Annotated in this window: 40 protein-coding genes (1 of these 40 running past the window's edge); 28 read left to right on the top strand and 12 right to left on the bottom strand. The window is 60.2% G+C overall.

Annotated elements, in window-relative coordinates:
• Positions 1-1439, bottom strand: the 5' portion of a protein-coding gene (locus BT125_RS20835; protein WP_072409848.1) for a S9 family peptidase. The gene continues 616 nt to the left of window position 1, outside the view; 1439 of the gene's 2055 nt are visible here — the first part of the coding sequence; the start codon lies at positions 1437-1439; its stop codon lies off the left edge, out of view.
• A 135-nt stretch (positions 1440-1574) separates the two neighbouring features.
• Between BT125_RS20835 and BT125_RS20830 the strand changes: the two genes are divergently transcribed.
• The 7 genes from BT125_RS20830 (at position 1575) to BT125_RS20800 (ending at position 7471) form a co-directional block, all read left to right on the top strand.
• Positions 1575-2072 carry an MFS transporter gene (locus BT125_RS20830; protein WP_072409846.1) on the top strand — a complete coding sequence of 166 codons (498 nt, stop codon included), beginning with the start codon at positions 1575-1577 and terminating at the stop codon, positions 2070-2072.
• Between the two features lie 32 nt (positions 2073-2104).
• Positions 2105-2881: a class II glutamine amidotransferase gene (locus BT125_RS20825; protein WP_072409844.1), complete on the top strand. Its 777-nt coding sequence runs from the start codon at positions 2105-2107 to the stop codon at positions 2879-2881.
• Between the two features lie 12 nt (positions 2882-2893).
• Complete coding sequence (locus tag BT125_RS20820) at positions 2894-3436, top strand: DUF2937 family protein (RefSeq protein ID WP_018607553.1); 543 nt, start codon at positions 2894-2896, stop codon at positions 3434-3436.
• 313 nt (positions 3437-3749) lie between these two features.
• Entirely contained in the window at positions 3750-5036 is a 1287-nt protein-coding gene (locus tag BT125_RS20815) for an MFS transporter (RefSeq protein ID WP_072409842.1), read from the top strand.
• Positions 5037-5100: 64 nt separating this feature from the next.
• A complete protein-coding gene (locus BT125_RS20810) occupies positions 5101-5853 on the top strand; it encodes a 5-oxoprolinase subunit PxpA (RefSeq protein ID WP_072409840.1) in 753 nt (250 codons plus the stop codon).
• Entirely contained in the window at positions 5850-6554 is a 705-nt protein-coding gene (gene pxpB / locus BT125_RS20805) for a 5-oxoprolinase subunit PxpB (RefSeq protein WP_072409838.1), read from the top strand. The genes BT125_RS20810 and pxpB overlap by 4 nt, the downstream gene beginning before the upstream one ends.
• The gene (locus BT125_RS20800; RefSeq protein WP_072409835.1) at positions 6551-7471 is read left to right on the top strand and encodes a 5-oxoprolinase subunit C family protein; all 921 of its coding nucleotides are present in this window, start codon (positions 6551-6553) and stop codon (positions 7469-7471) included. Before pxpB ends, BT125_RS20800 begins: the two co-directional genes overlap by 4 nt.
• A 105-nt stretch (positions 7472-7576) precedes the next feature.
• Here the strand turns inward: BT125_RS20800 and BT125_RS20795 are convergent, their stop codons facing one another.
• From BT125_RS20795 to BT125_RS20785, 3 genes are all read right to left on the bottom strand, one after another.
• Entirely contained in the window at positions 7577-8755 is a 1179-nt protein-coding gene (locus BT125_RS20795; protein WP_003198888.1) for a vWA domain-containing protein, read from the bottom strand.
• A 34-nt stretch (positions 8756-8789) separates the two neighbouring features.
• Positions 8790-9635 (bottom strand): AAA family ATPase, encoded by an 846-nt coding sequence (locus BT125_RS20790; RefSeq protein ID WP_003184225.1) that lies wholly within the window; start codon positions 9633-9635, stop codon positions 8790-8792.
• Positions 9636-9897: 262 nt separating this feature from the next.
• A complete protein-coding gene (locus BT125_RS20785) occupies positions 9898-10974 on the bottom strand; it encodes a DUF748 domain-containing protein (protein ID WP_072409833.1) in 1077 nt (358 codons plus the stop codon).
• A 147-nt stretch (positions 10975-11121) separates the two neighbouring features.
• Between BT125_RS20785 and cysK the strand changes: the two genes are divergently transcribed.
• From cysK to BT125_RS20770, 3 genes are all read left to right on the top strand, one after another.
• Entirely contained in the window at positions 11122-12096 is a 975-nt protein-coding gene (gene cysK / locus BT125_RS20780; RefSeq protein ID WP_053120124.1) for a cysteine synthase A, read from the top strand.
• Positions 12097-12450: 354 nt separating this feature from the next.
• Entirely contained in the window at positions 12451-13389 is a 939-nt protein-coding gene (locus BT125_RS20775; RefSeq protein WP_072409831.1) for an aspartyl/asparaginyl beta-hydroxylase domain-containing protein, read from the top strand.
• Positions 13390-13729: 340 nt separating this feature from the next.
• On the top strand, positions 13730-14593 hold the full coding sequence (locus tag BT125_RS20770) for a DMT family transporter (RefSeq protein ID WP_072409829.1): 864 nt from the start codon (positions 13730-13732) through the stop codon (positions 14591-14593).
• 119 nt (positions 14594-14712) lie between these two features.
• Here BT125_RS20770 and BT125_RS20765 read toward each other — a convergent pair whose 3' ends face one another.
• A complete protein-coding gene (locus BT125_RS20765) occupies positions 14713-15621 on the bottom strand; it encodes a DMT family transporter (protein WP_072409827.1) in 909 nt (302 codons plus the stop codon).
• Positions 15622-15751: 130 nt separating this feature from the next.
• On the opposite strand from BT125_RS20765, the gene aceK reads away from it, so the two are divergent.
• The 7 genes from aceK to BT125_RS20730 all read left to right on the top strand — a co-directional run bounded on the left by aceK (position 15752) and on the right by BT125_RS20730 (position 26810).
• The gene (gene aceK, locus BT125_RS20760) at positions 15752-17473 is read left to right on the top strand and encodes a bifunctional isocitrate dehydrogenase kinase/phosphatase (protein WP_072409825.1); all 1722 of its coding nucleotides are present in this window, start codon (positions 15752-15754) and stop codon (positions 17471-17473) included.
• Positions 17474-17680: 207 nt separating this feature from the next.
• Entirely contained in the window at positions 17681-21592 is a 3912-nt protein-coding gene (gene hrpA, locus BT125_RS20755) for an ATP-dependent RNA helicase HrpA (protein ID WP_072409982.1), read from the top strand.
• Between the two features lie 339 nt (positions 21593-21931).
• Positions 21932-23053, top strand: a complete 1122-nt coding sequence (locus BT125_RS20750; protein WP_072409823.1) for a beta-ketoacyl-ACP synthase III — start codon at positions 21932-21934, stop codon at positions 23051-23053.
• Between the two features lie 155 nt (positions 23054-23208).
• The gene (locus tag BT125_RS20745) at positions 23209-23820 is read left to right on the top strand and encodes an RNA polymerase sigma factor (protein ID WP_072409821.1); all 612 of its coding nucleotides are present in this window, start codon (positions 23209-23211) and stop codon (positions 23818-23820) included.
• Complete coding sequence (locus tag BT125_RS20740; protein ID WP_072409819.1) at positions 23814-24050, top strand: anti-sigma factor family protein; 237 nt, start codon at positions 23814-23816, stop codon at positions 24048-24050. The genes BT125_RS20745 and BT125_RS20740 overlap by 7 nt, the downstream gene beginning before the upstream one ends.
• Positions 24051-24233: 183 nt before the next feature.
• The gene (locus BT125_RS20735) at positions 24234-25544 is read left to right on the top strand and encodes an OprO/OprP family phosphate-selective porin (protein ID WP_072409806.1); all 1311 of its coding nucleotides are present in this window, start codon (positions 24234-24236) and stop codon (positions 25542-25544) included.
• Positions 25545-25685: 141 nt separating this feature from the next.
• Complete coding sequence (locus BT125_RS20730) at positions 25686-26810, top strand: GNAT family N-acetyltransferase (RefSeq protein WP_072409804.1); 1125 nt, start codon at positions 25686-25688, stop codon at positions 26808-26810.
• A 167-nt stretch (positions 26811-26977) separates the two neighbouring features.
• Here the strand turns inward: BT125_RS20730 and BT125_RS20725 are convergent, their stop codons facing one another.
• The 4 genes from BT125_RS20725 to BT125_RS20710 all read right to left on the bottom strand — a co-directional run bounded on the left by BT125_RS20725 (position 26978) and on the right by BT125_RS20710 (position 31204).
• The gene (locus BT125_RS20725; RefSeq protein WP_072409802.1) at positions 26978-28810 is read right to left on the bottom strand and encodes an ABC transporter ATP-binding protein; all 1833 of its coding nucleotides are present in this window, start codon (positions 28808-28810) and stop codon (positions 26978-26980) included.
• An 84-nt stretch (positions 28811-28894) separates the two neighbouring features.
• Complete coding sequence (locus tag BT125_RS20720) at positions 28895-29458, bottom strand: peptidylprolyl isomerase (protein ID WP_072409800.1); 564 nt, start codon at positions 29456-29458, stop codon at positions 28895-28897.
• 4 nt (positions 29459-29462) lie between these two features.
• Positions 29463-30266 carry an alpha/beta fold hydrolase gene (locus BT125_RS20715; RefSeq protein WP_072409798.1) on the bottom strand — a complete coding sequence of 268 codons (804 nt, stop codon included), beginning with the start codon at positions 30264-30266 and terminating at the stop codon, positions 29463-29465.
• 14 nt (positions 30267-30280) lie between these two features.
• Complete coding sequence (locus BT125_RS20710) at positions 30281-31204, bottom strand: PA3225 family LysR-type transcriptional regulator (protein WP_060738713.1); 924 nt, start codon at positions 31202-31204, stop codon at positions 30281-30283.
• Positions 31205-31254: 50 nt separating this feature from the next.
• On the opposite strand from BT125_RS20710, the gene BT125_RS20705 reads away from it, so the two are divergent.
• Both BT125_RS20705 and BT125_RS20700 read left to right on the top strand, forming a co-directional pair.
• Entirely contained in the window at positions 31255-31569 is a 315-nt protein-coding gene (locus BT125_RS20705; RefSeq protein ID WP_072409796.1) for a 3-phosphoglycerate kinase, read from the top strand.
• 150 nt (positions 31570-31719) lie between these two features.
• The gene (locus BT125_RS20700; protein WP_072409793.1) at positions 31720-32319 is read left to right on the top strand and encodes an FMN-dependent NADH-azoreductase; all 600 of its coding nucleotides are present in this window, start codon (positions 31720-31722) and stop codon (positions 32317-32319) included.
• A 306-nt stretch (positions 32320-32625) separates the two neighbouring features.
• On the opposite strand, the gene BT125_RS20695 is transcribed toward BT125_RS20700, so the two are convergent.
• Complete coding sequence (locus tag BT125_RS20695; RefSeq protein ID WP_170866858.1) at positions 32626-33393, bottom strand: cyclase family protein; 768 nt, start codon at positions 33391-33393, stop codon at positions 32626-32628.
• Positions 33394-33578: 185 nt separating this feature from the next.
• Between BT125_RS20695 and BT125_RS20690 the strand changes: the two genes are divergently transcribed.
• Positions 33579-34445, top strand: coding sequence for a carboxylate/amino acid/amine transporter (locus BT125_RS20690; RefSeq protein ID WP_072409791.1), 867 nt, complete (start codon positions 33579-33581; stop codon positions 34443-34445).
• Positions 34446-34570: 125 nt separating this feature from the next.
• Here the strand turns inward: BT125_RS20690 and BT125_RS20685 are convergent, their stop codons facing one another.
• Entirely contained in the window at positions 34571-35869 is a 1299-nt protein-coding gene (locus tag BT125_RS20685) for a mechanosensitive ion channel family protein (RefSeq protein WP_072409789.1), read from the bottom strand.
• Between the two features lie 193 nt (positions 35870-36062).
• Between BT125_RS20685 and BT125_RS20680 the strand changes: the two genes are divergently transcribed.
• On the top strand, positions 36063-37409 hold the full coding sequence (locus BT125_RS20680; protein WP_060738709.1) for a DEAD/DEAH box helicase: 1347 nt from the start codon (positions 36063-36065) through the stop codon (positions 37407-37409).
• Positions 37410-37654: 245 nt separating this feature from the next.
• On the opposite strand, the gene BT125_RS20675 is transcribed toward BT125_RS20680, so the two are convergent.
• A complete protein-coding gene (locus BT125_RS20675; protein WP_072409787.1) occupies positions 37655-37930 on the bottom strand; it encodes a hypothetical protein in 276 nt (91 codons plus the stop codon).
• 222 nt (positions 37931-38152) lie between these two features.
• Here BT125_RS20675 and BT125_RS20670 point away from each other — a divergent pair, with 222 nt between their 5' ends.
• From BT125_RS20670 to BT125_RS20645, 7 genes are all read left to right on the top strand, one after another.
• Positions 38153-40639, top strand: a complete 2487-nt coding sequence (locus BT125_RS20670) for a glycoside hydrolase (RefSeq protein ID WP_072409785.1) — start codon at positions 38153-38155, stop codon at positions 40637-40639.
• A gap of 325 nt (positions 40640-40964) precedes the next feature.
• On the top strand, positions 40965-42671 hold the full coding sequence (locus BT125_RS20665; RefSeq protein WP_072409784.1) for a ShlB/FhaC/HecB family hemolysin secretion/activation protein: 1707 nt from the start codon (positions 40965-40967) through the stop codon (positions 42669-42671).
• 24 nt (positions 42672-42695) lie between these two features.
• Positions 42696-55577 carry a two-partner secretion domain-containing protein gene (locus BT125_RS20660; RefSeq protein WP_083564533.1) on the top strand — a complete coding sequence of 4294 codons (12882 nt, stop codon included), beginning with the start codon at positions 42696-42698 and terminating at the stop codon, positions 55575-55577.
• Positions 55578-55925: a DUF3969 family protein gene (locus BT125_RS20655; protein WP_072409783.1), complete on the top strand. Its 348-nt coding sequence runs from the start codon at positions 55578-55580 to the stop codon at positions 55923-55925. It begins immediately after the preceding gene.
• Positions 55926-56346: 421 nt separating this feature from the next.
• Positions 56347-56514, top strand: coding sequence for a hypothetical protein (locus tag BT125_RS29730; RefSeq protein ID WP_256573813.1), 168 nt, complete (start codon positions 56347-56349; stop codon positions 56512-56514).
• 20 nt (positions 56515-56534) lie between these two features.
• A complete protein-coding gene (locus tag BT125_RS29725; RefSeq protein ID WP_256573812.1) occupies positions 56535-56789 on the top strand; it encodes a hypothetical protein in 255 nt (84 codons plus the stop codon).
• A gap of 261 nt (positions 56790-57050) precedes the next feature.
• On the top strand, positions 57051-57671 hold a 621-nt coding region (locus BT125_RS20645), incomplete at its 3' end, for a transposase (protein ID WP_072409781.1).

The raw sequence follows: 57671 nt of genomic DNA, 5'->3' as shown, positions 1-57671 counted from the left end.
ACGCCGCGATCGAGCAGGCTCAGCCGCGCATGGGAAAACCATGGGTCGAGGCTTTCGCCATAAGCGCCGTAGCCGTACAGGTACAGCGGCACCGGCCGGCCGAGGGCCTCGCGCTTGACCACCAGGCTGATGGGCACCTGAGTCCCGTCCGCTGCCGTCGCCCAGAGCCGCTGGCTGACGTAGGCATCGGCATCGAACGGGCCCAGCACCGGGGTCTGCTTGAGTACGACCTGTTCGCCGCTGGCCAGGTCCAACTGACGGATCTGTGCCGGACGGTTCAGGGCCTCGTAGCGCAGGCGAATGCGGTCGCTGACGAATTCCAGGCTGTTCTGCACATGCAGGCTGTAGGCCGCGTCTGGCAACTGCACCCGATATGCCGGCAAGTCCTGGGGATGCACCTCGATGATCGGCAGGCCGCCCTCACGCAGGCTCAAGGTCATGGCCCCGGCGTTCAGGCTCAGGCCGTCGATCATCACCGTGTCGCTGTGGGGGATCAGGTTCTGCCAATCGGCCTCGGTCGGCGCCACGCCGGTGTCGGCGGCCTGGTACAGGGCGAAGTTGATCCCGTCGCGGTTGCTGCGGATCAACCAGGTCCATTGGCCATCGAGCAGGCCGTGGTCGACATCGTATTCATGGTTTTCCAGGCGTGGCGCCAGGCAGGTGAAGGGCTGTTGCGGGTGCGCGGCGTCCAGCACCCAGACTTCGCTGGTGGTCTTGCTGCCCAGGGACAGGATCAGTTGCTTTTCCGAGCTCGAACGATAGCAATGCAGGAAGAAACGCCCGTCCGGCTCATGGAACACTTCTTCGGCGGCGGTGCCGTCCAGGCGATAGCGCCAGAGTTTGTGGGGGCGGTGGGTGTCGTCCAGCTCACCAAAAAACAGCGTCAGGCTGTCGTTGGCCCAGGTCATGCTGCCGTCGCAATTGTCGAAGGACAGTTCACTGACCTTGTCGTTGGACAACTCCTTGACGAACAGGGTGTAGATCTCGTCGCCGGTGGTATCCAGGCTGTAGGCCAGGCGCTGGTGGTCGGGGCTGATGCTGAAGGCGCCCAGGGCAAAGAATTCGCCGCCGGCCAGCGCGTTCGGGTCCAGCAGTAGCTGTTCGTGGCTTTCGTCTACGCTCAGGCTGTCGTCGGCCGGGCGTGGGCAGCGGTAGTGGCGCGGGTATTCGTCACCGGCCGTGGTGCGGGTGTAATACAGGTATGGGCCCCAGGGCGAGGGCAGTGACAGGTCGGTCTCGAGGATCCGGCCCTTGATTTCCTGGAACAGGGTTTCGCGCAATTCGGCCTGATCGGCGAGTTGCGCCTCTTGATAGCTGTTTTCCGCCTTGAGGTAGTCGAGCACGGCGTCGGTGTCGCGCTCCTGCAGCCAGGCGTACGGGTCAACACCGGCGTCCCTGCGGGCAATCGGGGCGTTGGAAACGTGGGCAGATAGGGACATGAAAGGCTCTCAAACGTTGTACGAAAAGGGACACGCGGCCTGGACAGAACCCACCACACAGGCCATTCGCCAGATGCCGGGGCAGCCTGACGCGCGAAAAGCCGTTACTATAAGCGTCTCTTTGCCTGCCTTGCCATGGACACCATGACCGAGAATGACTATCTGATCGCCTGGGGCCTCTACGCCTTCGCTGCCCTGGGCTGCCTGTTGGTGTGGATGCGCATGACCCGCTGGATGTGGCGTTGGTTGCGCGAACCGCTGCGCTTGCTGATGGCAGTGTTGCTGTTCAGCCCCACCGTCGTCGACCCGGTGAAGGACAAAGTTGCCCCGGCCTTGGCCATTGTCGCCCTGGACATCCTGTTCAAGGTCGGCAACAACGTCTGGCGGGCGGCGTCCGATCTGCTCATGTACGGCATGATCGCCTTCGGCCTCTATTTGGTGGTCGTGCTGATCCGCTTCCCCATCGAGCGCGCCGCCAACGCGCGCAAGGAACGGGCCGCCGCCGCCAAAGCCGCCGCCGCGGCCGATGAGCCGGAGGACGAACCGCCGTTCGGCGTGGCCGGCGACGACCGCTACGGTCGCCCGCCCGTGCCGAGCAACCCCCAGCGTTCGCGTATCGAACCGCGCCTGTAAGCAGGCCTGCCCCTTGAAGCGAGAGTTCGAGCATGTGTGAGTTACTGGGCATGAGCGCCAATGTGCCGACCGACATCGTGTTCAGCTTCACCGGGCTGATGCAGCGCGGTGGCAAGACCGGGCCGCACCGGGACGGGTGGGGCATCGCCTTCTATGAAGGTCGTGGCCTGCGCCTGTTCCAGGACCCGGCCGCCAGCAGCGAATCGGAAGTGGCGAACCTGGTGCAGCGTTATCCGATCAAGAGCGAAGTGGTGATCGGGCATATTCGCCAGGCCAATGTCGGCAAAGTCTGCCTGTCCAACACCCACCCGTTTGTGCGTGAGTTGTGGGGCCGCAACTGGTGTTTTGCCCACAACGGCCAGCTTGCCGATTTCCAACCGGGCGTGAGCTTCTACCGCCCAGTGGGCGACACCGACAGCGAAGCGGCCTTTTGCGATTTGCTCAACCGCGTGCGCCAGGCTTTCCCGGAGCCGGTGGAGGTAGAACAGCTGCTGCCGTCGTTGATCGAGGCCTGCACCGAATACCGCAGCAAAGGCGTGTTCAACTGCCTGCTCAGCGATGGCGACTGGCTGTTCTGCTATTGCTCGACCAAACTGGCCCAGATCACCCGTCGCGCGCCGTTCGGCCCGGCGCGGCTCAAGGACGTGGATGTGATTGTCGATTTCCAGGCGGAAACCACGCCCGACGACGTGGTCACGGTGATCGCCACCGAACCCTTGACCGAAAACGAAACCTGGACCCGCTACGAACCGGGCCAATGGAGCCTGTGGCGACGCGGCGAATGCGTCAGCCACGGCCGGACCGAATAAGGACGTCACGTTATGTTGCTCAGTTATCTACGACTGGTGTTGTTCGCGGTGGGCCTGTTGGTTGGGGTCCAGGTGCCGGGCTTCATCAATGATTACGCAAAGCGGGTCGAGGCTCACCTGATCGAGGCGCAGACCGGTCTGCAAGGTTTCCAGGGCACCGCCAACCAGTTCTTCAAGGGCGACATGCAGGCCCTGGTGGCCCATTACCGCGCCAGCGAAGACCCGATCTTTCGCAGCGATGCCGACAGCCTGAACACCTTGCTCGTGCGCCAACAGGCCCTGGACAAGCAATTTCAGGCCATGCAGGGCCCGTGGTACATCCGCCTGCTGCAAGTGGCGCTGGCCGCCGATCCGGACATTCGCAAGGAAACCTGGAACGGCTACAGCTACCAGATCCTGCTGACCCCCGAGGCCATGGTCTGGGGCATCAGTGGCGCTATGTTGCTGTCGTTCGGCCTGGAATGCCTGTTCCGCCTGATCGACTGGGTGGTGCTGGGGGGCAAGCGCCTGCGCCAGGGGCGGCCGATTGAAGAGCGGGATCTGCGGGGGTTGTAAAACCGCAGCCGGCTTCTGTGGCGAGGGAGCTTGCTCCCGCTGGTCTGCGCAGCAGACCCCAACCTGCTGGATAACATCAACCTGACACTGCGCAGTGCCTGGTCTTGGGGCCGCTTCGCGGCCCAGCGGGAGCAAGCTCCCTCGCCACAACGGTGTTCAGCCAGGCCCTGGGTCTTACCCAATCAAATTTTTCTTATGACCCAGCCAAGGTTTTATTCGTTGGACGGGATCGGCCGCGCGCTCAAGAATCGGGGCAACGGTCTCCACGTCAGCGTCGTCGAGACTCACAACAATAAAACCGTGGAGAACCCCCATGAGTGCACCCGACACGCTCGGCGTCCCCCAACCCCAGGCCCGTTCTGGCCCGTTCGATTGGTATCGCAACATCAACCAGCAGGAACGTCGCACTTTCTGGAGCTGCAAGATCGGTTACGCCCTGGACGGCATGGACACCCAGATGCTCAGTTTCGTGGTGCCGACCCTGATCGCAATGTGGGGCATCACCACCGGTCAGGCAGGCCTGATCCATACCAGCACCTTGATCGCTTCGGCCATTGGCGGCTGGGTAGCGGGTATTCTCTCCGACCGGATCGGTCGGGTGCGCACCCTGCAACTGACGGTGCTGTGGTTTGCCTTCTTCACCTTCCTGTGCGGCTTTGCCCAGAACTACGAACAACTGTTGATCGCACGCACACTGATGGGCTTCGGCTTTGGTGGCGAATGGACCGCCGGTGCGGTGTTGATGGGCGAGGTGATCCGTGCCAAGGACCGTGGCAAGGCGGTGGGCATGGTGCAGTCGGGCTGGGCGCTGGGCTGGGGCATGACGGCGATCCTGTATGCGCTGCTGTTCTCGGTGCTGCCGCCGGAAGACGCCTGGCGCGCACTGTTCATCCTCGGCATCGTGCCAGCGGTGTTCGTGATTTTCGTTCGCCGGCTGGTCAAGGATCCGGACGTCTATAACCAGACCAAGGCCCGGCTGACGCCGGAAAACCCAGCGAAGTTCTACGAGATTTTCGCCCCCGGCATTCTTTTCACCACCTTTCGCGCCTCGCTGCTGACCACCGGTGCTCTGGGCGGTTACTACGCCATCACGTCCTGGCTGCCGACGTTCCTGAAAAATGAGCGCGGCCTGAGTGTATTGAGCACCGGCGGCTACCTGGCGATGGTGATCGTCGGTTCCTACGTGGGCTATGTCATCAGTGCATACCTGTCGGACATCCTGGGACGCAAAAAGAACTTCGTCCTGTACGCCGTCGGCTCCTTCACCATCGTCCTGCTGTATACCCAACTACCGGTGAGCAATAACGTGATGCTCTGGCTGGGCTTTCCCTTGGGGTTCTTCGCGTCGGGCATGTTCAGCGGCATGGGCTCGTTCCTCACCGAACTGTTTCCTACGCGCATTCGTGGTTCGGGCCAAGGCTTCTGCTACAACATTGGCCGGGCGGTGGCGGCGTTGTTCCCGCTGTTGATTGGTATTTTGAGCCAGAAGGTGCCGCTGAGCGTGGGTATCGGGGCATTCGCGGCGGTGTCCTATGGCGTGGTGATCCTGGCGGCCCTGAGCCTGCCGGAAACCCAAGGCAAGCAGTTGGAAGCCGAGTAACTGATAACCTGTGGGGTACGTGCCCCACAGTTAAATAAAGAAAGAACCTACAGGAGCGTTCACCGTGAACCGCCTGCTATTGAACTGCGACATCGGCGAAAGCTTCGGCAACTGGACCATGGGTCTGGACGCCGAGGTGATGCCCTTCATCGATTGCGCCAACATCGCCTGCGGCTTCCACGCCGGCGACCCGAGCATCATGCGCAAGACCGTCAGCCTGGCCCTGAGCCACGGCGTGCGGATCGGTGCGCACCCGGCCTATCAGGACCTGGCGGGCTTCGGCCGCCGTTCCATGGCCTATGGCGCCCAAGAATTGCAGGACTTGCTGCATTACCAGATTGGCGCCCTCGACGGCATCTGCCGGGCCCAGGGCGGGCAGGTCCGCTACGTCAAACCCCACGGCGCGATGTACAACGACATGATGGCCAACCCGGCGCAGCTGCGCACGGTGATCCAGGCTGTCGCGGCCTATGATCGGCAACTGCCGCTGATGCTCATGGCGACCCGGGACAACAGTGCTGCCCAGGCCTTGGGCGACGAGTACGGCCTGACCCTATGGTTCGAAGCCTTTGCCGATCGCGCCTACGACAGCGCCGGGCGCCTGGTTTCGCGGCAAGCGCCGGGCGCAGTGCACCACGACCCCGAGGTCATTATCGGGCAGGCCCTGACCATTGCCCGCGGCGATGCGTTGACCGCCAGTGATGGCAGCGCCTTGCACCTGAAGGCCAATACCTTGTGCGTGCACGGTGACAACGCCAGTTCCGTGGCGGCCGTGCAACGCATCCGCGAAGCCCTGGACCGGCAGCGTGCGCCATGAAACCACGCTTGGAAGTGGTGGCGGTGGACTGCCTGATGGTGCGCCTGTTCGACGAGATCGCCGAGGCCAACATGCCCTGGATGCTCGCCGCCAGCGAGCGCCTGCGAGCGGTGTTTGCCGAACATTTGATCGACTTGGTGCCGTCCTACACCACCTTGATGGTGCACTACGACTTGCTCGCCCTGGACCCGGTCCAGGCCCGCGAATTGATCGACGAGGCGCTGCATAACCTCTCCCCGGATGCCCAGTCCGCCGGCCAATGCCACGTGTTGCCGGTGTGGTACGACCTTAGCGTCGGGCCAGAACTGGCGCTGTTGGCGAGCCGCAGCGGCTTGACGGTCGCCCAGGTGATCCGTCGCCACAGCGAACGCGAGTACCAGGTGTTTGCCCTGGGCTTCGCTCCCGGCTTCGCCTTCATGGGGCTGGTGGACGAAGCATTGGCTGCACCGCGCCTCGACACGCCGCGCAAGCGCGTGGCCGCAGGCAGTGTCGGCATCGCCGAACGCCAGACCGCGGCGTATCCGGTGGTGTCGCCCGGCGGCTGGAACCTGATCGGTCGCACCCCGGCCAAACTGTTTGATCGTGAGCGCGACGGCTACAGCCTGATGCAACCGGGGGACACGGTGCGTTTCGCCCCCGTGGACCATGCCGAATTCATCGCGCTGGGTGGCGACGACACACCGCTGGAGACCCAGGCATGAGCCGGTTGTTGATTGAGGCCAGCACACCGCTGTGCCTGTTGCAGGACGCTGGCCGGTTCGGCGTGAGGCACCTGGGCGTGACCCAGGGCGGGGCGGCGGATTGGCTGTCGATGGCCTGGGCCAATTGGATGCTCGGCAATGGCCTGGACGCGGCGGTGGTGGAGATTACCCTCGGCGGCTTTACCGTGGTGGCCGAAGAGGATTGCGTGCTGGCGCTGGCCGGGGCGGACCTGGGCGCGCGAATAGACGGCCAGGGCGTGGCATCGTGGCGCTTCTTCAGCCTGCGCAAGGGACAGGTGCTGGCGCTCACCCAGCCCGTGCTCGGTGCCCGGGCCTATCTGGCGGCCCCTGGCGGTTTCAATGCGCCGACGGTGCTGGGCAGCCGGGCGACGGTGGTGCGCGAGGAACTCGGTGGCGTGGATGGACGGGGGCGGGCGCTGAGTCGCGGCGCGCACTTGAGCTACTCAGGCACGGCAACGCCTCGGCCCATGCCGCACACGCGGATTCCGGATTTCCAGCAAGCGCAGCCGCTGGACCTGATCCTGGGGGCGCAGAATGGTGCGTTTAGCGGGCAGAGTCTGTTCGACGCGTTCAACACCCCGTGGACGCTGGACAGTCGCGCCGACCGCATGGGTATGCGGTTGCTGGGCACGGCGCTGGAGTATCAGGGGGCGGCGATGATTTCCGAAGGTATTCCCCTGGGCGCTGTGCAGGTGCCGCCGGACGGCCAGCCGATCGTGCTGCTCAACGACCGGCAAACCATCGGCGGTTATCCACGCCTGGGCGCCCTGACCCCATTGGCCCTGGCCCGGCTGGCGCAATGCCTGCCGGGGGCGCAGGTGCGGTTGCGGCCGGTGGTGCAGGAGGTTGCGCATCGGCAGCAGGTGGAGTGTTTGCGCAGTTTTCTGGACCGCTAAAAGCTTCGCGAGCAAGCTCGCTCCCACAGGGATCTTATGTACGACGAATATCCAGTGTGGGAGCGAGCTTGCTCGCGATGAGGCCTGTACGGGCAACCAAAAATCTTACTTGGACAGAAACCGCATCCCTTCCTCCAACCCCCGCAAGGTCAGCGGATACATCCGGTCTTCCACCAACTCGCGCACGATATTGGTCGAGGCGGTATAACCCCAGGTGTCCTTGGGGTACGGATTGATCCAGATGAGCTTCTTGTACTTCTCCATGAAGCGCTGCATCCACACATAACCGGCCTCTTCGTTCCAGTGTTCGACGCTGCCGCCGGCCTGGGTGATTTCATAGGGGGCCATGGCGGCGTCGCCGATGAATATCACTTTGTAGTCGGCACCGTACTTGTGCAGCAAATCCTGGGTCGAGGTGCGTTCGGAAGTGCGGCGCAGGTTGTTCTTCCACACCGATTCGTAGACGAAGTTGTGGAAGTAGAAGTACTCCAGGTGCTTGAACTCGGTCTTGCAGGCCGAGAACAGTTCTTCGCAGATCTTCACGTGGGCATCCATCGAGCCACCGATGTCGAACAGCAGCAACAGCTTGACGGTGTTGCGTCGCTCCGGGCGCATCTGGATGTTCAAGAGGCCGGCGTCCCGGGCGGTGTGGTCGATGGTGCCGTCGATGTCCAGCTCTTCGGCCGCACCCTGGCGGGCAAACTTGCGCAGCCGGCGCAGGGCGATCTTGATGTTGCGGGTGCCCAGTTCCACCTGGTCGTCGAGGTTCTTGTACTCGCGTTGGTCCCAGACCTTCACCGCCTTGCCCTGGCGTTTGCCGGCGTCGCCGACCCGAATGCCTTCGGGGTTGAAGCCGCCGGAGCCGAATGGGCTGGTACCGCCGGTGCCGATCCACTTGTTGCCGCCGGCATGGCGTTCCTTCTGTTCTTCCAGGCGTTTCTTGAATTCTTCGATCAGCTTGTCCAGGCCACCCAGGGATTGGATCTGCGCCCGCTCTTCGTCAGTCAACGAGCGCTCGAACTCCTTGCGCAACCAGTCTTCTGGAATCAGCGCCTGGAGATGATCGTCGAGTTTCTCCAGGCCGTTGAAGTAGGCGGCGAACGCCCGGTCGAACTTGTCGAAATGCCGTTCGTCCTTCACTAGGATCGCCCGGGACAGGTAATAGAACTCGTCCATGTCGGCGAAGATCACCCGCTGTTTCAGCGCGTTGATCAGGTCCAGCAGTTCACGCACCGACACGGGCACCTTGGCGGCGCGCATTTCATTGAACAGGTTAAGCAGCATGGCAATCGCCCTCGCTCTTGTTAAACGAAGAGGATCAGCGAGTGCCGCGGCGGCTCATGAACGCCAGGCGCTCAAGCAGTTGCACGTCCTGTTCGTTCTTGACCAGGGCCCCGGCCAGCGGCGGAATGGCCTTGGTCGGATCGCGCTCGCGCAGCACCGCTTCGCCGATGTTGTCGGCCATCAGCAGCTTGAGCCAGTCCACCAGTTCGGAAGTGGAGGGTTTTTTCTTCAGGCCCGGCACCTTGCGCACGTCGAAGAACACGTCCAGCGCTTCGCTGACCAGGTCCTTCTTGATGTCCGGGTAATGCACATCGACGATTTTCTGCAGGGTGACGCGGTCAGGGAAGGCGATGTAGTGGAAGAAGCAGCGACGCAGGAAGGCGTCCGGCAGTTCCTTTTCGTTGTTGGAGGTAATGATGATGATCGGGCGCTGCTTGGCCTTGATGGTTTCGTCGGTCTCGTAGACGTAGAACTCCATCTTGTCGAGTTCCTGCAACAGGTCGTTGGGGAACTCGATGTCGGCCTTGTCGATTTCGTCGATCAGCAGGATCACCCGCTCCTCGGATTCGAACGCTTCCCAGAGCTTGCCCTTCTTCAGGTAGTTGCGCACGTCGTGGACTTTGTCCACGCCCAACTGCGAATCCCGCAGGCGGCTGACCGCGTCGTACTCGTACAGGCCCTGGTGAGCCTTGGTGGTGGACTTGATGTGCCAGGTGATCAGGCGCGCACCGAAGGATTCGGCCAGTTGTTCGGCCAGCATGGTCTTGCCGGTGCCCGGTTCGCCCTTGACCAGCAACGGCCGCTCCAGGGTAATGGCGGCGTTGACGGCCAGTTTCAGGTCATCGGTGGCCACGTAGGCGCTGGTGCCTTCGAACTTCATCTGCAATTCCTCGAACGGTGTCGCCGGCCTGGCGAGGCGGGGCGCGCGAAATAGATAGCGTGCCCGACTATAACGCGAGCCCCCGCCGACTGTGAACGCAGACGCTGTATTCAGTCTCTGAATGGGGCGTCACATGTTGACTCGGGCTGTGGCGAGGGAGCTTGCTCCCGCTGGGCTGCGCAGCGGCCCCAAAAAAGCCTGCGAGCGCTGCGCCCTGGAGCGCCAGCCCGGTCGAGCGGGAGCAAGCTCCCTCGCCACAGGCCTAGTCGGTCGCAGGCGGTGGCTGTTCATAACGGGCGTTGAAGGCCTGGACGAAACCGTTGCGCAGGATCTGCAGGAAGGCTTCGAAGGCGCTGATGTCCTGCTGGTGAACATTGCCGCTGAGTTCCACCCGGGTGGCGAACTGGTTCTTGCGCTGGTTCTTGAGGGCTGTCTCACCCGTGCCGACCAATGCCTCCCAGACGGAGCGGAAGATGTTTTTGTTCTTGTTTTCCACGTCCTGTTGCCAATCGAACACGTCGACATCACGCAGCAGTGGCTTGATGTAGCCGCTGAGTCGGGCGTTGTCGGCTTCGGCCTCGACCACCAGGTCGCCGTGGCCAGCATTGAAATCGAATTTGCCATAGGCGGCGGCGAAGTCGTTCAGGCGCTTGAGTTCGATGTTCGTGGCCCGCAGGCGGAAGTCGAAGTCCTCGAAGTTGCTCAACGGGTCAAAGGTAGCCTGCATTTCCAGGGGCGCATGTTCGGCCACCAGGGCCTTGCCCTCGAAACGGGCGTCGCGCTTGCCTTCGGTGTCGACCACGTTGGTCAGGTTGTAGAAGCTGGCGTTGACGTCGGTGGCCCGCAGGTTGACCGGTGGCTTGGAGTTGAAATTGCGAAAGGTGACCTTGCCATCCCTGATGCGCACTTCGTTGAAGGTGATGGGCAGCAGTTTGCCCAGTTGCTCGCGCCAGTTGGTGCCCCGGCCGGTCTGGGAGTTCTGCCGGTTGGCTCCGCCGTCGACGAAGTTCACCTCGGGGCGGGCGAATTCCACCTCGGCCACCACCGCATGGTCGTACCACAGCGAGTGCCAGCTCACCGACAGATCCACCAGCGGAGCGGTGACGAACGGCACCGGGACCTTGCCGTCGACCTTGACGATTTCCAGGCCGTTGATCCGGTAGGCACCGCGCCACAGGGCCAAGTCCACATCGGTGATCTGGCCGCGATAATCGCCCATGTTGGCCAGTTTATCGTTCAGGTAGTCGCGTACCAGGTAAGGCAGGGCGAAATGCAGGGCCACCAGCACCGCGACGAGGGTGGCGAACACCCACAGTGGCCAGCGATATCGACGCTTCATGTCAGTCAGTCTCCAGCGTTTGTTGGGGGAGCGCCTCCTAATGCCATTGACTGTCGCAACAACGGGAACGTTCGGTGCAACTGGACGCCTGTGGGCAACAGGCATACCTTTAAAGGCTTAAATTCTCGCCGCATCAAGGACCCAGCCATGAGCCGTATATTCGCTGACAACGCCCATTCCATCGGCAATACGCCACTGGTACAGATCAACCGCATCGCGCCGCGCGGTGTGACCATCCTGGCCAAGATCGAGGGGCGCAACCCAGGGTATTCGGTCAAGTGCCGGATCGGCGCGAACATGATCTGGGACGCTGAAAGCTCGGGGAAACTCAAGCCGGGCATGACCATCGTCGAACCAACCTCGGGCAACACCGGGATCGGCCTGGCGTTCGTGGCCGCCGCCCGCGGCTACAAACTGATGCTGACCATGCCGGCCTCCATGAGCATCGAGCGCCGCAAGGTGCTCAAGGCTCTGGGGGCGGAGCTAGTGCTCACCGAGCCGGCGAAGGGCATGAAGGGGGCCATCGAGAAGGCCGCCGAGATCCTGGCCAGCGACCCTTCCAAATATTTCATGCCGCAGCAGTTCGATAACCCGGCGAACCCGGCGATCCACGAAAAAACCACCGGCCCGGAAATCTGGAACGACACCGACGGCGCGGTGGACGTGCTGGTGGCGGGCGTGGGCACCGGCGGAACCATTACCGGGGTTTCGCGGTATATCAAGAACACTTGCGGCAAACCGATCTTGTCGGTAGCGGTCGAACCTGAGGTTTCGCCAGTGATCACCCAGGCGATGGCGGGCCATGAGATCAAGCCCAGCCCCCACAAGATCCAGGGAATCGGTGCCGGGTTCGTGCCGAAGAACCTCGATCTGTCGATCGTCGACCTGGTCGAGCGGGTCACTGACGACGAGTCCAAGGCCATGGCCCTGCGCTTGATGCAGGAGGAGGGGATCCTCTGCGGCATTTCCTGCGGGGCGGCGATGGCCGTGGCTGTGCGCCTGGCGGAAAAACCGGAAATGCAGGGCAAGACCATCGTCGTGATTCTGCCGGATTCGGGCGAGCGGTACTTGTCGAGCATGTTGTTCAGTGATTTGTTTACCGAGCAGGAGACTCAGCAGTAACCCTGAATTCACAGGTGTAGCGAGACGCTTTTGTGGCAAGGGAGCTTGCTCCCGCTGGCGTGCGAAGCGCGCCCCTGCGATCTGGCGACCCACACTGGAGTCCGGACGCCTGCTTCGCAGTCGAGCGAGAGCAAGCTCCTTCGCCACAAAAGCCCTCGCCATCGTAGGTTGAATGATTGTTCGATGCGTCAGCCAAGGTTCAGGCGGCGCATGTTAGAAAGTGTTTATTGCGTTTCACTCAACAGAGAATGTTGCGTCAGACGGTTTTTACCCGGGCCTGGAGTGGTTAACATGGCCCTCGGCTACGTCGGGCAGTAGGCGTCGCGTCAGTTGTTTTGGACAAGGAGTTGTAAAATGACCGTTTCGTTTGTCGCCAAGGCCTCGCTGTTGCTGTTGTTTTTGGGCAGTACGCTTTATGTGCATTTGCGTGGCAAGGCGCGTTTGCCGGTATTGCGGCAATTCGTCAATCACTCGGCGCTGTTCGCCCCCTATAACACCTTGATGTACCTGTTCTCCGGCGTGCCTTCGAAGCCGTACCTGGATCGCAGCAAATTTCCCGAACTGGATGTGCTCAAGGACAACTGGCAAGTCATTCGCGACGAGGCCATGCACCTGTTCGACGAGGGCTACATTCGTGCCGCCGAGAAGAACAACGACGCCGGTTTCGGCTCGTTCTTCAAGAAGGGGTGGAAGCGCTTCTACCTCAAGTGGTACGACAAACCGCTGCCGTCGGCGGAGATGCTGTGTCCGCGCACCGTCGAGCTGGTCAACCAGATCCCGAACGTGCGCGGTGCGATGTTTGCCCTGCTGCCCGGTGGCAGTCATCTGAATCCACATCGAGACCCCTTTGCCGGTTCGTTGCGTTATCACCTGGGCCTGTCCACGCCCAATTCCGAAGACTGCCGGATCTTCGTCGACGGTCAGATCTACGCGTGGCGCGACGGCGAAGACGTCATGTTCGATGAAACCTATGTGCACTGGGTCAAGAACGAAACCCCACAGACCCGCGTAATCCTGTTCTGCGATGTCGAGCGGCCCCTGAAAAGCCGGCTGATGACCCGCCTCAACCGCGGCATCAGCGCGTTTCTCGGCCGCGCCACCGCGCCGCAGAACCTGGAGGATGAACACGTCGGCGGCATCAACCGGGCCTATGCTTGGAGCAAGTCGTTCAGTGACGGCATCAGTAGCCGGGTCAAGCAGTTCAAACGCAAGCATCCCAAGGCCTACCGGGTGATGCGGCCGGTGTTGGCGGTGGCGGTGCTGACGGCGCTTGGCTATTGGTTGTTCGTTTAAACATTGCGCAGTCCATCGAGCGCTGGTTATAGTCAGCGCTCTTCGGGTTTTCGAACCCACCCTTCAAGAGATCGGCTCATGCCTGCATCCCCTGTCATCGCGGTCGTGGTTCCAGCGTTAAACGCTGGCGTCGTGCCGTGTGGGAATCAGCAGCCTGCGCAGATCGGTCAATACCCCCCACCTGTCAGTAGCTCATCGGTGTACGCCGTCGTATCACCGCCGGGTGTTGGCATTCAGGGCTGATCGGCAACGGTTGCCATCCCCTGCGCCCGCCTGAAAAAAACTACTGGACTTCAGCTTCGGCTGAGTTGGCTTTTTGCCTGACTACAGGTGGTATTCCATGTTTTCCCTTTCCAAAAACGCCTTATTGGCGGCGGCTTCCACGAGCCTGTTCGTTTTGCTGTGGAGCAGCGGGGCGATCTTTTCCAAGCTGGGCCTGGCCCACGCTTCCCCTTTCGCCTTTTTGCTGATCCGTTTTGCCATCGCGCTGTTCGCATTGGTGCTGTTGATCCCCATGCTCAAGTTCAAGCTGCCCAAGACCGGCAGGCCGATGCTGTACGCGGTGACCACCGGCTTGGTGCTGCTGGGCGCCTATCAGATTTTTTATCTGCTGGCGCTGCAAATGAGTGTCACGCCCGGGGTCATGGCCACCCTGATGGGTGTGCAGCCGATCCTGACCGTGGTGCTCATGGAACGTCAGCGTTCCTGGTCGCGGATGTTCGGCCTGGTGCTGGGCTTGGTCGGGTTGGTCATGGTGGTGTACCAGGGCATCGGCCTGGCCGGCATGTCCCTGTCGGGGATGGTGTGCGGGTTGCTGGCACTGGTGAGCATGACGGCCGGTTCCATCATGCAGAAACGCATCACCGATAACCCACTGGGCACGCTGCCGGTGCAGTACCTGGCCGGGTTGGTGTTGTGCGCGGTGTTCGTGCCGTTCCAGCCGTTTCACTTCGAATACAACACGGGGTTCTTCGTGCCGGTGTTGTGGATGGGGCTGGTGGTGTCGGTACTGGCGACGTTGCTGCTGTACCGTTTGATTGCCCGTGGCAACCTGGTCAATGTCACCAGCCTGTTCTACCTGGTGCCGGCGGTGACGGCGATCATGGACTACCTGGTGTTTGGCAATCGGCTGGCGTTGTTGAGCTGGCTGGGGATGGCGCTGATCATCGTGGGGTTGGTGTTTGTGTTTCGTAAGAGCCGTTAGCCCTTAGCTATTTAGTGACTGCACCATTGCTTTCGCGGGCAAGCCCGCTCCCACAGGTTATGTACAGGCCTTGTGGGAGCGGGCTTGCTCGCGAAGGCATTTTTAACCGCACCGATTAACTACCGGGCGGACGCTTGAACCGGTTTCACCACCCCAGGTTTCAACACCAACCACAACGCCGCCGCAATCAACACCCCGCCATACAAATGCGCCATCCCCAACGGCTCATCCAGCAGCAACGCCCCCCACAACACGCCGAACGGCGGGATCAGGAACGTCACGGTCATGGATTTGACCGGGCCGATGGAACTGAGCAAGCGGAAGTACAGAATGTACGCCAGGGCGGTGCACACCAGGCCCAGGCCCAGCAGTGACAACCAGACGCTCCAGCCACCCCAGCTGGCCGGTGGTTGGCTGATGACGCTGTAACCAAACAGCGGCAGCAGGAACACCGTGGCACCGAACATGCTGCCCAGGGCCGAGAGGCGGCTGTCCAGGCCTCCTTGGTGATCGAGCCAGCGCCGGGTGAGGAAACCGGCAAAGCCGTAGCAGGTCGTGGCCAGCAGGCAGGCGAGGGCGCCCATCAACAGTTGCAGGTCGAAGGCCACCGGGCCGGCGCGGGTCAGGATGCCAACGCCGAGCAGCCCCAGGAAGACACCGCTGACCTTGGCCAGGGTCAGTTGTTCGCTGAAGAACAAGCCGCCGATCAACACTCCCATCAATGGCGTAGTGGCATTGAAAATCGCCGAATAGCCGGCTGGCAGCACCTGGGCCGCCAGCGAATAAAACGTGGCCGGAATACCCGAGTTGATCAGGCCCAGCATCATCACGACTTTGAGTTTGCCGCGAAAATTCCAGTCGACGCGCATCAGGGCCAGGATCACCAGCAGCCCGACGAAGGCGATGGACACGCGAAAGAATGCAGTGGGGAGGGTGCCAATGACGGGGGCGATGATGCGCATGAACAGGAAGCTGGCCCCCCAGATGGCGGCCAATGACAGTAAACGCAGGATATCGACGAGGTTCACGAGCCACTCCTTCCTTGATGGGGTGGCAAGTGTCGCCGCCCTGCATAGCGATGGCAATGGTTGCGTTGGCGCGTGATTGGCCTCTAAGCTCAGTCGCCAATAACAAGCATGACCCGCCGAGGTTTACCCTATGACGCAGCCATGGCCCGCCCTCGAAATCGCCCGTTCGATCCTCGACGGCTTCGACGATTATCGTGAGCATTTCCGGCAGATCACCGACGGCGCTCGCGCCCGGTTCGAGCAGGCACGGTGGCTGGAGGCCCAAGCGGCGTCGGCGGCGCGGATCAATTTGTATGAAGAAAAAGTCTTCGAAACCGTCGCCAAGCTGCACAAGGCCTTCGATGACGAAACACTGATGGATGTGGGCTGCTGGCCGCTGGTCAAAAGCGCCTACATCAGCCTGATCGACCTGCGTTTCGACGATGAGCTGTCGGAAACCTGGTACAACTCGATCTTCTGCGGGCTGTTCAGCCACGACCTGATCAGCGATGGCACCATGTTCATCCACACCACCCGGCCCAGCCTGCGCCGGGCTCGTGCCGCCCAGACCCGTACCTACAAGCCCCAGGGGCAGTTGGATCGGATGCTGGCGAGCGTGTTCGCCGATTACCGGTTCAGCGAAGACTACGGCGACTTGCCAGGCGACCTGCAGCGCCTCGAAGCCCAGCTTCGGGAGAACCTGCCGGACTGGGTCTGCAAGGACCCGGAACTGACGGTGGAGTTGTTTTCCTCGGTGCTCTACCGCAACAAGGGCGCCTACCTGGTGGGCCGGATCTTTACCCGCGACGACCAATGGCCGCTGGTGATCCCGCTGCTGCACCGCGAGGGCCGGGGTATCCAGATCGATGCGCTGATTACCGACGAGGCGCAGGTGTCGATCATCTTCTCGTTCACCCGCTCGTACTTCATGGTGGACGTGCCGGTGCCGGCGGAATTCATCGGATTTCTCAAGCGCATCCTGCCGGGCAAGCACATCGCCGAGTTGTACACCTCCATCGGTTTCTACAAGCACGGCAAGTCCGAGTTCTACCGGGCGCTGATCAACCACCTGGCGAACACCGACGACCAGTTCATCATGGCCCCCGGCGTGCGCGGCATGGTCATGAGTGTATTCACGCTGCCGGGCTTCAACACGGTGTTCAAGATCATCAAGGACCGCTTCTCGCCGTCGAAAAACGTCGACCGGGCCACGGTGATCGAGAAGTACCGCCTGGTGAAAAGCGTCGACCGGGTCGGGCGCATGGCCGATACCCAGGAGTTCGCCGATTTCCGCTTTCCCCTGAGCAAGTTCGAGCCGGCCTGCCTGGAGGAGCTGCTGGAAGTGGCGCCGTCTACGGTGTCGGTGGAAGGCGAGACGGTGCTGATCCGGCACTGCTGGACCGAGCGCCGGATGACGCCCCTGAACCTCTATCTGGAAAACGCCAACCCGGACCAGGTGCGCGAGGCACTGGAAGACTATGGTCTGGCGATCAAGCAACTGGCGGCGGCCAATATCTTCCCCGGCGACATGCTGCTCAAGAACTTCGGCGTGACCCGCCACGGTCGCGTGGTGTTCTACGACTACGATGAAATCTGCTTCCTCACCGAAGCCAATTTCCGCCATATCCCCGAGCCCCGTACCCCGGAAGACGAAATGGCCTCCGAGCCCTGGTATTCCATCGGACCGCTGGACGTGTTCCCCGAAGAATTCCCACCGTTCCTGTTCGCCGACGCCGGGCAGCGCAAGCTGTTCGACCAGTTGCACGGCGAGCTGTACAACGCCGACTACTGGAAAAGCCTGCAGGAGGCGATCCGGGCGGGGAAGGTGATCGATGTGTTCCCGTATCGGCGTAAAGACCTGGACAACGAATAACCCCTAACTCTGCGCAAAACCCTGTGGGAGCGAGCTTGCTCGCGATAGCGGTATCTCAGTCAATATCAATGCAGGCTGAACCACTGCCATCGCGAGCAAGCTCGCTCCCACAAGGGTATGGCGGTGGGCTGCTTCGCGTGTTCGGCGCAATGGCCGCAAATCTGCGACAATCCGCCCCTGCATAAACCGACGACCCTTGCGTACCTGATGACTGACCAAGCCCCCGCTATCGACAAGCTGCTGAAAAACCTCGACCACGCCATGCTCGCCGACCGTCACCGGTTGCGGCGCCAGTTGCTCGAGCTGCGCAAGAAGCCCGACGAGGCCAAGCTGGCCCAGTGGGTGACGCGCATGCAGGCGTCGTGCGATCAGGTGCTGGCGCGCAAGGCGAGCCTGCCGGTGATCCGCTATGACGACAATCTGCCGATCGCCGCCAAGCGTGACGAAATCAAGGAGGCGCTGCTCAAACACCAAGTGCTGATCATCGCCGGCGAGACTGGCTCGGGCAAAACCACGCAGTTGCCCAAGATCTGCCTGGAAATCGGCCGCGGCCAGCACGGTTTGATCGGCCACACCCAGCCGCGCCGGATCGCCGCCCGCAGCGTCGCAAGCCGTGTCGCCGAAGAGCTGGCCACGCCGTTGGGGGCGCTGGTGGGTTATCAGGTGCGCTTCGAGGATCAGAGCGACGCCAACACTCTGATCAAACTGATGACCGACGGCATCCTGCTGGCCGAGACCCAGAACGACCGCTACCTCGAGCGCTACGACACGATCATCGTCGACGAAGCCCACGAACGCAGCCTGAACATCGATTTCCTGCTGGGCTACCTCAAGACCCTGCTGCCGCGCCGCCCGGACCTGAAAGTCATCATCACCTCGGCGACCATCGACCTGGAGCGCTTTTCCAAGCATTTCGACGACGCACCGATCGTGGAAGTCTCGGGCCGCACCTTCCCGGTGGAAACCTGGTATCGCCCGCTGACCCTGGAGCAGGACGAGGAAGGCAACCGGGTCGAGGACGACTTGACCGTTGACCAGGCGATCCTCGCCACCCTCGATGAAATCGCCGCCTATGAGCGCAGCGAGCGCCGCAGCCCTGGGGATGTGCTGGTGTTCCTGCCGGGTGAGCGGGAGATTCGCGACGCGGCGGAGATGCTGCGCAAGGCCCAGCTCAAGCACACCGAGATCTTGCCGCTGTATGCGCGCTTGTCGCCGGCCGAACAACAGCGGATCTTCCAGTCCCACCCGGGCCGTCGCGTGGTGCTGGCGACCAACGTCGCCGAAACCTCGCTGACCGTGCCGGGTATCCGCTACGTGATCGACAGCGGTACCGCGCGCATCAGCCGCTACAGCTACCGGGCCAAGGTCCAACGCTTGCCCATCGAGGCCATTTCCCAGGCCAGCGCCAACCAGCGCAAGGGGCGCTGCGGGCGGGTCGAGCCGGGGATTTGCGTGCGGTTGTACAGCGAGGAAGATTTTCTTGGGCGGCCGGAGTTCACCGATCCCGAGATCCTGCGCACCAACCTGGCGGCGGTGATCCTGCAGATGCTGCACCTGCGCCTCGGCGAGATCACCGATTTCCCGTTCATCGAGCCGCCGGATGGCAAGGCCATCAGCGACGGTTTCAACCTGCTGCAAGAACTCTCGGCGGTGGATCGCAACAGTCAGCTGACCCCGCTCGGTCGGCAGTTGGCGCGCCTGCCGGTGGACCCACGCATGGGCCGCATGCTGCTGGAAGCGGCGAAGCTGGGCAGCCTGCAGGAAGTGTTGATCGTCGCCAGCGCCATGTCGATCCAGGACCCGCGCGAACGTCCACCTGAGCGCCAACAAGCGGCTGACCAAGCTCATGCCCAATGGAAAGATGCCGACTCGGACTTCGCCGGGCTGGTCAACCTGTGGCGCGGTTTCGAAGAGCAGCGCCAGGCCCTGACCGCCAGCCCGCTGCGCAATTGGTGCCGCAAGAACTTCCTCAATTACCTGCGCCTGCGCGAGTGGCGTGATTCCCATCGTCAGTTGAGCCTGATCTGCCGTGACATGCAATTGAGCCTCAACAAGGACCCGGCCGATTACCCGAAACTGCACAAAGCGGTGCTCTCGGGCCTGCTCAGTCAGATCGGCCAGAAAACCGAAGACGGTGATTACCTCGGTGCTCGCCAGCGGCGGTTCTGGGTCCACCCCTCGTCGGGCCTGGGCAAGAAACGTCCGCAGTGGCTGATGACCGCCGAGTTGGTGGAAACCACCAAGTTGTACGCGCGCATGGTGGCCAAGATCGAGCCGGACTGGATCGAACCGCTGGCCGGACACCTGATCAAGAAAAACCACTTCGAACCCCATTGGGAGAAGAAGCGCGGGCAAGTGGTGGCCTATGAGCAGATCACCCTGTTCGGGCTGATCGTCGTCGGTCGGCGGCCGGTGCACTACGGGCCCGTGGACCCGGTGGTGTCCCGTGAGCTGTTCATCCGCGAGGCGCTGGTGCGCGGCGAGATCCAGTCCAAGGCCAAGTGCCTGGGCGCCAATACCCGCTTGCTGGAGCAACTCGACGAACTGGAAGCCAAGGCCCGCCGCCGCGACATCCTGGCGGACGAGGAAACCCTGTTCGCGTTCTACGATGCACGTTTGCCGGCGGAGATCCACCAGACCGCGACGTTCGACAGCTGGTACCGGATCAACAGCCAGAAAGACCCGCAATTGCTGATCATGCGCGAGGAAGACGTGTTGGCCCGCGAGGCCAGCGAGGTCACCGCCACGCAGTACCCCGACACCTTGCGTGTCGGCGACCTGACCTTGCCGCTGAGCTACCACTTCGAGCCCAACCATCCCCGCGACGGCGTGACCTTGCGTGTGCCGGCGCCGTTGTTGCCGATGCTGCCGCCGGAACGCCTGGAATGGCTGGTAGCGGGGATGATCGAGGCCAAGTGCATCGCCCTGGTGCGCAACCTGCCCAAGGCGCTGCGCAAGAACTTCGTGCCGGTGCCGGACTTCGTCAAGGCGGCGCTGCAACGCATCACCTTCGCCGAGGGCTCGTTGCCGCAGTCCCTGGGCCGTGAGCTGCTGCGCATGACCGGTGCGCGGGTCAGCGACGAAGCTTGGGCGGAAGCGGCCCAGCAGGTGGAAAGCCATCTGCGCATGAACCTGGAAATCGTCGACGGCCAAGGCAAGTTCCTCGGTGAGGGCCGCGACCTGGCCGAGCTGACAGCACGCTTTGCCGAGGCCAGCCAGGCGGCCTTGGCCGTGCCGCAAACGGCAAAAAGCCAGGCACCGGTGGAGGCGAAGGTCTTCGCGCCGGTGGCCGAGAAAACCCAGCAGAAGATCGCCGGGTTGTCGATGACGGTCTATCCGGCGCTGGTGGAAGAGGGCGGCGTGGTCAAGGAAGGGCGTTTCCCGACCCCGGCCGAAGCCGAATTCCAGCATCGCCGTGCCTTGCAACGCTTGCTCATGCAGCAATTGGCCGAATCGGCCAAGTTCCTGCGGGGCAAGCTGCCCGGGTTGACGGAGTTGGGCCTGCTGTACCGCGACTTGGGCCGCATCGACGGCCTGGTGGAAGATATCCTGCTCGCCAGCCTCGACAGCTGTGTGCTCGAAGGTGAAGCGAGCCTGCCCCGCGACGGCGCCGCCCTGGCTGCCCTGGCCGAGCGCAAGCGCGGCGGCTGGACCGAACACGCCGAACGCCTGGCGAAGCTGACCCTGGACATCCTCAAGCTCTGGCATGGCCTGCAAAAACGTTTCAAGGGCAAGATCGACCTGGCCCAGGCCGTGGCGTTGAACGACATCAAGCAGCAGCTCAGTCACCTGGTGTACCCGGGCTTCGTGCGGGAAACACCGCATCAGTGGCTCAAGGAGCTGCCGCGCTACCTCAAGGCCATCGAGCAACGCTTCGAGAAGCTGGGCAGCCAGGTGCAGAAAGACCGGGTCTGGAGCGGCGAGCTGTCGAACCTCTGGGCCCAATACCAGGCCCGCGCCAGCAAACACGCCCAGGAAGGCAAGCGCGACCCGCAACTGGAGTTGTACCGCTGGTGGCTGGAGGAATATCGGGTGTCACTGTTCGCCCAGCAACTGGGTACCAAGGTGCCGATTTCCGACAAGCGCCTGGGCAAGCAGTGGAGCGTGGTGGAAGGTTGATCGCAGAAGTCAGATGATACTCATACCCCCTGTGGGAGCGGGCTTGCTCGCGAATGCAATTGCACATTCAACATTGATGCAAGCTGATCCACCGCTTTCGCGAGCAAGCCCGCTCCCACAGGGTTTTGTGTTGTAAGTGAGGGAGAATGGGCCAAACGCCAGCGTTTATGGCAAACTTCGCGCCTATAAATGCCGGTTCCGTGGTTTTGAGCTTCAATGCCACGGGCGGATCCGGAATAAAGCGATGCCAGGGCTGCTTCCCCGGATGGGAAAAGTCCCTTTGTGTATTGGTACGTCGGTGCCAATACTTTCTGCCTGAACAGATCAGAGACACGACCCATGCATAACGTCGTCATCAGCGGCACCGGCCTGTACACCCCGGCCAACAGCATTTCCAACGAAGAGCTGGTGCAATCTTTCAACACCTATGTCGCGCAATTCAACGCCGACAACGCCGAGGCCATCGAGCGGGGTGAAGTCGAGGCATTGACCGAATCCAACGCTGCGTTCATCGAAAAGGCCTCGGGCATCAAGAGCCGCTTTGTCATGGACAAGGATGGCATTCTCGATCCGCACCGCATGACCCCACGCCTGCCCGAGCGCTCCAACGACGAGTGGTCGGTGCTCTGCGAAATGGCCGTCGGCGCTGCGAAACAAGCCCTGGAGCGCGCCGGCCGCACGGCCGCCGACATCGACGGGGTCATCGTCGCCTGTTCCAATCTGCAGCGTGCCTACCCGGCCATCGCCATCGAAGTCCAGGAAGCCTTGGGCATCGAAGGTTTCGGTTTCGACATGAACGTGGCCTGTTCCTCGGCGACCTTCGGTATCCAGGCCGCGGCCAACAGTGTGCAACAGGGTCAGGCCCGGGCGATCCTGATGGTCAACCCGGAAGTCTGCACCGGCCACTTGAACTTCCGCGACCGCGACAGCCACTTCATCTTCGGCGATGCGGCCACTGCCGTGATCATCGAGCGGGCGGACCTGGCGACCTCGCCGTACCAGTTCGACGTGGTCAGCACCAAGCTGCTCACTAAGTTCTCCAATAACATCCGCAACAACTTCGGTTTCCTCAACCGCGCCGCGGAAGAGGGCATCGGCAGCCGCGACAAGCTGTTCGTCCAGGAAGGCCGCAAGGTGTTCCGCGACGTCTGCCCGATGGTGGCCGAATTGATCGGTGCCCATCTGGAAGAAAACCAGCTGAACGTTGGCGACGTGAAACGTTTCTGGCTGCACCAGGCCAACTTGAGCATGAACCACCTGATCGTGCGCAAACTGCTGGGACGCGAAGCCACCGAAGCGGAAGCCCCCGTGATTCTCGACCGCTACGCCAACACCAGTTCGGCCGGTTCGGTGATCGCGTTCCACAAGTACCAGGATGACCTGCCCAGCGGCTCGGTCGCCGTCCTCAGTTCCTTCGGTGCCGGGTATTCGATTGGCAGTGTGATTTTGCGTAAGCACTGATCCGATCCGGGCTGCTTCAGCTTTTGTGGCGAGGGAGCTTGCTCCCGCTGGGCTGCGAAGCGGCGCCAGGATTTTGCGGTTGCTGCGCAACCGAGCGGGAGCAAGCTCCCTCGCCACAGAAAAATCATCAGTCTTGCAAGGTAATGGGGCGTTGAATGACGGCCACCGACGACACCCTCCTGCTCCAACGCCTCCTGGCTGGTGAGCAGCAGGCCTACAAGGAACTGGTCAGCGCCTACCAGAGCCCGATGCGTGCCGTGGCCTATGCCATCGTCGGCAGTCGCCATGCCGACGAAGTGGTGCAGGACGCCTGGCTGTCCGTGGTGCGCAATCTCGGTGGTTTCCAGGGGCGCTCCAGCCTCAAGACCTGGCTGTTGACCATCACGGCCAACGCCGCCAAGGGTCGCTACAAGCAGAACCGTCGGGAAGTGCTGCTCGATGACCTTCCGGCCCCCCACGGTACCCTCGGCGATGACCGTTTCGCTGCGGACGGCCATTGGCTGCTGGCGCCGTTCGCCTGGCACCAGGACACGCCCGAAGCGCTGCTCACGATGAGTGAATTGCGTGATTGCCTGGAGCACACGTTGCTCAGCCTGTCGGAGCTGCAAGGCAGCGTACTGACCCTGCGGGAACAGCAAGACCTGGAGTTGGACGAAATCTGTAATCTGTTGGGTATCTCGCTCTCCAATGTCCGTGTGCTGTTGCATCGTGCCCGACTGAAGGTCTTCGCGACTGTTGAACATTTCGAGGAAACCGGCGAATGCTGACCTGCAAGGAACAAGTGGCGCGCTCCAGCGATTATCTCGATGGACAACTGAGCTTTCGTGAACGCCTGATGGTGCGTCATCACTTGATGTTCTGCCCCAATTGCCGACGCTTCATCCGTCAGATGCGCCTGATGCAGGCGACCCTCAAAAAGCTTCCTGAAGCCCCCGTTCCCGACCTGGATAACCTCGCCGAGAAACTCGCCGCCGAGCGTCGCAGAAACATCCGCTGACACCTGACACATCACCCCCCCATGGTGTTATTCCCATTCGAAGTAAAAAGTTCCTCTGTCATAAAATCTTTATGTGATAGCAACTCGCCTGACACAACCGGTCGCCAACATCCCCTCCCAACACCAGCGGGCCCAGTTCCGCGTGTTTTCTAACGCATAGACTACCAACAGGGGAATTCTTCGATGATCCGTAAGCACTTCGCAGGTGTTGCCGCCAGCGCACTGGCAATGGCAGTAACCGCCCAGGCTTTCGCCGGCACCGTCACCACCGATGGCGCCGATATCGTGGTCAAAACCAAGGGCGGCCTCGAGGTCGCTACCACTGACAAAGAGTTCAGCTTCAAGCTCGGCGGTCGTTTGCAGGCTGACTACAGCCAGTTCGATGGCATCTACACCGACAACGGCAAGTCGGCCGATGCCGCTTATATCCGCCGCGCGTTCCTGGAACTGTCCGGCGTGCTGTACACGGATTGGGCCTACACCATCAACTACGACATGTCCCACAACAGTGGCGACTCCGATAATGGCTACTTCGACGAAGCGTCCCTGGCCTACAACGGCTTCAAGCCGGTGTCGATCAAGGTCGGTCGTTTCGACCCTGACTTCGGCCTGGAAAAAGCCACCAGCTCCAAGTGGGTGACCGCGCCTGAGCGTAACGCTGCCTACGACCTGATCGACTGGACCAACAGCCATCAGAACGGCCTGGGCATCCAGGCGTCCAGCACCTTCGCTGATTCGTTCTATGCTTCGGCCGGCGTGTTCAGCAAGGACACCGACGACACCGACGGCGACAGCGTCAAGCAAGTCAACGGTCGCTTCGTCTTCGCTCCGATGCACGAAGCTGGCAACGTGCTGCACTTCGGTCTGAACGTGGCCTCCCGTGACGTTTCGGACACCGCGTTCGATGCACGTTATCGCTCCCGCCTGGGCATGCGTGGCGTTGAAACCCTGGGTGGCAACGATGCCGGTCCTAACGGCAACCGTCCGGTCCTGGGCGGCGCCAACAACTCGCCGGCCGGTTCGTACGACACTGACACCGCCTTCGGCCTGGAAGCCGCTTTCGCCATGGGGCCAGCGTCGATCCAGGGTGAATACATCTCCCGCAAGACCAAGGCTGACAGCGACGCCTTCGAAGACCTCAAAGGCCACGGCTTCTACGTCCAGGGTGCCTACACCATCACTGGTGAGTCCCGTGGGTATAAGGTCGGCAAGTTTGACGCGATCAAGCCTCAGAACAAATCCATCGGCGCCTGGGAAGTGTTCTACCGCTTCGACAGCATGACCGTCGAAGACGACAACATCACCACAGCCTCGGCGACCCGTGAAGTGGGCGATGCCGAAGCCAAGGTGCACAATCTGGGCGTGAACTGGTACGCCAACGAAGCGGTGAAAATCACCGGTGCCTACGTCAAGGCCAAGACCGACAAAGTCACCAACGCCAATGGCGATGACGATGGCGACGGTTTCGTAGTCCGTGCCCAGTACGTGTTCTGAATCGCGCTGACTTGATACAGAGCTTTTTCTTCATCCGTTAATGCTCCTTTCCAACCCCGCCACCGGCGGGGTTTTTTTATGTGCGCTCGGTCAGGATCGGCGATACTCGCTCCATCCGTCGTCTGGCTTTCGAGGAATCGCATGCCGTTTCACGTCTTGAACAGCCTGTCCGCCATCGCCCCGCACGAGTGGGACGCGTTGGTGCCCGCCAACCAGCCTTTTCTACGCCACGCCTTCCTCGGTGCCCTGGAAGACAGCGCCAGCCTGGGTCCGCAATCCGGTTGGCGAGCCGAGCATCTGTTGCACGTTGAAAACGGCCAGCTGTTGGCGGCCTTGCCCAGTTACCGCAAGTGGCATTCCTACGGTGAATACGTGTTCGACCACGGCTGGGCCGACGCTTGCGCCCGCGCCGGCATCGATTACTACCCCAAGCTGTTGACGGCGGTACCGTTCAGCCCGGTCAGTGGGCCGCGGCTGTTGGCGGCACGGATGGAAGACGGTCTGGAGTTGCTTGGCAGCGTGCCCGGCTACCTGGAAATCGAAGGGCTTTCCAGTGCCCACATCAACTTCACCGATGCCTTCACCGACGCTGCACTTGCCGGGCAAGACGGCTGGCTGCAGCGGATCGGCTGCCAGTATCACTGGCAAAATCGCGGTTATCGCGACTTCCAGGACTTTCTCGATGCCCTCAGTTCCCGCAAGCGCAAGCAGATGCGCAAGGAACGCGAACAAGTGGCGGGGCAGGGCATCGCGTTCGAATGGCTCGAAGGTCATCAGTTGGACGAGGCACAGTGGGATTTTGTCTACGCCTGTTACGCTAACACCTACGCGATACGACGGCAGGCGCCGTACTTGACCCGGACATTCTTCAGCCTGTTGGCCGAACGCATGCCCGAAGCCATTCGTGTGGTGCTGGCCAAGCAAGGTTCACGGCCGGTGGCGATGGCGTTCAGCCTGGTGGGCGGCGACAGTTTCTATGGACGGTACTGGGGGTGCTTGGCGGAGTTCGACCGGCTGCACTTCGAGACCTGTTTCTACCAAGGCATGGACTACGCGATTGCCCAAGGCTTGCAGCGCTTTGACGCCGGCGCCCAGGGTGAGCACAAGTTGATTCGCGGCTTCGAGCCGGTGATTACCCGCTCGTGGCATTACTTGCGTCATCCGGGGTTGAAAGCGGCAGTGGCGGATTTTCTCGTGCGCGAGCAGGAGGGGGTGCTAGCGTACGCCGAAGAGGCCAGGACGGCACTGCCGTATCGGCAGGGCTGACACCGAACCCTGTGGCGAGGGAGCTTGCTCCCGCTGGGCTGCGCAGCAGCCCCGACAAGGCAGGTTGTCCAACCGATTGATTGCATTGGAGCGCGGATTTGGGGGGCGCTTCGCGCCCCAGCGGGAGCAAGCTCCCTCGCCACGGGGTCAGCTGTGTCAGGTAGGAATCAATCGATCCCCACGAACCCACCCGTCTGATGCTGCCACAGCCGTGCATACAACCCACCGTGGGCCAGCAATTCGGCATGGCTGCCGGTTTCGGCGATGCGGCCATTTTCCAGCACCACCAATCGGTCCATCCGGGCGATGGTGGAGAGGCGGTGGGCGATGGCGATCACGGTCTTGCCTTGCATCAGGGTTTCGAGGCTTTCCTGGATCGCCGCCTCGACTTCCGAGTCCAGTGCCGAGGTCGCTTCGTCCATGATCAGAATCGGCGCGTCCTTGAGCAGCACGCGCGCGATAGCGATGCGCTGGCGTTGGCCGCCGGACAGTTTCACCCCGCGCTCACCCACATGGGCATCGAAGCCGGTGCGGCCTTCGGCGTCCGACAGCAATGGGATGAATTCATCGGCCCGGGCCTTGTGCACGGCTTCCCAGAGTTGCGCATCGGTGGCGTCGGGTTTGCCGTAGAGCAGGTTGTCGCGAATCGAGCGATGCAGCAGCGAGGTGTCCTGGGTGATCATGCCAATGCGCTCGCGCAGGCTTTCCTGGCCGACTTCGGCAATGTCCTGGCCGTCGATGAGGATGCGCCCGCCTTGCACGTCATAGAGGCGCAGCAGCAGGTTCACCAAGGTGGATTTACCCGCGCCGGACGGGCCGATCAGGCCGATTTTCTCGCCAGGCTTGATGGTCAGGTTAAGGTCGCCGATGACCCCGCTTTTCTTGCCATAGTGGAAATCCACATGCTCGAAACGCACCTCGCCCCGGGCCACCGCCAGGGGCTTGGCCTGGTCGCGGTCGGTGACGCTGACCGGCTGGGCGATGGTCTGCAGGCCGTCCTGGACCATGCCGATGTTTTCGAAGATGCCGTTGACCACCCACATGATCCAACCGGACATGTTTACGATGCGGATCACCAGTCCGGTCGCCAGGGCAATGGCGCCCACGCTGATCAGCGACTGGGTCCACAGCCACAAGGCCAGCGCCGTGGTGCCGACGATCAGCAACCCGTTCATGCTGGTGATGACCACGTCCATGCTGGTCACCACGCGGCCAGCCAACTGGGCTTTTTCCGTCTGCTCCTGGATGGCTTCGCGGGCGTATTGCTGTTCGAAATTGGTATGGGCGAACAGCTTCAGGGTGGTGATGTTGGTGTAGCCGTCGACGATCCGCCCCATGAGTTTGGAGCGGGCATCGGACGACACCACCGAGCGCTCCTTGACCCGTGGCACGAAATAGCAGAGTGCGCCGATGTAGGCGGCAATCCACATCAGTAGCGGGATCATCAGGCGCCAGTCGGCTTCGGCGAACAGCACCAGGGAACTGACGGCGTAGATCAGTACGTGCCACAGAGCATCCACCGCCTGGACCGCCGAGTCGCGCAGGGAGTTGCCGGTTTGCATGATGCGCTGGGCGATGCGCCCGGCGAAGTCGTTCTGGAAGAAATTCAGGCTCTGCTTGAGCACATAGCTGTGGTTCTGCCAGCGGATCAGGCTGGTCATGCCGGGGCTCAGGGTCTGGTGCACCAGCAGGTCATGCAGGGCCACGAAGATGGGCCGGAAAACCAGCGCCACCACGGCCATCCAGGCCAGCTCCAGGCCGTGGATCTTGAAGAAGTCCACATTGGGTGTGCCCTGGGTCAGGTCGATGATGCGACTCAGGTAGCTGAACAGCGCCACTTCGATCAGTGCGCCGATCAGGCCCACCACCAGCAGCACGACGAAGCTGGGCCAGACCTGTTTCAGATAATAGGTGTAGAAGGGCAGGACGCGGTTCGGCGGGGCCGAGCTCGGGGCGTCGCGGAAGATATCGATCAGTGTTTCGAAACGGCGAAAAACCATCAGTAAATGCCCTGGCAGGGGCTCTCCTTTTTGCTAATGGGCGGTGCGGAATGACCGCGCCGCCCAGGCTTGCCGTGTGCCGCTTCAGTCGATGCGCTTGGCCGACTTGATGAGCACAGGGTCGATCGGCACGTTTTGCATGCCTTGCTTGGTGGTGGTCTGGGAGTTGACGATGATGTCGACCACGTCCATGCCCTTGACCACTTTGGCGAACACTGCGTAACCGGCGTCACGGCCCGGGTCGAGGAAGGCGTTGTCGGCTACGTTGATAAAGAACTGGCTGGTGGCCGAGTCCGGGTTGGACGTACGCGCCATCGACAAGGTGCCGCGAACGTTGTGCAGGCCATTGCTGGCTTCGTTCTTGATCGGTGCCTTGGTATCTTTCTGTTGCATCTGTGTGGTAAAGCCGCCGCCCTGGGCCATGAAGCCCGGGATCACACGGTGGAAAATCGTGTTGTTGTAGAAACCACTGTCCACGTACTCAAGGAAGTTCTTGGTAGTGATGGGGGCCTTGACCGGGTCCAGTTCGATTTCGATCTGGCCGTTGGTGGTCTCCAGCAATACATGGGGGGCCTTGGCGGGCGTGGCGGCCATCAGGTTGGCGGCAAACAATACGGTGCCGGCGGCGAGGGCGATTTTTTTCAGCATGGGGTCAGAGATCCTGAGTGGTGGAATCGGTTGCGGTCAAAAAGTCGAGCAGGGTTTGGTTGAAGCGTTCGGGTTGATCCAGCGGGGTAGCGTGCCGTGAATCGGCGATGACCACCAGACGTGCATTGGGCAGCCGCTTTACATAGGCTTCTTTCAGCGCCACCGGGGTGTAGTCGTGGTCGGCGCAGATGACGAGGGTTGGACAGGCGACCTGTGAAAGTCGTTCCTGAACGCCCCACCCCACGATTGCATCGAAGCTGGCGAGATAAGCACGTTTGTCGTTCTTTGCCCAGCGCCGGGCCATTTCCAAGCGTAATTCGGTTTGCTCGGGCTTGGGAAACAGCTTGGCGCCCAGGGCCTTGCCGATGGTTTCCAGGCTGAGCAGGCGCATCAGGCTCCAGCGCTTGAACCATTGCCAGCAATCGTCGGGCGTGCGGACCTTGACCTCCGGCGCGCTGTTGACGATGCACAGGCTCCTGATCCGTTCGGGCTCATCCACCGCCAATTGGAAACAGATCATGCCGCCCATGGACCAGCCCACCAAATGCACCGGGCCCAGGTCCAGGTGATCGATCAGGGCGCTCAGGTCGGCGCTGAAACCTTCGATGCTGTAGCGCTCGCGGGGTTTGTCAGAGCGGCCATGACCGCGCACATCCATCACGATCAGGCGGTAGCGGGCGGACAATGCCGGGATCTGCTTTTCCCAGTCGCGGGTGCTGGAGCCCAGCCCATGGACCAGCACCAAAGGCGTGCCGTGGCCGTATTCCTCGTAGTGCAGGTCGCAACCTTCGTGTGCAAAATAGGCCATCGGCGAAATCCTTGTCAGGCTTGTTCAGGGGCGGCGAACGGCGCATCCAGCGGCGCGGTGTCGAAGGTGCGCAGCAATTCGATCAGGATTTGCGTGGCCGGGCCCAGGGGTTTTTCCTTGTTCGAGAAAAGATAGAAGGTCGAGTTGCGGCTGCCTCCCTGTTCCAAGGGTAGACGCTTGAGCACGCCTTCCTTGAGTTCTCGTTCGATCATGTGCCGGGGCAGCCAGGCGAAGCCCAGGCCGCTGCCGACAAAACTCGCGGCGGTGGCCAGGCTGCCCACGGTCCAGCGCTGCTCGGCGCCGAGCCAGCCGACGTCGCGAGGCTGCTGGCGGCCGGAGTCGCGGATGACCACTTGCAACTGGCTTTCCAGGTCCTGGAAGTTCAGTTCGCGATTGAGGCGGTGCAGGGCATGCTCGGGATGGGCCACCGCGATGAACTCCACGTCGCTCAACTCCGCCCCCAGGTAACCGGGAATGCTGAAGCCGCTGATGGCCAGGTCGGCCACGCCTTCGAGCAGCACTTCTTCGACACCCGACAACACTTCTTCGCGCAGCCGCACCCGGCAGCCACGGCTTTGCGGCATGAACGCGGTCAAGGCGCGAACGAGGCGGGCGTTGGGGTAGGCCGCGTCGACCACCAGGCGCACTTCCGCTTCCCAGCCTTGCTCCATGTGGTGGGCCAGGTCTTCCAATTGGCTGGCCTGTTTCACCAGTTGCCGCGAGCGGCGCAGCAGCACCCCGCCGGCTTCGGTCAGCACGGCCTTGCGTCCATCGATGCGCAGCAACGGCACGCCGAGCTGATCCTGCATGCGGGCCACGGTGTAGCTCACTGATGACTGGGAGCGATGGAGCACTTCGGCGGCCTGGGCGAAACCACCGTGGTCCACCACGGCTTGCAAGGTTCGCCATTGATCAAGGGTCACGCGGGGCGCTTTCATAATGAGCTCCTCTTGTCCTAAGCTGGCGGTCCCTTGGTGGAGACTGCCGAATGAAGAAAATCTGTTGTGTGGCGCTGGCCTTGCTGCCACTGACTGCGTTTGCCTACCCGATCGATGTGGAAAAACACCTCAACGGCCTGAGCATCGACTACACCGCCTATGACACCGATGCCGACATCGGCTCTATCCAGGTCAACAACTACGGCAGCACCGACGCGGCCTGCACCGTGGTGTTCAACAACGGCCCCGAGGCGCCGCGCACCCGCAAGATCGAAGTCGCCGCCGGCAAGTTCAAGAACGCCACGGCCAAGTTCAACCGCAACATCATCAAGCTGCGCATCAAGCTGACCTGTCAGCCGAAATAGCCCGGCAACAGAGCAGGTGATCGTGCCTGCTCCGCTTATAAACGAAAATATCGATGCATTACAGCAGTTATTTGCGCTTTTTCATCGATATGCTCGCGTTTAACCTCCACTCCATCGACTGACAACATTCTCAGATGGAGCCTACAAGCCATGTCCCGCGTTCTGATCATCGAAAGCAGTGCCCGCCAGCAAGACTCGGTTTCCCGTCAACTGACCCAGACCTTCATCAGCCAGTGGAAAGCTGCGCACCCGGCCGACGACATCACCGTCCGCGACCTGGCCGTCAACCCGGTGCCGCACCTGGATGCCAATCTGCTGGGTGGCTGGATGAAGCCTGTCGAGCAGCGCAACGACATTGAAAACGCCTCGCTGGAACGTTCGAACCAACTGACCGATGAGTTGCTGGCCGCCGACGTACTGGTGATGGCTGCACCGATGTACAACTTCGCCATTCCCAGCACGTTGAAGGCCTGGCTCGACCATGTGCTGCGTGCCGGCGTGACGTTCAAATACACCCCCACCGGCCCCCAGGGCCTGCTGGCCGACAAGCGCGCCTTCGTGCTCACCGCCCGGGGCGGCATTCACGCCGGTGGCAGCACCGACCATCAGGAACCCTACCTGCGCCAAGTCATGGGCTTCATCGGCATCCACGACGTGACCTTCATCCATGCCGAAGGCATGAACCTGGGTGGCGACTTCCAGGAGAAGGGCCTGAATCAGGCCAACGCCAAATTGTCCCAGGTCGCCTGATCCGTTAATCCTCGGGTAATCGCCAGGTGGTCTAGTGACCTGGCGCTTCCCTTCAAACCGTTTTGCGCATCGAACCTCCCTTTGCACTTATTGCTCCTGAGTGCATCAGCCCGATTGAACGCTTTAGCGAGATCGGGCTTTTTTTTTTCTGATGAGGGGCACAGATGTCTTGCAAAAAATGAAGCGGGCAAACTTGAGCTAAAGCCTTGTGTGTTCGAATGCAGAGCCTTGGTTTCATCCAGCACTACCGGCAGCAGCGCCAGGCTCGTGCTCCGGTAGTGGCTGAAATTTCAAGTTGAGGTGAGTTCAGGGTACAAATGCCATGACGGAAACAGGAGAGCCCGACCCCTCTTTCAAGCGAAGCACTCCAATGACCAGTGTCGTGCCTTTCGCGGGTAACTGATCGAGATTGGTCAAGCACTCCAGGACAATCCCATTTTTAGCCAGGATTTGACTGTTGGTGGCATAAACCGTGTCTTGGCCCGGATCAGCACCATGTGTATCGATACCGACTCCTGCTATCCGGCGTTCTTCAAGCAAAAACGTTGTGGCAGCAGCACCAACACCCGGGAAGTGAGGACCTTTCTCATCCTCATTGATAAAGCGCTTAGGATCGTTCCAGAGCTCTTGCCACCCTGTATAAAACAGCACGACAGATCCCTGATCAATGTGTCCATGGGTCTGTTCCCATTTTTCTATATCCTGGATGCCAATTACATAATCTGGATTGTCTTGAGTCAGGGGACGTGTATCGATCACGACAGCAGGCCGTACCAGTGACGCCGGTTCATAGGCATCAATCCCAATGGCATTGGGGTGAAAACTATTTGGAGCGTTCATATGAGTCGCGCTGTGCTCACCAATGCTAAAGCGCCGCAAGTAATAACCGTCTTTTTCCTGCGAAGCCACCACATCGAATGTCATTGGGGGATCGTTAGGCCACAGTGGAATGGTCGGGCTGATGATGTGGCTCAGATCAATGACCTTTTGGAACTGAATACTCTGCATTTCTTTGACTTCCTTATCCTCTGCGAAACTGTTGGCAATGCCAGCCGACAGCAGAGCGGTAAGCATGCCTATAGATAACCGGTTAAAACAGCTCTTGTTCCGATTTGACGTCGCCACAACGTTTCTCTTCCTTTCGATCATGAAGTACTGCTTTTTTTGCCTGCTGCGACGGGGCTAGCCAGTTCCTATTATCTGCTCGTTACAGTCCTCAAAAACCGCTATCTTCGCCGCCATCCGAAACGAGGGGCGATATGGGCTATCTACTTTTTGTGACATTGATCCAGGCATTTTCCTTCAGCCTGATCGGCGAGTACCTGGCAGGACATGTGGACAGTTACTTCGCTGTACTGGTACGGGTCCTGTTGGCCGGGCTGGTGTTCATTCCGCTGACCCGCTGGCGTCAGGTCGAACCGTCGTTCATGCGTGGCATGCTGTTGATCGGTGCCTTGCAGTTCGGCGTGACCTACGTCTGCCTGTACCTGAGCTTCCGAGTATTGACGGTGCCCGAGGTGCTGCTGTTCACCATCCTTACGCCTTTGCACGTGACCTTGATCGAAGACGCGCTGAACCGGCGCTTCAATCCCTGGGCGTTGATCGCGGCGCTGGTGGCCGTGGCCGGCGCGGCGGTGATTCGCTACGACCGGATCAACCCGGATTTCTTCATGGGCTTCCTGCTGCTGCAACTGGCCAACTTCACCTACGCGGCCGGGCAGGTGCTCTACAAACACCTAGTGGCCCGACACCCGAGCGACCTGCCGCACTACCGGCGTTTCGGCTATTTCTATCTCGGTGCGTTGATGGTGGCGTTGCCGGCATTCCTGTTGTTCGGCAAGACTGATTTCTGGCCAGAAGCGCCGTTGCAATGGGGCGTGCTGGTGTTCCTCGGCCTGGTTTCCACCGCGTTGGGGTTGTACTGGTGGAACAAAGGCGCCTGCCTGGTCAACGGCGGGACGCTGGCGGTGATGAACAACCTGCACGTGCCGGTGGGGCTGCTGGTGAACCTGCTGATCTGGAACCAGCACGAGGACCTGGGGCGCTTGTTGCTGGGTGGGTCGGTGATATTGGCGGCGGTGTGGATCAGTCGGTTGGGGGTACGCCAGCCTCAGCCGTCACACTAAACCCGTGTGGGAGCGAGCCTGCTCGCGATGGCGGAGCATCAGTCAGCATTTATGTTTCTGACACACCGCTATCGCGAGCAAGCTCGCTCCCACAGGGGATCTACCACAGGGGAACCGTGGTGGTTTCAGATCACCTGCTTCTGCGGTTCCGACATTGAGCTCGCCCCCAACACCGCCGGCAGCAACCCTGAACGCAAGTCCGTGCCGCTCGGCTGCTGGTACAGGCTCAATCCGAACTCTGGCATCACCGCCAGCAGGTAATCGAAAATATCCCCCTGGATGCGTTCGTAGTCGGCCCATGCGGTGGTGCGGGTGAAGCAGTAGATTTCCAGCGGGATACCCTGGGCGGTGGTTTGCATCTGCCGGACCATGCAGGTCATGTTCGGCTGGATCTCCGGGTGGCTCTTCAAATAGGCCAGGGCATAGGCGCGGAAGGTGCCCAGGTTGGTCATCCGCCGGCGGTTGGCCGACATCGCCGCGACGTTGCCCTGGGCCTCGTTCCAGGCCTTGAGCTCGGCCTGCTTGCGGCCGATGTAGTCGGTCAGCAGGCGCACCTGGGTCAGGCGCTGTTCTTCCTCGTCATGCAGGAAGCGCACGCCGCTGGCGTCGATGAACAGGCTGCGCTTGATCCGTCGCCCGCCGGACTGCTGCATGCCGCGCCAGTTCTTGAACGACTCGGACATCAGGCGCCAGGTCGGGATCGAGACGATGGTCTTGTCGAAGTTCTGCACCTTGACCGTGTGCAGCGTGATATCCACCACATCACCGTCGGCGCCGACCTGAGGCATTTCGATCCAGTCGCCGACCCGCAGCATGTCGTTGCTGGTCAGTTGCACGCTGGCGACGAATGACAGCAGGGTGTCCTTGTAGACCAACAGGATCACTGCCGACATCGCACCCAGGCCCGACAGCAGCAACAGCGGCGAACGGTCGATCAGCGTGGCGACGATGATGATCGCGCCAAACACATACAGCACCATTTTCGTCAGTTGCACGTAGCCCTTGATCGAGCGGGTACGCGCATGTTCGGTGCGGGCGTATACGTCCAGCAGGGCGCTGAGCAGGGCACTGAGGCTCAGCACCATGAACAGGATGGTGAACGCCAGGGCGACGTTGCCCAGGAAAATCATGCTGGTCTTGCTCAGTTCCGGCACCAGGTGCAGGCCGAACTGGATGATCAGTGACGGCGTCATCTGCGCCAGGCGATGGAAGACCTTGTTCTGGCGCAGGTCGTTGACCCAGTGCAGGGCCGGTTGACGCCCAAGCAGCTTGGCCGCGTGCAGGATCAGGTAGCGCGCCACCCGTCCCAGCACCAGGGCGATGACCAGCAGCAACATCAGGGCGAGGCTGGAATGCAGGAGCGGGTGCTGGTCAAGGGCACCCCAGAGGTCTTGGATATTGACCCAGAGTTGTTTGATGTCCATGGACGAAACGGTTCTTCTATAAAGACGCGACGGGACGATTAGAGCATTTAAGCCCGGTCAGGTGACCGTTGATGACAAATCGGCTTATAAAAATGCACTGATTTACCTCCGTTTGTATAAAGAAACTCGGCCTTCGCGCTCGAAACCGTTACCCTATGCAGCTGTTTTTTTGCATTTCTTCGAGGTAGCACCCGTGTTTTCCCAATTCGCCCTGCACGAACGCCTGCTCAAAGCCGTGGCCGAGCTTAAATTTGTCGAGCCAACGCCGGTGCAGGCAGCGGCTATTCCGCTCGCGCTCCAGGGGCGTGACCTGCGGGTGACGGCGCAAACCGGCAGCGGCAAGACCGCCGCGTTCGTGCTGCCGATCCTCAACCGCTTGATCGGCCCGGCCAAGGTCCGCGTCAGCATCAAGACCCTGATCCTGCTGCCGACCCGCGAACTGGCCCAGCAGACCTTGAAGGAAGTGGAGCGCTTCTCGCAATTCACCTTCATCAAGTCCGGCCTGATCACCGGCGGCGAGGACTTCAAGGTCCAGGCCGCGATGCTGCGCAAGGTGCCGGATATCCTGATTGGGACGCCGGGGCGGATGATCGAGCAGTTGAACGCCGGCAACCTCGACCTCAAGGAAGTCGAAGTGCTGGTGCTGGACGAGGCCGATCGCATGCTGGACATGGGCTTTGCCGAAGACGTGCAGCGCCTGGTGGACGAATGCGTCAATCGCCAGCAGACCATGCTGTTCTCCGCCACCACCGGCGGTTCGGGCTTGCGCGAGATGATCGCCAAGGTGCTGAACAACCCCGAGCACTTGCAGCTCAACGCGGTCAGCCAGCTGAATTCCACCACCCGCCAGCAGATCATCACCGCCGACCACAACCAGCACAAAGAGCAGATCGTCAACTGGTTGCTGGCCAACGAGACCTACGAAAAAGCCATCGTGTTCACCAACACCCGGGCCATGGCCGACCGTATCTACGGTCGCCTGGTGGCCCAGGAATACAAGGCGTTCGTGCTGCACGGCGAAAAAGACCAGAAGGACCGCAAGCTGGCCATCGACCGCCTCAAGCAGGGCGGCGTGAAAATCCTCGTCGCCACCGATGTCGCCGCCCGCGGCCTGGACGTGGATGGCCTGGACATGGTCATCAACTTCGACATGCCCCGCAGCGGCGACGAATACGTGCACCGCATCGGTCGCACCGGCCGCGCCGGCAATGACGGCCTGGCGATCTCGCTGATCTGCCACGGCGACTGGAACCTGATGTCGAGCATCGAGCGCTACCTCAAGCAGAGCTTCGAGCGCCGCACCATCAAAGAAGTCAAAGGCACCTACGGCGGACCGAAAAAGGTCAAGGCCTCGGGCAAGGCCGTGGGTGTGAAAAAGAAAAAGGTCGACGCCAAGGGCGACAAGAAGAAAACCGGCGCCAAGGCCCCGACCAAGCGCAAGACCGCCAACCGCCCGAAGACCGACGCCCCGTCGCTGGTCAGCAAGGACGGCATGGCCCCGCTCAAGCGCCGCAAGCCAGAAGCGCCTGCGGCTGAGTGAAGCCGCGGTAGTGCTTCATAAAAAAACCGGACCTTGGGTCCGGTTTTTTTATGGGTGAAACTAAAATCTAAGCTTGGCACAGACCCCTGTGGCGAGGGAGCTTGCTCCCGCTGGGCTGCGTAGCAGCCCCAATGGTGTATGTTCACCATTTTTCCGCAGTGAGACTTGGTTTTTGGGGGCGCTACGCACCCCAGCGGGAGCAAGCTCCCTCGCCACAAAAGCGGGCTGTGCTCGGCTGTGGCTCATCACCCAGCCTTCTTCTCTGCTTGCTTCAGCTCTTGCAGACGCTTATCGATCAACTGGCACTTGTCTGGCACATCCTTGCTGGCAGTCTCCAGGTCCATGGCCTGCAACTCATCGTTAATTTCCTTGGCCTTGGTTGGGTTCTGCTCGGTGAGCTTGGTCACTTCCTGGGCCAGTTGTTCACGTTTGAGGGTGGCTTCGTCAGGCGTGCAAGTAGCCCAGGCGGGCAGGGCGAAGGTAAGGGTGGCTGCGAGGGTGAGTTTCAAGAGGGTTTTCATGGCAGGGCCTCGTATTCCTTGTTGGGCAGGTAAAGGGTTGAGGCCGGTCTCGGGTGGAAAGTTCATTGGCCACCGTCCTGATGGCTTTCTTTTTCGCAATTTCCCTAGCCGATATTAAACCGTCGTCTACCATGGAAAATGTGACACGCAGCGCTGTACCTGCAACGCTGGAGTGCTCCTATCAGGATGTTGGATCTTCATTAATTCAAAGGAATGAAAGCGATGAGCCTTAGAGCGATATCCAGTCGGCTGGTGTTGTGCCTGTGTAGTTTATTCGCGGTTTCATCAAGTTATGCAGAAAGTGTGGTCATCGCCACTCCGCAAAGAGGTGTGGGGATCGAGGTGGACGTATTCGACAATCCTGATGCCCTCAATGGAAAACCGTCTGCAACCAGCAACGTGCCATCCACTTCGGTTGGGTTGTTTACACCCGCAGTGCAATCGTTCAAAGGCAAGATGTATATGTTCTGGGTCAGCGACAGTGATACCGCTCATATCTATTTTTCCACTTCGGCGCAGGGAAATAACTGGTCTGCTCCACAGTCCATTCCCGTCGCCAGTATCTTGGGTAATGTTTCAGTCACGGTGTTCAAGCAAAAGCTGATACTGACGTTTACCGACCAGGCTCAAATAAATAGCATCAGTTCCGAAGATGGCATGACTTGGTCCAATGCTAGCCCTGTCACGGCCTCCAGTGATGCTGCCTATAACAGTCCTGTGGTGTACAACGGACAGTTGTTTGTCTTCTACTGCGAGGAGGACGACGACACTGTTTACTACGTGACCTCGGACGATGGTTTTCAGTGGAGCCAGCCAAATCTCGGGTTCAAGGCCAACGCTTACAGGGTCTTGAGCATAGTGCCGGTGGTTTATAACGGTGAGCTGTTGCTTTACTACTCTTATGACGTTGGCCATTTGGCCGTGCGTGCTTACGACCGCAGTGCTCATTGGGGCGATGAGCAAACGCTGTCGGGAATCGCCAATGAGCTTCTCCTGAGCCGTGCAACGATGATCGGCAACCGCATTTTTATCAGCAGTGGCACTAATACGTTTGCTTCAACCGACGGAGTCAACTGGAGCCCCTATTTTTCCAAGACATTCCCCGGGAATCTGACGGGCGCGCCGGGGCTGGGCGTTTCCTATGCCATTACCACGAACGATCTGACAGCAGACAACCCACAACTGCCTGCGGACCTGGCAACGGGTCTTAGCCATACCGACTATGCAACGTTCGCCTGGCGGAGTTTTTTCGCACTGAACAATACGGCCAAGACCCCGTTGCCGGCTAACCGTGGTGTGGGCAATCCCGCCGGCAGCTTTGCCGATTCGGGCAAGGCCTCACAATCTCCCAATCCGTTGTTGTGGCAAACCTTTGCTCACCGTACCGAGCTGTTTCCGGCGGGAAAACAAAAAAACTCCGCGGGCGGTCCTATACGTCCGTTTGGTTCCGACCCGCAATACAGCTACATCAATTTCCCCACAGGGGCGCCTTTGGCGGCTGGCGCCACCTATGCTCATTACAACAATCTGGACGAGGCGACCCAGATAGGTCAGAACGCAATATTTTTCCCGGTCAACCCGCCGAATGCGGCGAAGACAGGAAACGACTATGCACCTTCAAACGACAGCCAGATCCTGTTCGAGGCCAAGGCCAACCCTGTCGTTTACGAGTACGCGAGTACCCTGAGCAGTTTTATGGACCCTATCGTACTGCCCGACGGCGCGGTGGAGGTCAAGGCGGCATGGCGCAAGCTGGCAGACATTCCGGTACAGAATCGCGGGCGCTACCATACAGCGACGGTGGTGACCTATCAGGGCAAGGACGATGCGCCGGTGGCGCACAATGAAGACTACGCGCTGGTCGCCCTGCATATCATCCACAAGACACCCAACTACCCGACCTTCATATTCGCCACGTTCGAGCATGAGGATGCCCTGACGTTGTCCGATGGCAAGTCGCCGAGCGGACTTTACTACATCGCCAACTACAACGAGATTGCCTACCCCGGTTCCGATACAAATCCCCCAACGGCCACTTTCTCTGACGGCAGCACAACCCATACGGTTTCTTTACCCGAGGCGGGACCAGTCGCCAATTCGAACCTCGATCCCCCCGTCTACTCCAACAGTAACGGGATCCCCGAGGGGCAGGCCGGCCCGATTCGTGTCGTGCAACCGCTGACCGTCTATTCCGAAGTCGCAGCGGTGAACAATCAGGTCAAGCAACTCATGGATGGCAGCAGCGAGTTCGATAATTCGGTCTGGAAGCACTACCGGCTCAAAGGCGTGCAGGCCATCCCGTCGAGCACTCAAACCGATCCGGATTACTACCTGGCCAATATCATGGTCGAAAGCAGCCAGCCGGGGATTCAGCTATTTCGTGGGAGCAACGTATTCCCTATCCCGAACAACAACACCCTGACCAATGCGCGCAACCAGCCGAATATCAAGGTACCGGATTACGCCCACAGCACCCAAAGCCTGACCATGGGCGGTTGCATGGGGTGTCACGGCATCGCTCAGAGCTCGCTCAAACAAGGTTTCAGCTTCCTGTTCGATGCGATCAATCCCACGTTCAACAACGGTGTCACTGGCTTTGCGGGCCCGGAAACCGTAGGTTTGCCTGATCCGCGCACCATGAAGGCACGGGCCCTGAAATATTCTTTCGGTCCTCGGAACACGGCAGCCGTTGAGGAGGCAAGCAAGTAGTCGTCAACCTCTGCCCAGCAGGGTATCCGTGCTTTCCGAGGCGAATGCCTAGCTCTTTCATAAAAAACCCGGACCTTGAGTCCGGTTTTTTATGAAGCCCCGTCGATACAAAAATCACCCCCCGGCGAACGCTGCTTGTCTGTTTTGTAGGAGGTTTCCAGGTCTGCCTCGGGACCTTTCGTACCCCCGTACCGGAGCCATCCGATTTCAGATGAATGGTTCCAGCAATAGCCTTAAAGCCCAATCCATTTAGTTGACGTCAAAATGATGGCTCATTAATATCGCGCCACTATTTTGATGTCATTTTCCACTCGAGGGATCGAACATGTCCTCACCCGTCTTTTGGGCGAGGTTGTGCGTGGCTTTGCTGTGCCTTTCTCCGCTGACCCTGGCTCACGCCGCCCCCACTCCAGGCGACACGGACCTGATCCGCGAGCGCCAGAACCGTTTGCTCGAAGAGCAGCGTCGTCGTCTGGAGGAGCTCAAGGACCTGCCCGGCCAGGAGGCGAAGCCGGCCCAGCCGACCGCACCTGTCGATACCCGTTGCTTCCCGATCAAGACCATCGAACTCAAGGGGGCCGACAGCCTGTCCGCCAGTGAGCGCGAACGACTGCTCAAGCCCTACATCGGCCAATGCCTGGGTGTGCCGCAGCTTAACGAACTGCTCAAAGTTATCACCGACCACTACATCGAAAAGGGGCTGGTCACCAGCCGTGCCTACCTGCCGCAGCAAGACCTGTCCGGTGGGCATCTGAGCGTGCTGGTGGTGGAGGGACGACTGGAAGGCTTGAAGGGGGCCGAAAACAGCCAGCTGTCGGATCGCGAACTGGCGATGGCTTTTCCTGGCAAGACCGGCGACCTGGTCAACCTGCGGGAGATCGAGCAGATGGTGGATCAGCTCAATCGCCTGCCGTCGAACCAGGCCAAAATGGAGCTGACCCCCGGCCAGGAAGTCGGTGGCAGTGAAGTGCGGGTCACCAACGAGCCGAAAAAGCCCTGGCGCGCCGGTCTGTCGCGCAGCAACGACGGCCAGCGCAGCACCGGCGAGCAGCAGTGGGGCAGCAGTTTCGAGTGGGACAGCCCGCTGGGCCTGGCCGACCAGTTGATGTTGCGTGGCGGTCACGATGGGATGACCGATCATCAACACACCTCCAACAACGCCATGCTTTATTACAACCTGCCTTGGGGCTGGTGGAACGTCAGCTACACCTACAGCCAGAGCGAATACCGCTCGCAAATCCCGGCCAACGGTTTCAACTTCAAGCAGACCGGCGACAGCCAGAACCATCAGGTGCGGGTCGAGCGGGTGATCCATCGCGATGCGCTGAGCAAGACTTCCCTCAACACCGGCCTTTCGTACCTGCGCACCAACAACTTCATCGAAGGCAGCAAGCTTCGCGAGAGCAGCAATCGCATCAGCGAGGCGCAGTTCGGGATCAACCACGGGCGGCGAGTCGGCAGTGCTTTCGTCAACCTCGACCTGGGCATGCAGGAGGGCATCGGTGCCTTGGACGCCCAGGGCGATCACGACCCGGGCCCTGGCGTACCGGATGCGCGCTATCGCAAATACACCGCCACCGCCAGCTACCTGCAGCCTTTCAAGCTTTGGGACGAGTCCTTCAGCTTCAGCAGCCTGATGACCGGCCAGCGCAGCGAAGACGTGCTGTTCAGCCCCCAGCGCATGAGCCTGGGCGGGCAATCGTCGATCCGTGGCTACAAGGACCAATCACTGTCCGGTGACAGCGGCGGCTACTGGCGCAACGACCTGCGCTGGAGCCGCCCGGTAGCGGTGGAGTGGCTACGTCCGGTGTTCGCCGAATACGGCACCAGCCTCGGCTATGACCAGGGCGTGATTCGCGGCGACCGCTACAACGGCGGCCAGCACGGGCGCATGTCGAGCAACTCGCTGGAGCTGTTCGCCCGTGGTGAGCACCTGAGCGCCAGCGTCACCTTTGCCCACTCCCTGGAACGCCCGGATGCCCTGACCGAGCGCGAAGCGCCGATCTACTTCCGCGTGGACGTACTCCTTTAAATTTTGCTGCAACGAGACCTGAACATGGACGACCGCCAACACGCCTTCCTGGCCCGCCAACCTTCCGCAGCCCTGCAAGCCCGTGACCGCTTCTGCGGCATGCCCAAGCGCAGCCTGGCGTTTCTGTTGGTCAATGTCATGTTCTGGCAACCGCTGTGGGCTCAGGCCGATGGCATCGTCGTCAGCGCCCCGGGCACCGGCCTGGACCGGGCAGGCAACGGCGTGCCCATCGTCAATATCGCCAAGCCCAACGGCAATGGCCTGTCGCACAACCAGTTCACGGACTACAACGTCGGCAGCAACGGCGTGATCCTCAACAACGCCACCGCCCGCACACAATCCACGCAACTGGGCGGCATCATTCTCGGCAACCCGAACCTCAACGGTACGGCCGCCACGACCATCCTCAATGAAGTCAACGGCGGCAACCCCAGCCAGTTGCGCGGTTATACGGAAGTGGCTGGGCAATCGGCCCGCGTGATCGTGGCCAACCCCTACGGAATTACCTGCAACGGCTGCGGCTTCATCAATACCCCGAAAGCGACCCTGACCACCGGCAAGCCAATCATCGAGAACGGCCAGGTGAGCCGCTATCAGGTGGACCAAGGCAGCGTCGCCATCGAAGGCGCGGGCCTCAACGCCAACAACGTCGACAGTTTCGAAATCATTACTCGCAGTGCCAGGATCAACGCCGAGATCCAGGCCAAGAACCTGACCATCGTCGCCGGGCGCAACGACGTCAACGCCAATACCCTCAACGCTACCACCCGGGCGGACGACGGCAGCGCCAAACCGCAACTGGCCATCGACTCCTCGGCCTTGGGCGGCATGTACGCAGGCGCTATCAAACTGGTGGGCACCGAAGCCGGCGTCGGCGTGAAACTGGACGGCAAACTGATCGCCAGCGGCGGCGACATTCAGCTCGACGCCAACGGCCGCCTGAGCCTGGCCGAGACCTCGGCCAGTGGCGCCATCAATGTCAAGGCCGCGAGCCTTGATGCCCGAGGTCCGGCCTACGCCGGCACCACATTGAACGCCCAGACCCAGGGCAACCTGAGCAACCAGCAGAGTCTTGCGGCGCGGGACAGCATTACGCTGAACGCGGGTGGGCAGTTGACCAACAACGGCATTATCGAGGCCGGCGTCAACGCGGATAACACCCGTAACGCGGTGGGGGATGTGAGCTTGACGGCGCAGAGTCTGAGCAACACGGGTAAGAGCGTTGTTGCCAGTCGTAACCTCACAGCCAACGTGGCGCAGACGCTGAGTAACCAAGGCGGAACCCTGAGCGGCGGGCAGACCACCACGGTCAACGCCGCGACCTTGGACAATCAAAGTAAAGGACGGGTACTCAGCAGCAATACACTGAACATCACCGCCAACACACTGCTCAACACCCAGGGCACGGTCAGCAGCAACGGCAACCTGACGGCCAATGTCGGGCAGTTGAATAACACCAGTGGCGAATTCACCGGTTTGAACGGCGTTACGTTGCGCGTTGCTTCGCTGGACAACGTAGCGGGTCTGGTCGCGGCGGGGCAGGGGTTGGCTATCAACGCCAGCAGCCAGGTGAACAACCGCAGCGGCCGGATCACTTCAAGCAAGAGCGTGCAGCTCAGCGCTGCGTCGCTGGATAACACCGCAGGCCGTTTGCTCAGTGACGGCGCGCTCACCGCCAGCATTTCGGCGCAGCTGCTGAATCAGGCGGGATTGCTGTCCTCCGCCGGACTGCTGACCCTCAACGCGGCGAGCCTGGACAATCGCCAGAGCGGCGTCGTCACCACAAGCCAGGCTGCCAACCTCACCGTAGGCACATTGGATAACCGCGGCGGTGAGCTGTCGAGCCAGGGTGTCCTGGCGCTGACCGGCACCGAGCTGAGCAACGGCAGCAGCGGCAAACTGATCGCCTACGGCGACCTGCGCTTGACCCTGGAACGCCTGATCAACCAGAGCCAAGGGTTGATCTCCACCCGAGGCGCCCTGGCTGTCAATGCCGGACAACTGGACAACCGCCAGGGTTCGCTTTATGCCCGGCAAGGGATGAACCTGGACCTGCGCGGGCAACTGCTCAATGCCCAAGGCAGCCTCAAAAGCGACACCAGCGCCAGCGTCAAAGCCGCCGGCATCAATAACGATACGGGCCAGTTGACCAGCGTCGCTGCGTTGAACATCGACAGCGCCGCGACCTTGAGCAACCTGGGCGGTAGTGTGATCAGCGGTGACACGCTGTCATTGAAGGCCGGTCAGGTGAACAACACCTCCGGCCGCATCGCCAGTGCCAAAGTCTTGAATGCCAGCGTCACCGGGCTGGAGCAACAGAACGGCCAATTGGTCAGCAACACCAGCCTTACCCTCGATCTCAACCATGGGCAATTGAACAACCAGGGCGGGCTGATCAGCACCCCCGGCGCGCTGCTGTTGAACAATCTCGCCGCCGTGAACAACCGCGAGGGTGAGATCTCCAGCGATAAGGCCTTCAGCCTGAATGCAGACAGCCTGGACAACAGCGCCGGCAAGGTCGTCAGCAAGCAGGGCCTCAGCCTGACCATCGCCCAGGCGTTGAACAACGCCCAAGGATTGGTCTCGGCCAATGGCCTTGCCGTGCGCGCAGCCAGCCTGGATAACAGCAGCGGCACCTTGAGCAGCGACGCCGACCTGAGTGTGAACGTCGATGGAACGCTGACCAACCTGGAGGGCGAAGTGTCCAGTGCCGGTCTGACCCGGCTCAACGCGATGACCCTGAATAACCGCAACGGTCAGGTGCTGGGCGATAACGCCTTGAACATCAGCCTGGGCGGTGCGCTGGACAATCGCGAGGGCGTGCTCGGTTCGGGCAAGGTCGTGGACATCCAGGCCGCGAGCCTGAACAACGGCAACGCCGGTCAAGTGATCAGCGACGGCAGCCTGAGCGCACGCATCAGCGGCCTGCTGGACAACCAGAGCCAGGGCGAAGTGATCGCCAAGGGCGCACTTGACCTGCAAACCGGTAGCCTCGACAACCGCGGCGGTCGCCTCACCGGGGTCGACCTGCTGACCGTGCGCAGCGATTCGCTCGACAACCGTGGCGGCAACATCCGCGCCGATAAAGCGCTGCAACTGACGGTCGCGCAACTGGACAACCGTAACAACGGGATCATCACCGGCAAGGCCGGCGTCGGCGTCGAAGTCACGCGGCTGGACAACAGCGGTGGCCTGCTGAGCAGCGTCGGCCCGTTGAACTTGAAGGCCAATGAGGTGCAAAATGCCCTTGGCCGCATCTCCAGCCAAACCGACCTCACCGCGCTGATCGATACCCTGCAACAGCAGGGCGGCGCGCTGGTCTCACAAGGCAACCTGAGCCTGACCGGCACCGTTCTGGATAACCGCAACGGTGGCTTGGTCGGCACCACAAAAGCGCTGGATTTGCAGGTTGGGCAGGTCGATAACCAGGCGGGCGAACTGTCCGCAGGGCTGGACGTCAAGGTTGGCGCTCAACGCCTGGACAACAGCGACGGCGGCAAACTGATTGCCGGCAGCGCGCTTGAATTGAAAGTTGCGCAACTGATCAACCAGACCAAGGGCCTGATCCAGGCCCAAGGCCGCCTCACGCTCACAGGCAGTACGCTGGACAACAGCGGTGGCGCACTCAGCAGCCTGAATGCTTTGGTGATCACACTCGACAACGCATTGTTGAATAACAAAGGCTTGATCAGCAGCGAAGGTGAACTGACCGTCAACGCCGGCAGCCTCGATAACGCCGCTGGCAGTCTGGGCAGCGCCGGTGCGTTGTCCATCGTCAGCCAGGGTGGGCTGATCAACCAGGGCGGCTCCATCAGCACCGACGCCGGGCTGAGCCTCAAAAGCGCCAGCCTGGACAATAGCCAGAAAGGCCTGATCTCGAGCAGCGCCGCCACTGAGGTCCGCACTGGCGCTTTCAATAACAGTCAAGGTGGCCGCCTGACTTCGGGCAACACCCTCAAGCTTACCGCCACTCAGGTGAACAACGCCGCCGGCCGTATCGCCAGCAGCCAGGCCTTGAGCGCATCGGTCACCGGACTGGATCAACAGCAAGGGGAGTTGTTCAGCAACACCAGCATCAGCCTGGACATGAACCAAGGCCAGTTGAACAACCAGGGCGGCCTGATCAACGCCCCGGGCCTGTTGCTGCTGAGCAATCTCAAGGACGTCAACAACCAGGGCGGTGAAATTTCCAGCCGGCTAGCGTTCACCCTGACGGCGCGGAATCTCGATAACAGCGGCGGCAAACTGCTCAGCAACCAAGGCCTGGTCCTGAGGACAGCCCAGGCCCTGAACAACGCCAAAGGGATCATCTCGGCCGCGTCCGTGGACAGCCACAGCGCCAGCCTGGATAACAGCGATGGCTTGATCAGCAGTCTCGATCAGCTCGATTTGAACGTAGATGCACTGCTCGACAACCAGCGCGGTTCGCTGATCGCCGACGGCGCGCTGACGTTGAACGCTGATCGCCTGGACAACCGTGCCGCCAACATCGCCGGCAAAGCCGGGCTCAACGCTACCGTCACCGCGCTGGATAACCGTCAAGGCACGCTGGTCAGCACCACGGACCTGACGTTGCAAGCGTCGAGCCTGGACAACCGCCAGGCCGGTTTGATCGGCGCGACAAAAGCGCTGGATCTCAACGTTGACGATCTCGACAACCGTGGCGGCGAGATGAGCGGTAACACCGGCGTCACACTGGTGAGCAAAAACCTCGACAACAGCGACAGCGGCCAAATATTCGCCGGGCAAAGCCTGAAGCTCACCGTGGATAAACTGCTCAACCGGACCAAAGGTCTGCTCAGTGCCAAGACACAATTGAGCCTCGACGGCGGTTCTCTGGACAACAGTGGCGGCTACCTGATCAGCCAGCAGAACCAGCGCATCGACCTCAGTGGCGACCTGATCAACACCCAGGGCCAACTCAGCAGCGAAGGTACCCTCGACGTCAGCGCCGCCAACCTGAGCAACAGCGGCGGCAGCTTGTCCAGCGCGGCGAACCTCACCGTTAAAAGCCTGGGCCGCCTCGACAACCAGGGCGGCGAACTGGTAACCGATGGCGCATTGTTGCTCAGCAGCACGGCGCTGGACAACCGTCAGCAGGGCAGTATTAGCGGCAAAGGCGCGGTGAGCGTCACCACCGGCGCTTTCGACAACAGCCAGAACGGACGCCTCAACAGCGGCAGCACACTGAACCTCAAGGCGGCCCAGGTCACTAACCAGGACGGCGGCCGCATCGGCAGCCAGGGCGCGCTGACTGCCTCGGTCTCCGGCCTGGATCAGCAGGGCGGACAGCTATTCAGCAACACCTCGCTTAGCCTGGACTTGAACAACGGCCAGCTCAACAACCAGAACGGCCTGATCAACGCCCCCGGTACGTTGCTGCTGAAAAACCTCCTCGGTGTGAACAACCAGGGCGGTGAAATCTCCAGCGCCCAAGCCTTCACCCTGGCGGCACAAAACCTCACCAACGATGGCGGCCGGCTGCTCAGCAACCAGGGCCTGACCCTGCGCATCGCCCAGGCGCTGAACACCGTCAAAGGCATGATCGGCGCGGCAACCGTCGATGCCCACGCCCAAAGCCTGAACAACAACGGGGGTGTCCTCACCAGCCGCGGCAACCTCGTCCTGACGATCGATCAACAACTGGATAACCAGGCCCAAGGTCTCATCAGCGCCGCGCAATTGCTCACGCTCAACAGCGGCGACCTGAACAACCAGGGCGGCAGCGTGTTGGCCGGTGGTGCCTTGCTCCTCAACGCCATGGCCCTGAACAACAGCGCCAATGGCCTGATCAACGCCCAGGGTGACCTCACGCTCACTGCCAATGCGCTGGACTCCAGCGACGGCGGCGAAGTGTTGGCCAAGGGCGATATGAACCTGACCCTCGCGGCGCTGACCCAAAACGGCGGACGTCTGTTGGGCGAACAAGCCATGACGCTGAACCTGGGCGGCTATGACCTGAACAACCGTAATGGCCTGATCACCGCTAATGGTCCGCTGACCCTCAACGGCCTGCGTAACCTGAACAACCAGGGCGGCGAAATTTCCAGTAGCCAGAGCTTCAAACTCAGCGGTCAGACACTCGATAACAGCGGCGGCAAACTGATCAGCAGCCAGAGCCTGAGCCTAGACGGCGATAGCCTGGTCAACCAGAACGGCTTGATCTCTGGATGGCAAGACTTGCAGGTCAGTGGCAGCAGCCTGGACAACCGCAACAACGGCACGCTCTCCAGCCGCAATGGCGACGTTGGCGTCACCCTCAGCGGGGCTCTGCTCAACAGCGCTGCCGGTGCCCTGGTCGGCCAGAAAAAACTCACTGCCAGCGCCGCCAGCCTGGATAACCGGAGCGGGATTCTGTCCAGCGGTGGCGACCAGACCCTGACCGTCACTGGCGGTTTGCTGAACAACGCCCAAGGCGGCTTGATCGACAGCGGCGCGACTCTGGTTATGAAGGCCATGACCCTGGGCAATGTCGGCGGTACCGTCAACGCACAAAACGCCTTGAGCTTCACCGGCACCAGCCTGGACAACAGCGGTGGCAACCTGATCGGCAACGCCGCCGTGACCCTGGACCTGCTCGGTGCCCTGACCAACATCAGTGGCAAGATCGCCAGCGTCGGCCCGCTGCGGGTCGAGCGCGCCACGCAGATCAACAATCAGGGCGGCCAGATCGCCAGCCAAGGCCTGTTGACCTTGCTCACCAGTGGCTTGGACAACCGCAATCGCGGCACCGTCGCGGCCAATGATTTGTTGGTCCTCAATACCTCCGGCGCCGTCCAGAATGATGCCGATGGCTTGATCTACAGCCAGAACGGCGGCGTGGAAATCGACGCGGCCAGCCTTACCAACGGCAAGGGTGTGGTGCAAAGCCAAGGAGGGTTGAAACTCACTGTCGATGCGGACATCGATAACCAGAGCGGCCGCCTCCAAGCCAAGACTGGTGACGTGACTGTCGTCGGGCACAACCTGGATAACCGTGGCGGCGTCCTCGCCAGCCTGCAAGGAATGCTCACCACCCAACTGACCGGCGTGCTGAAAAACGGCTACGACCTGAACAACAACCGCCAGGGCGGCATCACCCAGGCCCAGCGCCTGAACCTGACCGCACGCGGCGGCCTCGACAACTACGGCGGGCGTATCTCCGCACAGACCGGCGACGCCACCGTCACCACCGGCAATTTCGACAACCGCAACGGCGGCCTCTATGCCAAAGGCAAGGTCAACGTCAGCGCCAACGATTTCGACAACAGTGGCGACAACGACGGCCAGATCGCCGGCAGCCAGATCGACCTGGACCTCACCGGCGCGTTGAACAACCGCCTGGGGATTATCGAGAGTGACAGCACCCTGGCGATCAAGGCCGCGAGCCTGGATAACCAGACCGGGCAGTTACGTGCCTTGGGTGGGAGCGGTACGACCAACTTTCAGATTGGCGGCCTGTTCGATAACCGCAATGGCACGCTGGAGACCGCCAACAATGGCCTGATCCTCAACGCCACCAACTTCCAGAACCTGGGCGGCAGTCTGTTGCATGTGGGCAGCGGCGACTTTGATATCTCCACCGCCAACCTCACCAACGCCGGCGGCAGCCTCGTCACCCGTGGCGGGTTGACGCTGACTGCCAAAAACTGGACCAACAGCAGCGTCATCCAGGCCGGGCGACTGACCGTCAATGTGGACAACCTGACACAGACCGGGACTGGGCAGTTGCTGGCTTCTACCAGCCTGGAGGGGAATGGGGAAAATTGGAGTAATGATGGGCTGATTGCCAGTGATGGTTCGATCAGTCTGGTGTTGGGGGGAAGCTACGGAGGCAGCGGACGGATGTCGAGCCTCGGTGGTATCGACCTGACCGCAGCGCAACTGAATTTGGGCGTGACTTCCAGCATCGCTGGCGGTGGCGACACCACGGTAAAGATCGGTGGACAACTGACCAATGCCGGGCGTCTGACCTCCAGCGCAAACCTGACCGTCCAGGCCGGGAACCTCGTCAATTCCGGAACCCTGGGTTCGGCCCGGAACCTCGTACTGAAAACTCCTTCGCTGCTCAATGACCGCGGGTTGGTATTCAGCGGTGCGGACATGACGCTGGGCGTGAGCAATTTCACCAACCAGAGCGGTGATCTCTACGGGTTGGGTAATGTGGTGATCGGTGGCTATGGCGCCGCCGCACGAGCCGCCAGCGTGAACAACGTCTCCGGCTCAATGGAGAGCGGCGGCACATTCACGATCAACGCCGATGGGTTCCAGAACCGTACCGAGGGCGCGGTGGCGTCTGGTGGGCGCAAGCTGATTTCGGGGTTTATCGCCAATATATGTAATGACTGCAAAGGGGACTATTACACCTTCACGCTGGCGGCCCGTGAGGTCTTTGAAAGTGTTGACAACGACACCAGTGCCTCGTCGCTGCTGACGGCCGGCAAGGATTTCGTGTTCCAAGGCAGCAGCTTTCTCAACAGTAAAAGTACGGTGAGCGCTGGCGGCAATATCAACATCGTGGCCGACAACGTACAGAACATCGGTGCGCAGAACGGAACCATCGAGCGCACGCGCATGTATCAAGTCGCAGGTATGAGCGACGGCGGTACCGGGCGGTTTTTCGCTAACGTCCTGACTCCTTACAACCAGCGCAATAATCCTGATTTCCCGTATGTCTATTACCTTGACCTGGACGGGAATATTCACAAGGCCATCCCCAAATCGACTCGCTACAGGGAAGGGGGGCGAGACGGTGAAACGCTTTCCGTGGTGACTCTTACAGATGTCGATACAGGGGCCGCTGTCAAAACACGTGGAGACTACAACCTCGTACTGTCTGGGCTCAGCTACGGTTTCGAGAACACCACGCAATCCCAGTACGACCCGAACAACCTGCTTCAGATGCCAAATCTGGATCAGTACAACCTTCTTAGTGACATCGAAATCGCCAAAGACAGTTCCGGCGCCGCAAGTACAGTCGGCAGCCGTAACGCCGTCATCCAGGCCGGCGGTAAAGTCTCGATCACCGCAACCAAAGACCTGCAGAACAGCGTCATCCATGAGGACTACACCGCCAGTGGTGGTACCAACAAAGTGGCGGACACCCAGGCAAGCGGAACCGGCACCACGGTCGTAAGAATCAACAATCAGCTGCCACCTGATCGCGCCCAGCAGCAGGTAAACCCGCTGAGCCTTCCTGGTTTCGCCTTGCCCTCCGGGCAAAACGGTCTGTTCCGCTTGAGCGGCCAAGGTGGTTCGGCTCAACAGGCCACCCAGGCCAGCACCGGCTCGCAAAACTGGAGCATGGGCAGCGCCTCGATCAGCACCCGCCAGCGCCAGCAAGACCTGCCTGATGCTCAAGCCCGTGATGTCCAGGTCGGTGCTATCGCGGCGGTGGGCACCAGTGATCGGCAACTGGCCCTGATCACTCGTCAAGCCAACGACAGCAACGTGAGCGCCAGTACGCTTAACGTCAGTGCGCCCGTGGAAGGCAGCCACTCGCTGCCAATGCCAAGTCGCAACAGCGGCGTTGGCATCGGGACTCAAGTGGCCGCCGTGAATGTCACGGGTACCAACCTGCTCCCAACGGCACAGGTCGTCCCACAGGTGGGCAATGCGGTGGATACGCCAGCTGCCGGCCAGGCGGTCGTGCGCGTTCAAGGTGTACCGGAGACTTCCTTCAAGTCCAATCCGCAGAAGTACCTGATCGAGACCAACCCCGTACTCACCGACCTCAAGTCGTTCATGAGCTCGGACTACCTGCTGCAAAACCTCGGCTACGACCCGGACCAAAGCGCCAAACGCCTGGGCGATGGTCTCTACGAACAGCGCTTGATCCAACAAGCGGTCGTTGCCCGCACCGGCCAGCGTTTCATCGACGGCCAGACCAGCGACGAAGGCTTGTTCAAGTACCTGATGAACAACGCCATCGCCAGCAAGCAGGAGCTCGGCCTGTCGGTGGGCGTGACGCTGACTTCGGAACAAGTCGCCGCGCTGACTCACGACATCGTCTGGCTCGAAGAGCACGAAGTGAACGGCGAAAAAGTCCTGGTGCCGGTGTTGTACCTGGCCCAGGCCGAAGGCCGCCTCGGGCCTACCGGTGCGCTGATCGCCGGTAATGACGTGACGCTGATCGCCGGCCAAAACCTCGATAACGTCGGCACCCTGCGCGCCGCCAACAACCTGTCGGCGACCGCAGGCAGCGACCTGGTCAACAGTGGCTTGATCCAGGCGGGTAATCGTCTGGACCTGTTGGCGGTCAACAACATCGCCAACCAGGCCGGAGGGATCCTCGCCGGGCGTGACGTCAACATCAAGGCTGTGATGGGGGACGTCGTCAACGAGCGTACCGTGACCACCGCAAACTACAGCCGGCGACAGGACTTCATGGACAGCGCCGCCCGTATCGAGGCTGCCAATGATCTGGACATGGGCGCCGGACGCGATATCAAGAGCGTCGGCAGCGTCATGGTCAGTGGGCGTGACACCACGATCGATGCCGGTCGGGACGCGATCATTGTCTCAGCCCAACAGGAAAGTGCCAGCAACAATGGTGTCCGCAAAAGCGCGGTGACGCAGTTCGGCTCCAGCGTCCAAGCAGGCCGCGACATGGCCGTGAACGCTGGCCGGGATCTCAACGTCATCGCCAGCCAACTCGGGGCCGAGCGCAACGTCGCACTGACCGCCGGGGAGAATATGACCATCTCCTCCGCAGCCGACGAAACCCACTCTTATTCCAAAACGAAAAAAGTCACCATCCAGGAAGATCACGTCAAACAGATCGGCAGCGCCATCACCGCTGGCGGTGACGTGACGATGGGGGCCGGAAAAGACATGGCCATCATCTCCAGCCGCATCAGCGCCGGGGACGAGGCTTATCTGGTGGCAGGTGGGAATCTCGACGTGCTGGCGGCGCAGGACAGTGACTATTCGCTGTACGACAAGAAGAAAAAGGGTAGTTGGGGGAAAAAGAAGACCAAGCATGACGAGGTGACCAAGGTCACGAACGTGGGGAGTGAAATCACTGCGGGGGGCGATTTGACGCTGGTTAGTGGGGATGACCAGCGTTATCAGGCTGCGAAGCTGAACAGTGGGGGTGACCTGACTGTGCAGAGTGGGGGGGCGATTACCTTTGAGGGTGTGAAGGATCTGGTCCAGGAGACGCATACCAAAAGCAATGGCGATGCGTTCTGGACCTCATCGAAAGGAAAGGGCAACACCGACGAAACCCTGCGCCAGACCCAGATGGTGGCCGCCGGCAGCATCATGATCAAGGCGGTCGATGGGCTTCATATCGATGTTACGCAGGTCAATAAGGAAACGGTCAGCCAATCCATCGATGCGATGGTCAAGGCCGATCCGAAACTGGCCTGGCTGAAAGAAGCCGAAGCACGGGGTGACGTGGATTGGCGGCAAGTGAAGGAGATTCACGAGTCGTTCAAGTACAGCAACTCTGGGTTGGGGCCTGCTTCGCAGTTGATCATCGCGATCATGATGTCTGTGGTCATGGGCCCGGCAGGTCTGGGCGTGGTGAGCGCAGGCGCTGGTGGGGCTTTCGCCACCAGTCTGGCAACTACGGCGGTGACCAGCACCATTAACAACAAGGGCAATCTTGGGGCTGCGTTTAAGGAAACGTTTAGTGCGGATAGCCTGAAAGGGGCCGCCATTGCGGGGGTTACTGCGGGTGTACTCAATTACGCGGACGAAAATTGGTTCGCGGCCGCCTCGCAAGGTTCGAAGTCGGCGAACCTGCTGACCAGCAATAACTTCACTGACGTTGCAATACGGACTGGGGGCCGAGCGGTGCTCTCCAGCGGCATCTCGACTGCCATTGGGGGAGGCAGTTTTGGTGACAACCTGAGTGCCGCGCTGATGGGCGAGGCGGGCAGTGTGGCGATGGCCACGGGGTTTAACTGGGTTGGCGATAACATCAAGTTCCCAGATGGCGGATTTCAGAAAATCGTTGCACACGCGATCATGGGTGGCCTGCTGGCTGAAGCCATGGGGAGTGACTTCAAAACGGGGGCGGTCGCCGCTGGTTTGAATGAAGCGCTGATTCCCGGCATGACCAAAATTGCGAATGGAAACCAAGAGCTGCAGGTGATGCTGTCGCAGCTAACGGGGTTGTTGGCAGCCGCCGCGGTTGGAGGCGATCTGGATACCGCCTCTAAGATCACTCAGAATGCAACCACCTTCAACTATCTGTTTCATGCGGAACTGGTTGAAAAGGAACAAAGGCTCAATGCTTGCACGTCGCCGAGCGAGTGCCAGTCCATCAGGGACTACTACAACAATCTTGACGCTGCTCGGAACAAGGAGTTTGGGCAGTTCTGCCGACAGAACCCAACGGACTGCGGGAAGATCACGCAGCAGTTGGTGGCTGAAATTCCTGAAAATGAGAAGCTGCTTGAGGCGGTCAGGGTTTCCGGCAGCAAAACCAGTTTTGCAGATTCAATACAACTTTGGTTGTCTACACAAAATAACCAGCAGGCCATCAATACTAGCATTGTAGAGAAGTCCCGGTCTGAAAATGGGCAGGTAGTAGGGCTGTTGACGGACGTTGCTTTGGGTGCGCTGTATCCGGATTTGTTCGCATCGACTGCTGGGGGGAAGGGTGGTACAACTGGAATCAAGAATGGGGTTGTAGAGGACGGCGCAAATTCCGGGATAAAAAATATATATGAATCAATAAGAAAGGCCCCCCAGTACCCGGAAGGGTTTAAGGAACGAATTGGCGGGACAACAAAAAATGTAGTAAATAATATGGACGTGCTAGATGACTTGCGAAAAGTTGAGCCTGGGAAGTGGGCGAAGGTCTACAAGGATGGCTTTGCTTCAGACGGGTCTAAAGTCTCAGTTCATTATTTTCAGAGCGAAAGTGGGAAAGTTTTCAATGTGAAAACTAAGCCCGGATGGAGTAATAACTAAATGAAAGAAATGTCTTTAGTATTGGAGGTTTTTGAGGCTGAGGAGTCTGCTAGGTTTCTGTCCGCACTGTCAATAGGTCTGTTGACTTCTGTGCAAAATGGTGTGATGTCGCTGGATGAGGCTGAACGACTGCTTTTCTCGCCAAGAAGTTCGAGGGTTTTGAGGGAAAAAGGAATTTCTCCAAAAGTCACTGAGTTGCTTATGGATTGTTGTGAGTTGGAGGACGTTCTCAGTTTAAAACCATCAAGATTTAACAATAATTTGCAGGTGATGTTGGATAAGTTTGCGGATTTTTTGAAGGAGTCAAAAGTTAGAGAAACCGATTCCAATTTTTTAGAAATCAAATGATTGAAGGGGGGGAAGGGGGGAAAGGGGACAGATTTATTTGGTTTTTTGCTACGCTGAAAGCTTCCATGGAGGAGGAATCAATATGCCCAGGATGGGGCGTATTATTTTACCGAGAAAATGGGGGCAGATTTATTTAGGTCAGGAAAATAAATCTGTCCCCTTTTTTCTCCAGCGGAGCTGTTCCGAGTACGATTGCGCCTGAATTGCAAGCTTACGCGGAAAAACTAGGTGGTTTGGGGGTTAAAACTGCTTGTGGGAATACACTGGGTCGTTGTGCTGAGTTTAGAGCTGCTAATGAACTGCTACTGAATAATCCTGGGCTTAAGTTAAGTGATATTAAGTTTACTTCTGCTATTCGTCCTCGAACAGGTGAAGTGGTTCCGCGTTGCGAAAATTGTACAAATATTTTTGGGGCTGAATAATGGAAATGGATGATGAGTTTTTAGAAGTGAATGACTTAGATTGGTTCGCCTCTTTTGAAGATGGCACTCTGGCTCATTTTGCGACTGGAGGGCGGAGTTTTGTTCCACAGGCAGTAAGGAACTCGATTGCTGATTATGAAGTTGTATACGACTTTTTTTCTCATTAGATGAAAAATTTGATTTTGAAGTGATTGAAGATAATCTTCCTGTGTTTAATAATGATGATCAGCGTAATCGATACTTGCAGTCGTTTGTTCATATGGCAAGGAAAGGTTTGTATAGCTATGATGCTGGTGATGGTTTTTATAAGTTGGTAGTTAGGCCTAAAAAAGCTAGGAGTTGTTCTGAGTTGCCGACAGATATACGGGATATTCTCTGCGTGCTACCAATAGTTTCTTCTGGGTATGTGAATGCTATTAAAGATTCTGATTTTGGTGTTTGAGTGAGTAGTGTTCTGTTTCTTAGAAAGAAAAAAGGGAACAGATTTATTTTTTGATTTATTGCCACGCTGAAAGCTTCCATGAGGGGATACAGGGACAGACCACGATTAGAAGTTGACTGGCAACAGGCCAGTCTTTTAATCGTGGTCTGTCCCCGGATTTCCCAAACACTGGCTCCGGATGGACTGCACAAATAAAGGAAAAGGGGGCAGATTTATTTAATTTTTTCTACGCTGAAAGCTTCCATGGAGGAGGAATCAGATATGCCCAGGATGGGACGTATTGTTTTACCGAATTACCCGCATCACGTAGTGCAGCCAGGCCATAACCGGCAGGTGGTGTTTGCGGCGGCAGAGGATTATCAGCGCTATCTCTCTGATCTGCGCGAGCTAAAAGATGCGTTCGGGGTGAAGGTCTACGCCTATTGCCTGATGACGAATCATGTCCATTTGTTGCTAGCTCCTGGGGAGTCAACCGGTGGACTAGGACAATTGATGAAAGCACTGGCTGCCCGTGCGACGCGCTATCGCAATCGATTGGAGGGGCGCTCAGGCACCTTGTGGGAAAGTCGTTACAAATCCAGTGTGGTGCAGTCGGATTCATATTTGCTCGCTTGTAGTCGTTACATTGAATTGAATCCTGTGCGCGCTCGCATGGTCGCCAACGTCGCAGACTATGCATGGTCGAGCTATCGAAGCCGGGTAGATGATGAGTCTGGTGGGGGCTGGTTAGATGCTGATCCATGCTTCATGGCCTTGGGTGATACCTCGATGGAGCGGCGGCTTCGGTATGAAGAGTTTGTGCGCCAAGCTATTCCGACTGATCAGCTTCGATTAATCCGCGATGCTTTGCAGCGAGGTCAACTGACGGGTACAAGCCGTTTC

The sequence above is a fragment of the Pseudomonas sp. NFACC04-2 genome (assembly GCF_900119265.1).
Classification (GTDB): Bacteria; Pseudomonadota; Gammaproteobacteria; order Pseudomonadales; family Pseudomonadaceae; genus Aquipseudomonas; species Aquipseudomonas fluorescens_AA.
The sequence above is the reverse complement of the archived record's forward strand: the minus strand, read 5'-3'. Positions and strand labels throughout refer to the sequence as shown.

What these genes read in the sequence shown, in the direction of transcription:
- BT125_RS20830 (WP_072409846.1), top strand. Translation starts at nt 1,575, where the DNA reads ATGGACACCATGACCGAGAATGACTATCTGATCGCCTGGGGCCTCTAC.
- BT125_RS20825 (WP_072409844.1), top strand. Translation starts at nt 2,105, where the DNA reads ATGTGTGAGTTACTGGGCATGAGCGCCAATGTGCCGACCGACATCGTG.
- BT125_RS20820 (WP_018607553.1), top strand. Translation starts at nt 2,894, where the DNA reads ATGTTGCTCAGTTATCTACGACTGGTGTTGTTCGCGGTGGGCCTGTTG.
- BT125_RS20815 (WP_072409842.1), top strand. Translation starts at nt 3,750, where the DNA reads ATGAGTGCACCCGACACGCTCGGCGTCCCCCAACCCCAGGCCCGTTCT.
- pxpB (WP_072409838.1), top strand. Translation starts at nt 5,850, where the DNA reads ATGAAACCACGCTTGGAAGTGGTGGCGGTGGACTGCCTGATGGTGCGC.
- BT125_RS20800 (WP_072409835.1), top strand. Translation starts at nt 6,551, where the DNA reads ATGAGCCGGTTGTTGATTGAGGCCAGCACACCGCTGTGCCTGTTGCAG.
- BT125_RS20795 (WP_003198888.1), bottom strand. Translation starts at nt 8,755, where the DNA reads ATGCTGCTTAACCTGTTCAATGAAATGCGCGCCGCCAAGGTGCCCGTG.
- BT125_RS20790 (WP_003184225.1), bottom strand. Translation starts at nt 9,635, where the DNA reads ATGAAGTTCGAAGGCACCAGCGCCTACGTGGCCACCGATGACCTGAAA.
- BT125_RS20785 (WP_072409833.1), bottom strand. Translation starts at nt 10,974, where the DNA reads ATGAAGCGTCGATATCGCTGGCCACTGTGGGTGTTCGCCACCCTCGTC.
- cysK (WP_053120124.1), top strand. Translation starts at nt 11,122, where the DNA reads ATGAGCCGTATATTCGCTGACAACGCCCATTCCATCGGCAATACGCCA.
- BT125_RS20775 (WP_072409831.1), top strand. Translation starts at nt 12,451, where the DNA reads ATGACCGTTTCGTTTGTCGCCAAGGCCTCGCTGTTGCTGTTGTTTTTG.
- BT125_RS20770 (WP_072409829.1), top strand. Translation starts at nt 13,730, where the DNA reads ATGTTTTCCCTTTCCAAAAACGCCTTATTGGCGGCGGCTTCCACGAGC.
- aceK (WP_072409825.1), top strand. Translation starts at nt 15,752, where the DNA reads ATGACGCAGCCATGGCCCGCCCTCGAAATCGCCCGTTCGATCCTCGAC.
- hrpA (WP_072409982.1), top strand. Translation starts at nt 17,681, where the DNA reads ATGACTGACCAAGCCCCCGCTATCGACAAGCTGCTGAAAAACCTCGAC.
- BT125_RS20750 (WP_072409823.1), top strand. Translation starts at nt 21,932, where the DNA reads ATGCATAACGTCGTCATCAGCGGCACCGGCCTGTACACCCCGGCCAAC.
- BT125_RS20745 (WP_072409821.1), top strand. Translation starts at nt 23,209, where the DNA reads ATGACGGCCACCGACGACACCCTCCTGCTCCAACGCCTCCTGGCTGGT.
- BT125_RS20740 (WP_072409819.1), top strand. Translation starts at nt 23,814, where the DNA reads ATGCTGACCTGCAAGGAACAAGTGGCGCGCTCCAGCGATTATCTCGAT.
- BT125_RS20735 (WP_072409806.1), top strand. Translation starts at nt 24,234, where the DNA reads ATGATCCGTAAGCACTTCGCAGGTGTTGCCGCCAGCGCACTGGCAATG.
- BT125_RS20730 (WP_072409804.1), top strand. Translation starts at nt 25,686, where the DNA reads ATGCCGTTTCACGTCTTGAACAGCCTGTCCGCCATCGCCCCGCACGAG.
- BT125_RS20725 (WP_072409802.1), bottom strand. Translation starts at nt 28,810, where the DNA reads ATGGTTTTTCGCCGTTTCGAAACACTGATCGATATCTTCCGCGACGCC.
- BT125_RS20720 (WP_072409800.1), bottom strand. Translation starts at nt 29,458, where the DNA reads ATGCTGAAAAAAATCGCCCTCGCCGCCGGCACCGTATTGTTTGCCGCC.
- BT125_RS20715 (WP_072409798.1), bottom strand. Translation starts at nt 30,266, where the DNA reads ATGGCCTATTTTGCACACGAAGGTTGCGACCTGCACTACGAGGAATAC.
- BT125_RS20710 (WP_060738713.1), bottom strand. Translation starts at nt 31,204, where the DNA reads ATGAAAGCGCCCCGCGTGACCCTTGATCAATGGCGAACCTTGCAAGCC.
- BT125_RS20705 (WP_072409796.1), top strand. Translation starts at nt 31,255, where the DNA reads ATGAAGAAAATCTGTTGTGTGGCGCTGGCCTTGCTGCCACTGACTGCG.
- BT125_RS20700 (WP_072409793.1), top strand. Translation starts at nt 31,720, where the DNA reads ATGTCCCGCGTTCTGATCATCGAAAGCAGTGCCCGCCAGCAAGACTCG.
- BT125_RS20695 (WP_170866858.1), bottom strand. Translation starts at nt 33,393, where the DNA reads ATGCTTACCGCTCTGCTGTCGGCTGGCATTGCCAACAGTTTCGCAGAG.
- BT125_RS20690 (WP_072409791.1), top strand. Translation starts at nt 33,579, where the DNA reads ATGGGCTATCTACTTTTTGTGACATTGATCCAGGCATTTTCCTTCAGC.
- BT125_RS20685 (WP_072409789.1), bottom strand. Translation starts at nt 35,869, where the DNA reads ATGGACATCAAACAACTCTGGGTCAATATCCAAGACCTCTGGGGTGCC.
- BT125_RS20675 (WP_072409787.1), bottom strand. Translation starts at nt 37,930, where the DNA reads ATGAAAACCCTCTTGAAACTCACCCTCGCAGCCACCCTTACCTTCGCC.
- BT125_RS20670 (WP_072409785.1), top strand. Translation starts at nt 38,153, where the DNA reads ATGAGCCTTAGAGCGATATCCAGTCGGCTGGTGTTGTGCCTGTGTAGT.
- BT125_RS20665 (WP_072409784.1), top strand. Translation starts at nt 40,965, where the DNA reads ATGTCCTCACCCGTCTTTTGGGCGAGGTTGTGCGTGGCTTTGCTGTGC.
- BT125_RS20660 (WP_083564533.1), top strand. Translation starts at nt 42,696, where the DNA reads ATGGACGACCGCCAACACGCCTTCCTGGCCCGCCAACCTTCCGCAGCC.
- BT125_RS20655 (WP_072409783.1), top strand. Translation starts at nt 55,578, where the DNA reads ATGAAAGAAATGTCTTTAGTATTGGAGGTTTTTGAGGCTGAGGAGTCT.
- BT125_RS29730 (WP_256573813.1), top strand. Translation starts at nt 56,347, where the DNA reads ATGGAAATGGATGATGAGTTTTTAGAAGTGAATGACTTAGATTGGTTC.